This window comes from Nonlabens xiamenensis, assembly GCF_003865345.1.
Lineage (GTDB): Bacteria > Bacteroidota > Bacteroidia > Flavobacteriales > Flavobacteriaceae > Nonlabens > Nonlabens xiamenensis.
Genome location: NZ_RMVE01000002.1, coordinates 288,357 through 346,027 on the forward strand (window position 1 = coordinate 288,357; position 57,671 = coordinate 346,027).

The following is a 57,671-nucleotide window of genomic DNA, read 5'->3' on the forward strand; positions in this document are numbered from 1 at the left end:
CTTAGGAATGCCGTGACATTATCCCATATCCCGTATATCTTTTGTTGGTTTTCTTCCAACAAGTTATCCTCTGCATTGTTGTAATTGTGGTCTTCCATTATCCAATAGCATCGCCATATTTTTCCATGGCCTGATTTCTTATTTGTTTGATGTCTTGTTCGGCAGATTTGGGAATAATCATTAAGATATCATCCTCTTCCACCACGATCATATCTTGCAAGCCTTGCACAATTACCTTTTTACCCTCTGTAGTTCGGATCATATTGCCTTGCGAACTAATTTGTGTGACACTGGCATTGACGATGGCATTGTCAGATTGGTTTTTGTCCAGTTGCTGATAGAGTGATCCCCAGGTACCCAGGTCATTCCAAATAAATTGAGCAGGTAACACATACACCTGATCACTCTCTTCCATGATCGCATAATCTACAGAGATGTTATCTGCTTCCGTGTAATGCGTAGCCAACCAGTCCTTTTCAAATTCTGTATTGAGCTTGGGTAAACCTGTCGCAAACAACATACTCATTTTAGGTTGCGCTTTCGCGAAAGCGGCCACTACTGCGGCGGCTTTCCAGACAAAAATCCCTGCATTCCACAAAAAATTGCCAGCCATGAGAAAGGATTCTGCTGTTTCCAGATCTGGCTTCTCGCGAAATTGTGAAACCTTTTTGACCACATCACCTGAACTATCATATTCGATATATCCGTACCCAGTGTTGGCTGAAATGGGCTTGATCCCCAGGGTTAGTAAGGCAGAGGGATGCTTCTGACAAAACCCAAAGGCAGTATCAAGGTCACGTTCAAACATTTCTTGATCTGGGATATAATGATCGCTGGGAGCGACTACGATTGAGGCCTCAGGATTGATCTTTTGGATTTTGAGAGCCGCCAGCAATATGCAAGGAGCAGTATTGCGCATGGCAGGTTCAGCAACAATCTGATTGGATTTTATTTGAGGTAATTGTTCCTGTACCAGATCTACATAATCCATATTAGTCAACACAAAAATCTGTGAAACTGGCACTTGTCTAGACAATCGATCAAAAGTCATTTGAAGCAAGGATTTCCCTTGTCCCAGCATATCGTGAAATTGTTTGGGAAAGGACTGCCTGCTCACCGGCCAGAACCTAGATCCTACTCCTCCGGCCATAATGACCGCAAACTTGTCATTTTTCATAGGTTTTTCAATAATTCTACCTGTGCGTTGGGTTGAAACAAATAGATTCTACCCGTTTCTATCTCGACACATTGATACCTCTTTCGTAGCTTGTTTCCTTTTTGATACTTCCGCCCGTTGGGGCCTAGAAAAAGTGCGCCCTTTTGAATCTCAAAGATATAGCTTTTATCAGTGTTTGCATCGTAGGATTTAAGCGCTACACTCAACATAGCATCCGTATCGCTGCTGGCTTTTGGATTCTTAAAATGTCTGGCCAGGACAGGAAGGAGATCGGCAGGAAAAATATCTGGGCGCAAAAATGGTAACATCATATGTTTGAAGGTATGCTTCCATTCCTGGCCATGTGGTTTGATCTGTCTTCCGTATTTTTTAAAGGCCACCAGATGAGCTAGCTCATGGACCAGGGTAACCAAAAACCTGTACTTATTGAGATTGGCGTTAACCGTGATCGAATGTGATCCATCGGTATTCCTGCGATAATCTCCATGTCTGGTCTTTCTTTCTCTGACAATTTTGAGATGAACCTCATGCATTTCCAGCAAGGCGGTCAAGGGAGCCACAGCCAATTGAGGTAGATATTGTTGTAAAACACTCATAAGGAACTGCGATAATACAGAATTACACCAGCACCTTCAAGCGCAGGTCAACCTATTTATTAACTTAAAAAATATAGAAAATCTTATAAAATAGGTCTGTTGTGGTTATGTTTGCTTTGATCGGTGATCAACCGACGTAAAATAGAAGAAAAACGAATGAGAAAAGAAGTGAGAGAAAAAGGTTGGAATGACCTGAAGACCAATGATAGCTGGGCCACGTTTAAAATATTGTCTGAATTTGTCATGGGATTTGAACGCATGAGCAGGATAGGTCCATGTGTATCCATCTTTGGAAGTGCCCGATTAAAACCAGACAATAAATACTACCAACTAGCCACAGAAATTGCCCAGAAAATCGTTGAAAATGGTTATGGAGTAATCACTGGAGGTGGACCAGGAGTTATGGAAGCCGGTAACAAAGGTGCTCACCTGGCCGGCGGAACTTCGGTAGGATTGAACATTGCCCTGCCGTTTGAGCAGCATGACAATCCTTATATCGACCATGACAAGAGCCTGGATTTTGATTACTTCTTTGCCCGTAAAGTAATGTTTGTGAAGTATTCCCAAGGCTTTGTAGTGATGCCTGGCGGCTTTGGAACATTGGATGAATTGTTTGAAGCCATTACATTGATACAAACTAAAAAAATCGCTAAATTCCCTATCATACTTGTGGGCACCGAGTTCTGGGAAGGACTCCTGGATTGGGTGAAATCAACGCTAGATAAAAAATTCTTTACCATCAGCCCAGAAGACATTGACCTCTTGCATTTGGTAGACACCAGTGAGGAGGCGGTACAGATCATCAATGAATTCTATGCCAAATATAGTCTGAGTCCTAATTTTTAATCGCAAAACCGCTGTGATCTTTTTGGTAGATTGCGCAATATCCACGTGAACTCTGCGCTTTATATTTAGGTCATAACCACTGAAGAACTTACACGATCCAACCGAAAGCAATTATCACTCTATGAAATTAAAGCTTACGCTACTATTGCTTTGGATGGCTGCGGTCGTATATGGCCAGCATGAAACCCATATTCGCGCCTCACTTTACGGTGCTACAGAAACCTTGGACATCAAGCAGGAATTGCTGGTGGTCAATAATTCTGATCAAGCCTGGGAGGAAGTATACCTGATGGATTGGGCCAACGCCTTTTCCTCTGTAGAGACACCATTGGCCATCAGATTTGCAGAAGACTTTAAAAACCGTTTCCAATTTTCTTCTGAAGAAAGCAAGGGACGAACCATTTTTTCCAAGGATTACATCCATGAAGACTATCGGATTGAGCGACCACAAGATCATCCCGATGTCGTCAGACTGGTTTTAAAAACCCCGATTCCTGCTGGATCAAGTCGAACGCTGAATCTGGCCTATCAAGTCAGGATTCCTGAAGACGATTTTACAGGGTATGGTCGAACCAGCAAAGATGAGTATGCACTGAGATACTGGTATTTGCACCCAGCCGTGTTTAACGATGGAAAATGGGAATATTATTCGCATAAATCGATCAATGATTTTCACGGTGCGACTACAAGATTCAAAATCGATCTTCAACTGCCAGCCCGATTAAAGGCGGTCAGCACGCTCCAAGAGACCTCCGAAATATTTCTTGAGGAACGCAACACTTATCAATTTGAGGGAACCAGCAGACGAGAAGTGCGGCTGCACCTACTCAGGCAAATTGACCAATATAAAAATTACAGTGTTCCTGGGCTCGATGTACTGACTAATCTGGAAGACAACGATGTTCCTACGGACATGAAGCTGATTTTCACAGATCGTATTGCCAGTTTCCTCACTGACAAACTGGGAAGTTTTCCTCGTGAAAAGCTGCTCATTTCAAAAGAGTTCTACAAGGAAAATCCGGTCTACGGGTTGAGTTCGCTGCCTAGTTTTATTAACCCCTTCCCGGCAGGCTTCACCTATGAGGTACAATTGCTCAAATCCATGACACGTAGTTGGGTAGATGAAGGGATCAGCGTCAATCCAAGGCAAGAATCCTGGCTACAGCAAGCCATTATGGTTTATCTAATCATGGAATACCAGGAGGAGTACTATCCTAACTTAAAAATAGGCGGGAAACTCAGTGATTTTTGGGGAATTAGAGGCTTTAAAGCCAGCCAACTGAAGTTCAACGATCGTTTTTCCTTACTTTATCTCAACTCTTCCAGACTCAACTTGGATCAGGCAGCCAATACTCCGGCTGATGAGTTGGTCAAGTATAATCAGCAATTGGGTATCCCTTACAAGGCTGCTATTGGGCTTCATATCCTTAAGGACTACCTTGGTGATGACGCCCTAGACAAGTCGCTGAGACAACTCTATCTGGAGCACACCCATTCCAGCGCTACGGTCGATGCCTTTCAACGATTACTAGAGCAAAACGCCTCAAAAGATGTGTCTTGGTTTTTTGATGATTATATTACCACCTATAAACGCCTGGACTGGAAGATCAACTCCATCAGGAAAACCGATGACTCAATACATTTTAAGCTAAAAAACAAGTCTGGGATTGAAATGCCGGTTCCAGTTTATCTCCTGGACAAGGATAGTATTATTGAAAAGAAATGGCTGGAAATAAAGGCTATGGATTCGGTGATTTCGCTTTCGCGAAAGCGTGCTAACCGAATTGCACTGAATTATGAACGTTTGATACCAGAGTTCAATCAACGGGATAATTACCGGACTTTGAAACCTCTGCCCTCTTTAAATCGTCCCCTAGAATTTAGGTTGTTTAAAGATATAGAGGATCCAGAGCGTGCGCAGGTTTTCCTTATGCCTGATTTTGAGTTCAATATTTACGATGGATTGACACCTGGCGCTAGATTTTATAATGGGAATCTATTGCCCAAACCTTTCAGGTACAGCATTAAACCCGGTTATGGCCTCACTTCCCAGAAAATTGTTGGATCTGTGGGCTTTGGCTATACTCATTTTATAGATAACAGAGAAGAATCGCTGTATCAATTGAGATACGGACTGAGTGCTAATCGATTTTCCTATGCAGACGATCTTATGTTCCGTAGAGGTAGCGGATGGCTGGCATTCGGATTTAGGCCTGCTGACTTAAGGAGCAACAAGAGGTCCTCTTTGTCTTTCAGAAATATCTTTGTAGACCGTGACAGGGACCCTGCTAATCCAGTCAATGAACCAGATTACAACGTATTCACCATCAATTATAGTTTGTCGGACAACAACCTCAAACGCGTGTTTTCTTATAATCTGGGCACCGAGGTCTCCAGCAGATTTTCCAAGGCCACCTTTAGGATCAAGTATCGCAAACTTTACAAAAATAACCGTCAGCTTGAATTGAGATTTTTCAGCGGATTGTTTTTGCACAATGAGACCAGGGGAAGTGACAACTTCTTTTCTTTTGCCTTGGACCGACCAACTGATTATCTTTTTGACTACAACTATTACGGAAGGTCTGAAGATGATGGTTTGTTTTCTCAACAACTGATCGTGGCTGAAGGTGGTTTTAAATCTCAGTTGGAGCCTGCGTTTGCAGATCAATGGATCGCCACTACAAATGCATCCTATAGCCTCTGGAACTACATTCATGTTTATGGAGATGTAGGTTTTGTCAAGAACAAAGACCGAGGGGCTAAATTTGTTTATGACAGCGGAGTGAGGTTGAACTTGCTTCAGGATTATTTTGAATTATACTTTCCAGTTTACAGCAACAATGGATGGGAAATCGCCCAAGATAATTACGATGAGAAAATACGTTTTATCGTTACCCTGGACATCAATACTTTCATCAGATTATTCACCAGAAGGTGGTACTAGCAGGCTATTGCAATAGGCCGTGATAAAGCCTACCTTTGCAATATGACAAAAAATGCCATGGAAGATCTGATCAATGAACCTCAACAACTGGCCAAGGAAGACTTTAAAGAAGAGCTTCTCAAGGATTATCGTATCGCAGTGACCAGTAGGGAATGTAGTTTATTAGGAAGACGTGAAGTCTTAACCGGAAAAGCCAAATTTGGAATTTTTGGTGATGGAAAAGAACTCCCGCAACTCGCCTGGGCACGTTCTTTTGAAAACGGAGATTTCAGAAGCGGCTACTACCGTGATCAAACCTTTATGATGGCTATCGGCGAACTCACCATTGAGCAGTTCTTTGCCGGTTTATATGCCAATACTGATATCCAGCTTGAGCCCATGAGTGCTGGAAGGCAAATGGGCGGACATTTTGCCACGCACAGCCTGAATGAGGATGGTAGCTGGAAAAGATTAGTGGATCAAAAAAACTCAAGCGCAGACATCTCTCCTACTGCCGGTCAAATGCCTAGATTGTTAGGCTTAGCACAAGCTTCTAAGATCTACAGGCACAACAAGGCTATTCCAGAAGACAATGGTTTTTCCAATAATGGAAACGAAGTGGCTTGGGGAACTATAGGTAACGCCAGTACTAGTGAAGGACATTTCTGGGAAACTTTTAATGCTGCCGGAGTATTACAGGTACCGATGGTGATCAGTGTATGGGATGATGAATACGGTATTTCTGTACATGCTAAGCATCAAACTACCAAAGAAAGTATCAGTAAAATCCAAGCAGGGTTCCAACGCGATGAAAACGACAAGGGTTTTGAAATTCTAACCGTCAAAGGATGGGATTATCCCGAATTGGTGGCTACCTATGAACAAGCCAGCAAAATTGCGCGGGAGGAACATGTACCTGTTATGATACACGTCCAGGAGCTTACACAGCCTCAAGGTCACAGCACCAGTGGATCACACGAGCGCTACAAGGACAAGGACAGATTAGACTGGGAACAGCAATACGACTGTAACAAACAGTTCCGCAGCTGGTTGATTGATAACGGATTCAGTAACGACCAAGAACTGGATCAAATCGAGAAGGAGATTAAAAAAGAGGTACGTGATGGCAAGAAAAAGGCCTGGAATGCTTACCTCAACCCTATTTTAAAGGAGCGGGATGAAGCCGTTGCCCTTTTGGAGAAGGTAGCTGGAGTTTCTGAACAACAAGTGTTCATACAGCCTTTGATCAAATCTCTAGCAGACGAAAAAGAACCTTATCGCAAAAATGTATTAGAAACTGTACGCCAGGTATTGCGTTATACCCTAGGTGAACGCCACGAGTCTATCAGCCGCCTCTATCAGTGGATGCAGCAACACAAAGATAGTACTCAGAAAAAGTACAGCAGCGACCTGTACAGTCAGTCCAGCAAAGCCGCTACCAAGATTGAAGCGATCGCTCCTATATATGATGACTCCAGCAAGGAAGTAGATGGACGGGTGGTCATGAGGGACAATTTTGACGCCATCTTTAGCGCAAAACCTGAAGCCATGGTTTTTGGTGAGGACGCGGGAGAAATAGGTGATGTGAATCAAGGTCTAGAAGGCATGCAGGAAAAATATGGCAAGTTCAGGGTTTCTGATGCTGGTATTAGAGAGGCCACAATTTTAGGGCAAGGTATTGGACTAGCCATGAGAGGCTTACGTCCAATCGCTGAAATCCAATACCTAGATTATCTCTTGTATTGTCTTCAAATCATGAGTGATGACTTGGCCACTCTACAATACCGAACCGCAGGAAAACAAAAAGCGCCGGTGATTGTACGTACACGTGGGCACCGACTAGAAGGAATATGGCACAGCGGCTCTCAAATGGGAGGGATTATTAATTTGGTGCGTGGTATACATGTACTGGTTCCCAGAAACATGACCCAAGCGGCAGGGTTTTATAATACCATGATGGAAAGTGATGAACCAGCCCTAATAGTAGAGTGTCTGAATGGTTATCGATTAAAAGAGAAACTACCCTCAAATTTGGGCGAGTTTAAAACGCCTGTAGGCAAAGTGGAAAAATTAAGGGATGGAAATGATATCACGATTCTGTCCTATGGATCTACCTTGAGATTGGTAGGAGAAGCCGCCGTAGAATTAGAGCGTGCTGGTATTGATGTAGAAATTATTGATGCCCAGTCTCTACTCCCATTTGACCTTGAACATGACACGTTAAAAAGTGTGACTAAAACCAATCGACTACTGGTCATTGATGAGGACGTGCCGGGTGGCGCCAGCGCTTATTTACTGGATCAAGTATTAAATCACCAAAAAGCCTGGCCACATCTGGATAGCCAACCACAATGTCTTACAGCTCAAGCCCACAGACCTGCCTATGGTACCGATGGAGATTATTTCTCCAAACCTAGTGTAGACGATATATTTGACAAAGTCTACGAGATCATGCATGAGGTCAACCCAAGTCAGTATCCCAAGCATATATAATCCATGTCTATCGAGCCCAGGAAATCATCTAAAAAGTGGAGACGTAAGCTACATGAAGTAATTTATGAAGCTGATACTCCAGCGGGCAAGACCTTTGATGTAATCCTTCTGATAGTGATCATTATCAGTTTGATCCTGGTGATGCTAGAAAGCGTTCCAAAATTGGGTGAGCGCTACGAAGATGAGTTTATCATCGCAGAGTGGGTAATTACTATTTTTTTCAGCATTGAGTACGTCCTTCGTATCATCTCAATAAACAAACCTACCAAGTACATTTTCAGCTTTTACGGTATCATCGACTTCTTATCGACAATCCCACTATATCTTACCTTCTTTTTTGGCGGTCTCAATGCATTGATCGCTGTGAGGTCATTAAGATTGTTACGTGTGTTCAGGATTTTGAAGGTGACCCGATATATAGGTGAAGCAGAAAAACTGAGCAAAGCTATACGGGCAAGCGCTCCCAAAATAGCCGTGTTTCTATTTGCCGTGCTGGTCGTGTCCATCATCATGGGAACCTTGATGTACTTAGTAGAAGGACCAGAAAGCGGATTTATCAGTATCCCGGTTTCTATTTACTGGTGTATCGTGACCCTTACTACGGTTGGGTTTGGAGACATTGCTCCTGTTACTCCGTTGGGACAATTCCTGGCTACACTGATCATGATCATGGGATACGGTATCATAGCCGTTCCTACAGGAATAGTCAGTGCCGAATTCACTCACGGGTCCAAAAATAATCAAGCTGACTCCTCTTCGGAAAAGGCGACGGAATATCGTCACGTGAATACACAGGTATGCCAGAACTGCCTGGCCAATAAACATCAGGATGATGCATCCTTCTGTCATAAATGCGGGTATTCTTTAGATGTCAATTAAAACACTTATTTGCATTGTCGGACCCACCGGTATAGGCAAAACTGCCCTTAGTATCGCTTTCGCGAAAGCGTACAACACAAGCATCTTGTCCTCAGATTCAAGACAGTTCTACAAAGAAATGACTATAGGCACAGCGGTTCCTGAGAAAGAAGAACTAGAAGCTGCACCACATCATTTTATACAGAACAGAAGTATACATGATGCATATTCTGTTGGTGATTTTGAACGGGAAGTCACTCAGTTGTTACCTGAACTTTTTCACAAAAACAAGCTTTTAATTATGGTAGGTGGAAGTGCACTTTATGAAAAAGCAGTGACCCACGGATTAGATGATTTACCTGAGGTTCCATCGGAGGTTTTGCAAAGTATAACCGCTGAATTTGAACAGCATGGTTTGCCTTGGTTACAAGAAATGGTAAAGCAAGTGGACCCTGTATTTTATGCGCAAACGGATGTCCAAAACCCGCGCCGACTTCTACGTGCTTTATCTGTTTACAACGCTACCGGCAAAAGATTGAGTAGCCTACAAACAGGAACCCCCAGGCAACGCGATTTTAATGTGATTAAGGTAGGCCTGTATGCAGAGCGTCCCGCGTTATATGAACGCATCAATCAGCGTGTTGATCGTATGGTAGAAATTGGTCTAGCTGAAGAAGCCAAACGACTGTATCCTTATCGTCACCTCAAGGCACTACAAACCGTAGGATACCAAGAGTTTTTTGGAGAGTTTGATGGTCTCCACAACAGGGCTGAAAGTATAAGGTTGGTCAAACGCAATACCAGAAGATTTGCCAAACGACAATTGACCTGGTATCGGAAGGATAAAGATGTCCACTGGTTCCACTATCAGACCTGCCATACTGAGATCATACGGCAGGTCAGTGGATTACTTATGGAATAATTTATTTTTAATAATCTACCTGGTCCTTAACCAATAGACGGAAACCTTCTCCGTGGATATTCACAATCTCAACATTGTCATCATCTTTGAGATACTTACGCAACTTGGCGATATAGACATCCATCGATCTTGAGGTGAAATAGTTGTCGTCTCTCCAGATCTTTGTCAAGGCGAGTTCGCGAGGCATTAGATCATTGAGGTGAAGTGCAAGCAAACGCAGCAATTCGTTTTCCTTTGGTGAGAGTTTTACAGGCTCTTGGTCTTTATAGGAAAGAAACCTTAGTTTAGAGTTCAAGTGGAAGTTACCGACCTGGAATTCAAATTCCTTGGAGTCAGCGATACTGTCTTGCCCTTTGCGCTGCATGATAGCTTTGATTTTCATCAAAAGCACTTCACTGTCAAAAGGTTTATTTAGGTAATCATCAGCTCCCACTTTATAGCCACGTAATACATCTTCCTTCATCGCTTTGGCTGTAAGGAATATGATCGGTACTTCTTCGTTTTTTTCGCGTATTTCCTTGGCGAGTGTAAAACCATCTTTATAGGGCATCATCACATCAAGGATACATAGGTCATAGTTATCTTTCTTGAATTTTTCAAAACCTTCCATACCATTTTTGGCGTGGGTGACGTCAAAATCATTCATCAGTAGGTAATCCTTGAGGACCGTCCCAAAATTGGGATCATCCTCTACAAGTAAAATCTTTTTGTTTTCAGTTTCCATAAATAATTAAATTTAGTTGTGTTTAAGTGATTAGCGGCAAGTGGATACTAAAGGTACTCCCACTTCCCTTGACGCTGTCCACGTGGATCTCTCCACCGCAGTCGTCCAAAATTCGTTTGGCATAAGCCAGTCCCAGTCCGTGCCCTTTGACATTGTGGATGTCACCTGTGTGTTCTCTGAAGAACTTTTGAAAGGCTTGCCGTTGGGCTTGCTTACTCATCCCTATCCCCTGATCACGCACCTTAATTACGATCATGTTCTTTACGTTTTCTGTAAAGACATCGATCACAGGTGCATCTTCAGTATATTTAATGGCATTCTCTAAAATATTGACCACCACATTAGTCATATGGCTTTCATTGGCCAGCACTTCTGTGCGTAAAGCTCCCAGATGCGTATGAAGTATTCCATTCCTCTCTTCCAGGATCAATTGTATGTGTGAGATACTATCAGTGATGATCTCATTCATATCGATGCGCTCCTTTTCAATATTCAAGTCGTTCTTCTCCAGCTTTGAAATCTGTAGCACATTTTCTACCTGGCTGTGCATACGCTTGTTTTCCTCCCTGATCATATGTAGGTAATTCTTTACCTTCTCTGGATCCGAGGCAATCTTAGGATGTTTTAAGGAGTCCAAAGCAAGATTGATGGTTGCGATAGGCGTCTTGAACTCATGGGTCATGTTATTGATAAAATCAGTTTTGATCTGAGAGATCTGTCGCTGCTTAAATATCTGGTTGATGGCATTGGAATAAGCAATCACAATTACCGTAGTAAAGATTAATGATAACAATGCCATTCCTACTACAGTAGAGAGGATATAACTTTTTCTATCTGGCAAATTCAGGTACAACATATAGGAGCCTTTCCCGGTACTTGACGACTTGAACAATGGATACCCATAAGTTGCCTCTGGCAAGAAATTGAAATCAACCGACTGGATTCGGGTGGCGTAATCGTCTTGATAGATAGCATATTCAAAATTGGTATCTATATCGCGCTTGCTCAATTCGGCTTTTATTAAAGCGTAAACTTGATCTTGGGACACCCGTTGGGTAATCGGCAGGAGGCTATTAAATGCATTGATTTGGCTGGCGGCTGCACGCTTCTCATATTCGTCTAATTGGGATAACTCTTGGTATGACTCATCCTTTTGAGCTGTAGTTCCATCGGCATCAGCAGAGCTTTTGGTAGACTTTTCCTTTTTACTAAACAGCTTGGTAAAGGTGATGCTATCCAAATCGATATCCAACAACTGCGGATTTAACTTATAGCTTTCGGTCAGTAAGCTATTACTGTAAGTAGTAGTTTCATCTTGGTTAGCATCCCGCTCAATTAAAAGTAGTTCGCGTACACTTCGGGAATCTGGCTCTAAGCCTAGACTATCCTTCAGGCGTTCCAATGAGTTATACAGACGATCTATTTCACTGTTTTCCAGTTTGGTAGAAACCGTTACTAGTGTTTGCTTGATGGCAAAAGAAAATTGCTCTTCCTTGTTATTGATACTATTAATGATCCAATAAATCTGAACCACGATAATACCCGCGAGGGAAAGACTCATTAAACCAATTAGGAAATATAGTAGACGCTTTTGCACGCCCCAAATTTAACGTTTAGCTAAACTGTTAAAAAGCCTTTAACCTTATATTAACTTTGCAAAATAAATGGATAAAACCATCAATTTAACAGAAGTTCGTGAATTTCACTTACGATTCTCTTAGTTTGTTGAAGATCTTCATTCATTATAACAAAATCAGCTAGTTGCAGTCGTTGAAGGTCAGTCCACTGGCTGGCTAATCTGCGTTCAACTTCGGCTCGTGTCACCTCATCCCTACTGATCACTCTTTGAATACGCGTTTCCAAAGGAGCAGATATCAAAATAACCTGATCACAAAGTTGGCGCCCTCCCGTTTCTAAAAGTATTGCTGCTTCATAAATGATATACTTTCCTGTAACCTTATGCTTCCATACATCGAAATATTGTCTAAGGGCAGGATGTACGATTGCGTTGAGTTGATCCAAAAGTGTTTTATCCTGAAATACCTGAGAAGCAATATATTGTCGATCTGCTAAAACATTGCCCTCTGCCGTGCTACAGTAAGCCTGCTCTCCCAGTAGGCGCTTAACTTTTGCCATGACCTCCTGATCGTTATCCAGCAACTTCTTTGCCTCCAGATCAGCGATAAAGAGACTTGCCCCAAGCTTTTCAAACATTTGAGCCACGGTTGTCTTTCCGCTACCAATTCCGCCGGTAAGACCTATAATTTTCATTTAATGGTCAGGATTTGAATTTTCCTAGGGTTAATGCGATAGCTTAAAATAAGATCACTATCGACTCCGATCTCTGGTATTACGGATTGATTGTTATTGCTAACGTTATTGTAGTCGACAAAAGCTTTAAAGTCTGCTGGGTCTACTTCCAAAAAATTTTCCACTGTAATCGTGTAGGTCAGCTCGATCTGATCAGGAATTATCTTTACCATATTGGAACCTTTGTTCAAAAGTTCAATGGGCAATGTAAGCGTTCCTTCCGTCACCTTGGCAGCGCGCACCTCCATACTAACTTTAGGAGGGATAGTTCTCAGGTCTGGATAATATTCAGATAGATCATATACAATAGTGGTTAGGGTATCCGATATATTTTTTGTATTTGCTGAAATTGTCAAAATATCCAGTTCTTTAATTTTCTGATTGTTCCCAGTGACCTGAATGCTATCATGGGAAATCTTGGGCTCACCCAGATTGATGAAATTGGCTTGAAATCCAAGAGGTTGATCCACACGTAGCGGAATATATCGGGTGTGATAACGCATTAACGGCAAATGGTACTCTCTGTCTATTGTTTGCACCAACTCAAATCCAGAATTCAGCTCACGTTGAATAACCTCTTTGTACGTATCAGGATTAAAAAAAATTGAGTCGTTACGTTCAAAAGTAGAAGCATTGAAATCCAGCGATAAACTCTTCCCTACCAACTTGCTCCATATCAATTGATAGCCACTGGCTTGCACTTTCAGAGGGATTTCGAAAATAAGATCATCTTCTGTACTCATCACATCGGCAGGGATATTGTTCCACTGTATTTGAACAGCAAGTGTTTCTCTATATTGGTCTTTGTAACGAGAAACAAACCAAAGAATACTGACAAATACGGTTATGAGAACAAAACCAAGAGTTCTATGATATCCTATCTTCATGAGGTGAAAAATAATTGTGGAAAAGCACGACGTTCATCCCATCGCAAGATATTGATTTTTATAGTAGATTCCAGAAAACCAATACCGTAACCTATAAATTGAATAAGCACGGCAGGAACAGTTCTCCATCCTACGCTTAAACCGTATTTCATGGTGGCAATGAGTGCATTGATGAACAGATAGACCAGTATTAGTCCCATCATCCACCAATTACCCTTAATTAACAATAAGATAGACACGAAGCTGAAAAGGCAAAACAAGCTTGGTAACCAATAGGTAACTTTACTGGTTGATGGATGCCATTTATTTAATATCACGCGTACCTTACCGAATTTATTCACCTGTTTGTAAAATAAACGCCAGGAAATACGGCGCTTATGATAAACGTAAGCCTCTTTAAAAAGGGCGGTTCTAAAACCCATGTCCCATAAACGAATACTGAGATCAGGATCTTCCCCCGGATGAATAGTTCCAAATCCCCCAGTAGCTTCAAATGCCTTTTTGCTGAGGCCCATATTAAAGCTCCGTGGTTGAAATCTACCCAAGGTCTCTGCTCCTCCTCTAATCCCTCCTGTAGTGAGAAAGGACGTCATGCTGTAGTTGATTGCTTTTTGCAAGGGAGTGAACGATTGATCTGCTGCATCTGGGCCACCAAATGCGTCGACAAAATGGTGGTTTAGGTTTAGATCGACATTCTTAAGATAATGAGAAGGTAAAAGACAGTCACTGTCTAAAATTAGAAAATAATTACCTGTTGCCCTAGCCATACCATAGTTCCTAGAGTCACCTGGACCAGAATTTTCTTTATAGAGATAATTAATGTTTAAGCTTTCGCGAAAGCGGTTACAAACAAATTCACTGGATAAATCTGAGCCGTCTTCAATCACGATAACTTCAAACTGGCGATCAAATTCCAACTGTGTCATACTGCACAGTAGTTGCTCTAATTCCTCTGGTCTATTGAAGACCGGTATGACAAATGAATAATTCAATTTCTCCACTGGTCAAAAGTAAACAATAAAAAAAGGCCGTTCCTGTCTGGAACGGCCTTTTTGGCTTATAATAATTCAGAGCTTATTCCCTGATCACTTTTACAGTGCGTATTTGATCTCCCGTAGTCACCTGCATGAAATATACGCCAGATGTCATGGTAGAAAGATCTACAACCACATTAGTAGAATTAGGCTTGATCACAAACACTTCCTGACCTAATAGGTTGGTCACCTTAACCGTATCCACAACGTCTTGAGCATCAATCTGCACAACATCAGTGGTTGGGTTAGGATAATAGGTGAATCCAAGTACCTCAGGACTATCCACTCCAGTAGTTACATCAATACTGAAATTGTCTACAAAGAAGTCCACAATTTCTGTATCCGCTACTGTACCGTTGGTTGCATAGAAAGCAAACTGTACAACTCCTGAGTAAGCGCTCAGTGAAACTACTTCACGCTGCCCGGTATTGGAGACAGTGCTGTTTGAATCCCAGGTAATCAGTGGATTCCAAGTTGTCCCTCCATCAGTAGTAATCAAGAATAAAATCTCGTCGTCACTACCCAAAGTCGCAGAATTCTGATTGGCAAATCCGGTCATTGCAATGTCAAAGTAAACATTGTAGACTGTAGAACTTCCCAAGTCAAATTCTGGTGTCACTAGCCAATCCATATCTGGAGTGGCACCATCGAATACTGAAATATAGGCAGCTTGACCATTTGGAGACGAAGTGTCATTGGCGAAATCAAATCCTTCCCAATCACCATCCATGTCGTTAGGACCATTTGCCAGTGGCGAACTATCACCTTCAGACCAACATGCACCAGGGAAGACAGAGAAATCATTTCCTGGCCCTCCACCTGCGACTGCAGCTCCATAAGGTGCACTGAACACCCCACAAGTGGTGGTAAATGTAATTGGACCTACCCAATCACCTAAGTTACCCATCCCACAATCTGCTCTAACATAGGCATCATAGGTCGTGAAATTCATCAATCCTGAAATTGTTTGAGGATTAGTAGATGACATATTTTCATATACTGGGGTGGCTGTACCTTGCGCTACTCCTGTAGGCTGAACCTCAACCTGCCAGGAAGTTTCTGAACCACCAGGAGTCCAACCAAAGTTTGCTGTGTTAGAACCAATCATATCTACAGCAAGGTTAGAAGGATTTAAACAACCAGTGAAAGAATCGATAATGATGTCATCGATAGCAATATCGCCATTAAACGAACCACCTCTAGTTCCTCTAAATCTTACTTGAATAGTACTACCTGCAAACGCGCCAAGACTAACATCTGCTGTCAACCATGGATCTGATTGCACCGCTTGCTGCTCGCCAACAAGAGTAAACACATCATTAACCCAACCGGTCCCATCATTTACATCTACATGCAGTATATCGATGTCAACCCCCCACATATGGTAGGAGAAGCTCAAGGCCGGATTAGTCAGTCCAGAAATATCGACAAGTGGAGACAGCAATTCTGCTTCTGCACCCACTCCCCCACTAGAGGCTTCAGTAAAGAAATAATTTGACCCTGAAGCTGCGCCGGTAGGACCTGTGCTGACAGATCCGGTTCCTCCGGAATTAACATCCCATGTATAGCCAGTAGTCTGTGGTGTAGACCAACAATTCTCTTCCGTAAATGAGGTCGTTACAGTAAACATTTCGAATCCTTCAGTGTATGGAGCTATGAAGGCTGAACAACCCGTTTCAAAGGATACTGGTCCTACGACCCGACTCGTATCTCCTCCACCACAATCAGCGGTGACATAGAAATCATAACAAGTTTCTGGTGTCAAACCGGTCAAGGTTAAAGGATTCATCGTAGCACCCGAAACAGTGACAGCATTAGGATCCATGGTTCCTGGAGTAAATCCGCATGGACCATACTCGACATTCCAAGTTGTAGCAGAACCAGCTTGTGTCCAGCTCAAATCTGCTGTAGTATCCGTAACATTAGAAGCTGACAACATACTAGGTGCAGGACAAGTAGGCAATTCATCAACCCTAAAATCATCGATTGAAATATCACCTTCGAAGGTACCCGCGCTAGTGGCTACAAACCTAAACTTAACGGTTGCCCCTGCGTATGCAGTAAGATCGCTGAATTGCTCCAACCAGTCGTCTGCTTGTGCAGTTTGGATTTGACCAGGTCCTAGTGTAACCAAATTAACCCAACCTGATCCATCATTAATATCCAATTCAAGCGTTCCGATTTCTCCACCAAACATATGGTAGTAGAAACTGACGGATGGCGTCATTAAGGCACTAAGATCTACTAACGGAGACTCTAAGGTTGCCATACTGACGTTAGCAGTTCCTGAACTTGCCTCGATATAAAAGTAATTAGAACCACTGAAAGCTGCGGAAGGACCTGTACCTGTGGAAGGCGTACTACCCGCACCATCAACATTCCAGTCATAAGCGTCAACAGATGATGCAGTCCAGCATTGATCACTAGTAAAAGTGGTTGTCGTCGCAAATGCTTCAAAATCTTCTATATACGGCGCAACAGTGGCCGCACAATCAGTTTCGAAGGTAAATGGACCAACGTAAACACTTTCATCACCCGGTGCACAAACTGATCTCACGTAGTATTCATATTGAGTCTCTGGGGAAAGACCGCTAACCGTGGTCATAGGATTGTTTAATACATCGATTACAGGAACAACTGAAGTCATGGTATCTGGAGTAAAGCCTGGAAGACCTACCTCGACATCCCATTCGGTTTCTGTACCACCTGCCGTCCATGACAAATCGGCCGTTGTATCAGTAACGCTATCTACCATCAACATGGATGGGGCAGGACAAGTAGGCGGTGCAGCACAAGTTACATTAGCTTCCCAACCTGGTCTTTCAATTATTCCATCAGATGTAAATACGAAAGTTAAACAACCTGAGGTCGAAGTCCCGATTAACAATTCACCCACTAGGTTACCTGTACCAGTATTGTTTGCTGGATCCCAACACCAAATTGTATCTCCACCAGGTGTATTTATGGTAGGAGAGTTAGTATCAGGCCCATCATATATAGTTAGCCCATCAAAACAACCTGTAGTACTGTCTTCTATATCGTTGAAAGTAAAGCTAACGTAGACCACATCTCCAGCATTGTCAGGACAAATATTATAAGTGGTATTCTCATCACCCTCATAATCACCTGCCACTCCACCAGAATCTACAAAGGGATCACCAGCACAATAATCTGGATCAGTTTTGGAAACAAAACATGTTTCAAATGATATATCCGTAGGAGCACAAACCGCAGACACACATATCTCATATTCAGTATCGCTGTTCAGTCCTGTAATACTTACCATCGGAGATGTAGGGTTGGGTGAAACCGTTGTAAAGGTAGTAGTTCCCACTTCACGGTACTCTACTAGCCACTCTGATTCTGTTCCACCAGCTGTCCAACCGACATCGATGCTAGTGGCGTCACTCATTACCTCTGATAAGCCGGTAATTACTGGACAAGTTTGAATATCATCGACTCTAAAGTCATCAATAGATATATCACCTTCAAAGGTACCGTTGGATTCAGCTCTTAAACGAACCTGAATGATATTCCCTGTAAAATTAAATGGTTGCAGATCAAACTCAGCATCCAGCCAATCATCTGCCTGTGCCGTCTGTTGTTGACCTGGACCAATGGTCCCCACATCATTCACATATCCAGTTCCATCATTTACATCAATATGTAAAGTTCCAATTTCACCACCAAACATATGGTACTTAAACTGAACAGAAGGAGCGGTCAAAGCGGATATATCGATCATTGGAGAAATTAGGGAAGCTTCATCTCCTACTGAACCAGAACTAGCCTCAGTATAGAAATATTTTGAACCACTGAATGCACCCAAAGGACCTGTACCACCAGAAGGTGTAGAACCATTGTCGTCTATGTTCCAGTCATAGGCACTGACAGATGTGGCTTCCCAACAGTTTTCCTCCACAAAAGTGGTCGTCGTAGTAAAGTCTTCAAAATCCGTAAAATACGGAGCAACGAAGGCGGAACAAGCAGTTGTAAAGGTACCAGGACCTGAAGCTGCACTTAGTGTACCCATTCCACAATCGGCAGTAACATAATAATCATAACAAGTAAATGCGCTTAATCCAGTTAAAGTAACAGAAGTTGAGGTTGCTGGTACCGTTGTTGAAGTACCATCGCCGGGAGTAAATCCACAAGGACCATACTCAATGCTCCAAGCGGTAGCACTACCACTTTCAACCCATGAAAGATCTGCGGTAATATCTGTAAAAGCGTCTACACTTAAACTAACTGGCTGCGGACAGGCTGGCAACTCGTCAAACACGACATCATCGATTGCAATATCTGACAATCCAGTTGTTGTGGTTTCAGTACGTTCCGCCCTAAATCTAATCGTTACATTATTTCCAGCATATGCGGCCAAATCTACCACTCTAATATCCCATGGTGATGTTTCACTGGGTTGCTGCTCTCCTGTGATCACTAACACATCATTTGTATAACCTGTACCATCATTGACATCGACATGGAGGATACCTGTTGAGGCTCCAAACATATGGCTAGCAAACTGCATTGATGGAGCAGTCAAATTAGAAAGATCAACTACAGGAGTAATCAAACTCGCCTCATCTCCACTACTACCACCGTTTCCTTCAATATAAAAATAATTGGACCCACTATTGGCTCCAGATGGACCCGTATTTGTCGTAGGCGTCCCGCCAGCAGCATCAAGATTCCAATCCCAAGTGGAAACAGTTACAGCTTCCCAGCAATTTTCTTCTGCAAAAGCAGTAGAGGCTGAGAAGGTTTCAAAATCTTCAGTATAGGGTGCAACCACAGGAGCACAAGCCGTAGTGAAGGTGAATGGTCCTACCCATGCACTGAATCCGTCTGTACCACAATTCGAGCGTACATAAAAATCATAGGTAGTTTCAGGCATTAATCCTGTTGCAATATAAGGATTGGTAGCATTATTCTCTTGAACCACAGCACCTGCGGTTCCTTGTGCTACGCCCGTAGGCTGAACTTCAACCTCCCAGAGAGCAGCCGTTCCATTTTCACTCCAGAACAGACTTGCGGTCGTATCAAAAACACTTTCCACGCCCAACCTGTTTGGATCAGCACATGGTGGTAGGTCAGTTACAGACACATCATCAATGGCAATATCTCCTTCAAAAATACCAGCAGAAACAGCCCTAAACCTCAATTGAACAGTTTGGTTAGCATAGGCGGCCAAATTCACAATCTGCAATTCAAATGGATCTGCTTGATCGGTTTGTTGCTGCCCAGATAAGGTAGTAAGTGTTGTCCAGCCTGAACCAGAAAGATCATCAATCTCTATAAAGAGATCCCCAATTTCACCTCCAAACATATGGTAGTAAAATTGAAGCGAAGGCTCCGTAAGACCAGATAAATCAAACTGTGGACCAGTCAAAATTGCAGTACTAGTACCGGCCGTACCACTACTGGCTTCAATATAAAAATAATTACTCCCTGAGTTAGCTTGATTCGGACCAGTCCCAGTAGAGGGAGTACCGCCATTACCATCAATATTCCAGTCATATAGATCTATCGCCGTAGCACGCCAACATAACTCTTCACCAAAACCAACCTGGGGTGTAAAAGATTCAAAATCTTCTACATATGGCATCGCACTGGTAGGTGTAAAAGGTAAACATAAAGTGGTTACTGAAATAGAAACAGGGCTACTATAATCCGGTAGCATAGGATCACAAACTGCCCTTACATAAACATCATATTCTGTAGCGTCCGTTAAACCAGAAATAGTGGTCATCGCTGTGGTAGGATTAGGACTAACCAAAGTTCCTTGACCAGTAAATGCAGCGGTAATTGTACCTGCAGTGGCATATTCTACCTCCCATTCAGTTTCTGTACTACCTGGCGTCCAACTAACATCAAAGGAATTAGCTTGGACGTTAGATTCAGCAAGAGCACCAACGACTGGACAAGAAATAGCCGTTCTGGCACAATATGGCCCTGCCCACGAACTCAAGTCTCCCATACCACAATCATATCTTACATAAAAACAATACTCTGTGTCGGACTGCAACCCAGTGATGCTGGCAAACGTAGCAGCATTACCAGTCACCGTAGTCCCATTAGCATCATTCAGCATATAAGGTGCAGGACCGTAATTGACTTCAAAATTAGGACTAGGATTACCATTAGCATCCCAAGCGAATTGAATATTGTTAGCCGTTGTTGTAATAGGTGTAAACGCACCAGGAGGCGGACAACTTTCTGTTGTAGTAAAACTATAAGGACCTTGTGACCTACTGATATCTGTTCCAGCAACACAAACCGCTCTCACATAAACATCATAGGTAGTTTCAGCAGACAAGCTATTTAAGGTAAACGGATTAGTTCCAGCAGGAACCGTTGTTCCTCCTGCGCCACCAACCGTATAAGGACTAACTCCGTACTCAATCTCCCATTGGGTTTCTGAACCTCCATTTGTCCAAGAAATTTCCGCTGAATCAGCAGTAACCATCGTCGCAGTAATACTGTTTTGAACTACAGCGGGACAAGTAGGTAAAGTAGTAAATGAAATAGGACCTCTTGAAGTACTTACGTCAGAACCAGGTGTACATACTGCACGGACATAAACATCCAAAGTAGTGTCTGCTGGCAACATGTTCAAGGTAAACGGATTAGTTCCAGCAGGAACCGTTGTTCCTCCTACACCACCAACCATATAAGGACTAACACCGTACTCAATCTCCCATTGGGTTTCTGAGCCTCCATTAGTCCATGCAATCTCAGCAGAATTCGTCGTAATCATTGATACGCTCAAACTCCCTGCAACCACAGCAGGACAGCTAGGGCACGACGCTGTAGTTGAATAAATATTCATCGCACTTGATTGAGCCAAAGGAGTGCGATAAAGCTCAATATCTTCTGAGTCAAAGATCGCAAACTGCCCATCTCCAGGAAGCGACGGAGAACGATAATCAATTTGAAGAGCGTCACCGTCAGAAACTGAAATAGTATAAGTTTCAGTATAGGGTTGACCTGCAACAGGTCCGTCATTCATCACCAAGTAGGTAGTTGTTGTACCATTAATAATGATATCCACACCTGCATTGGCGGTAGCATTTGCGCCAGAATCCCATTCTGTACCAGTAAAGTCAGTTATCTCAAGTCTGTAGTCACATTGCTGTGCTACTGAGAACAAAGAGAAACAGACCATGGTAAGCAGAGTAACATAGAGTTGTTTCATAATTAAGTTTTATATTTTGTTTTTAGAAGTTGTTTAAAGTAAACATTCAAAACGAAACATCGCACAGCAGTTTTAAATACTCGTCAAGTCGTTTGGTTTTATAGATAAAAAAAAGGGATCAATGCTATTGATCCCTTTTTATCAAAAAACAAGGCATTTATTCTTTAACAAATCGCAAATTTTTGCTTCCTGATTCAGACCTTAATTGCAGTATATACATACCTGCACTTAGTTCCTGAACAGCGATAGACTTAATGGATGAACCAGTAAATTTCATTACCTCCTGCCCCATCAAATTGACAACTCTCACTTCATTCAAAATCACATCTGACTGAATATTAAGTGTAGTGGCTACTGGATTAGGATAAATTACAAATTCGTTCTCCAGAAAATCATTATTCGAAAGGGTTGTGTCAATGGTAAAGTTATCGACGTAAAAATTAACATCTTCGCTATCAGCAACTGTTCCATTTGTTGCATAAAATGCGAATTGCACAACACCAGAATAAGCTGACAGATTGATCATTTCGGATTGTCCAAGGTTAGATATTGTCGAACTGGCGTTCCAGGTCATAAGGTTATTCCATGTCATACCTCCGTCTTCAGTAATAAGCAACTGAACTTCATCATCACTACCTAAGGTCGTAGGTCCAGACCCGATAAATGGTGTCAAAGCTACATCAAACGTAATGGTATAATCGCCCGCACCTAAATCAAATTCAGGAGTTACAAGCCAATCCATATCTATGCTTGCAGAATCGTAAATATTAATCCTAGCGGAGTCACCATTTGGCGAGCTAGTGTCATTACCAAAATCATCATCTCCCCACGCTCCATTGGTGCCATCAGGTCCATTAGCAATGGTACTGGCATTACCCTCCGACCAGCAATCTCCAGGGAAGTTGGTAAAATCATTTCCAGGAGCTCCATTGACCGAGCCATAAGGTACAGGTTGAACGCCACAAATAGTTGTAAAAGTCAAAGGACCAACCCAATTGGAAAAATCACCAGCACCACAACTCGCCCTTACATAGGCATCATAGGTAGTCAATTGACTCAATCCAGTGATCATCTCAGGATTAGTGGACATGGTGTTGACGTATACCGGATTTGCTGTTCCTTGAGCCACACCTACAGGCTGTACCTCTACCTCCCATTCCGTTTCGGTTCCGTTAACATTCCATCCTAATTCAGCCTCAGTTGAACCTACACTCAATGCATTGAGCGTATCTGGTGCGATACAACTAGGAGGAAGAGCACAAGTAACATCGGCTATAAATCCGTCACGAATTCCAGACCCGTCAGAAGTAAATCTAAAAGTAAGACATCCAGAAGGCAGTGCACCAACTAGCTGTGTACCTACCAGGTTACCAGTCCCCGATGCGTTTTCCCAACACCAGACATCAGTCGTTCCATTTGGAGAAGCTATTACTGGGCTGCTGGTATCAGGGCCATTATAAACTGTTATACCATCCCAACAATCAGATCCATTGCTTCTTATTTCAGTCACGAATTCAATAAAGTCGACATAAACGACATCACCGGTATTGTCAGGACAAATGGTATAAACGATATCTTGATCATTAGAATACTGACCAGAAATCCCTCCATCGTCTACCAATTGGTCGCCAGCACAGTAATCAGGACTGGTAGAAAAAGTAATACAGGTATCTAAAGAAACGACATTATTGGTAGGGTCGCAAATTGCAGCAACGCATACCTCATAATCAGTCAAAGCTACCAAACCATTAATCATAGCGGTATTGGTCGTTGGGTTAGGTGAAACGGTCGTAAAAGTAGTAGAACCTACTTCTCTGTACCTCACTTCAAATTCGCCAGCTCCCGCGGTATCGGTCCATGTAAGAGTCGTAGAAGTAGCATTTGTTCCCGTAGTTGTAAGATTGGTAGGTTCTGGACAAGCCGGTGCCTCTTCATAATTAATATCATCCAAATACATACTGTCAAACGTGCCGGCCGGATTAAACTTGAACGCGATATACCCACCTACTGTGGTCAGGTTATTGAAGTACACGGTTTTTTCTTCATAGGCATCATCAACAAGGTCAGCATCGGTGAAGGTTTCTACCACCGAAAAGGTGGTCAAATCTGTTGGATCGGTCATTGTACCTACTTCTAAGCCACCATTATCACGATCACTAACAAAGAATCTTACCCGCTTGTTGGCATCTAGATCAGAGAAGTTGGGAAGTATATAAACCAAATCTGAATTGGCATCCCCACTGCTCGTCATATAAATATGGTTATCACCAGAATTGGCGGTAAAGTCTTGAACTTCTACAGTTGCATTATTAGAGGTTGTAATGATGATTGATCCATCACAGTTATTCAAACTATCAGTGGCGTCGTTTTCAAAATCAGTGAAATATGGTGCCGTCAGTGGCAGACAGGAAGTCGTAAAGGCTTGTGGGCCATTCGCAAGACTTTCATCCCCAGGACCACAAATGGCCTGAACATAATATTCATAAGCGGTATCAGCCATTAAGCCAGTAACGGTAGTTGCTGGCGTTCCACCAGTTACCGATACCACAGGAATCGCTGTGTTACCAGTTCCTGGAACAAAGCCAGGAAGACCAACCTCAACATTCCATTCTGTTTCAGAACCTCCGGCTACCCATGAAAGATCTGCCGTCGTTGTCGTAACTGCATCTACAGATAGAGCCGTTGGGTTAGGACATGTGGGCGTAGGGCCACAAGTTATCCTAGCTATGAAACCTTCTCTGGTTGCAGAACTATCAGAAGTAAAAACAAAAGTCAGACATCCCGTAGAACCTGTGGCGGTTAGAATATTTTGTGTCAAATCACCTGTTCCTATACCACCATCAAAACACCATAGATCATTGTTTGATGTATTTTGGTTCGGCGGACTGATCACCGGTGCCGCAGTGCTGTCACCATCATAGATTGTCAATCCATCCCAGCATTGATTTCCAGAAGATCTAACTTCTGCGACAAATTCGGAGAAATTCACGCTCACTACATCACCCATGTTGTCAGGACAGATGACATATGTATCATTGGAATTGTTAGTATAATTGCCATTAGCTCCTCCATTATCCGTGAATAGGTCTCCGGCACAATAATCCTTATCGGTAGTCACCTGAGTACAGACAGCAATCGCTTCATTGCCAGGGCTACAAACGGCAGAAATACAAACATCATACTCTGTATCACTTAAGAGACCCGTCAAAACAACTGAAGGACTTGTAGGGTTTGGAGTTACTAGTGTACCAGTACCAGGAGCGAAGCCTGGAAGGCCATATTCAACTTTCCATTCCGTTTCCATATCTGGTCCTGCGGTCCAGTCGACATTCACCGAATCCGTACTAGAGGCGGTTTGACTTACGTTGGTAACCGCACCACAAGTTGGTGCCGCTCCACAAGTTACTGTGGCCTCCCATCCCTCTTCCTGAACAGAACCGTCAGACGTAAATACAAAAGTTAAACATCCAGATCCAGAGGTTGCAATCAACAACTCTTGGGTAAGGTCTCCAGTCCCCTGACCTGAGCTAGGATCCCAACACCATTGTGGATCACCTGAAGGTGAAGCAATAATAGGTGCCGTCGTATCAGAACCGTCATAAATTGTCAGACCATCATAACAGTTTCCAGCAAAACTATTTTCTTCCGTATCGTGTTGTAAGAATTGTACAATAACTACATCTCCGGCATTGTCTGGACAGATGATATAGGTTTCATTGGCATCTGGATCGTAGGTCGAAGTAGTTCCACCCGTATCCACAAAATTATCGCCTCCACAATAATCAGGGTTGGTACTGGCTTGGGCACACACTTGAATAGATGATTCCGGGACAGCGGGGTCACAAATAGCCGTTACACAGTACTCATATTCTGTATCACTGTTCAACCCTGTGATGATTGCCGTGTTGGTTGTAGGGTTGGGAGAAAGGGTTGTAAAGCCCATTGCCCCTAACTCTCTATATTCTACTAAGAACTCAGCGGCCATGGCATTATCAGTCCAAGTTATTTCCAGACTGTCCTTACTGGGAATAACCACCGTCAAATCTGAAGGTTCTGGACAGGATGGTGCTTGCTCATAGAATACATCATCAATTGACATGCTATCAAAAGTGCCTGCCGCATTGTATTTGAATGCGATGTATCCTCCAGTAGTAGATAAAGAAGAGAAATAAACAGTCTTTTCCTCATAAGTATCGTCTGCCAAATCAGCATCAGTAAAGGTATTTACCGCAGTAAAGGTGGTAGCATCGTTAGGGTCGGTCATCGTACCAACTACTAATTCACCGTTGTCTCTGTCATTGACACTAAATCTGAGTCGCTTTGAAGCATCGAGATCTGAAAACTCTGGAAGGATATAGTACATTTCCGCGGAAGCGTCATTATCCGACCTCATCCTAACGTGATTACTTCCAGAATTGGAATCAAAATCTTCTACTTCAATTGAAGTATCCGTAGAAGTACTGACTATCAGACTAGCATCACAATTGAACAAGCTTCCTGCTGCAACTGATTCATAATCGGTGCTATAAGGCGCAGTTAAAGCATCACAGGCCGTAAACGCAGTTAAGGGACCTATTTGAGTACTCTCATCACCCACAGCACAAACACTGGTCAGGTAAAAATCGTATTCAGTATTTCCAGTCAAACCAGGAACATTAAAGGTACTGGCGGTTGCCGTGATTTCTAAGCCTGACCCAGGTGTAAATCCAGTTGCACCATACTCTATAGTCCATTCAGTTTCAGAACTACCCGGAGTCCAGGATAAATCAATATTGTCAGAGCCCCTGTCGTCCACTTGAAAATCAAATGGAACTGGACAACTCGGTGGTGCCGCACAGGTAACGTTGGCATTAAATCCAGCACGCTGCCCAAAACCGTCAGAAACAAACCTAAAGGTCAAGCAACCAGAGGGAAGCTTTCCTATGAATGACATACCGGTAAGATCTCCAGTTCCTGTACCTCCATCAAAACACCATCCGGTGTTGGCAGAATCTGGTGCAATGATTGGGGAATTGGTATCAGGACCGTCGAAAATCGTAAGTGAGTCCCATGAACAAGTATCATTGGCCTCTACAATAAACTGCGTAAAATCAACATAAACCACATCTCCTGGGTTGTCTGGACAAACTGTATAAGTGATATCTTCGTTTCCTGAATAATCTCCAGAAACCCCTCCACTATCTACTAACGGATCTCCATTACAGTAATCTGCAGGTGTCAAAACTGAAATGCAGACAGGATTGGATAAATCTGTCGGCGAACAAACTGCCGTTACACAAATATCATAATTGGTACCAGGCATAAGACCTGTCAACGTATACGGATTGGTGGTGGAAGTAATTGTAGTACCAGAACCTGGCGTCAATGGAGAAGGACCAAACTCGATGTTCCACTCTGTTTCAGTGCCACCTGGAGTCCAAGTTACGTCAACACTTGTCTGATTGAGATTTAATGCAGTCACTGCAGATACATCAACACAACTTTGTGTAGTAAAATCAGTATAAGGACCTGTCCAAGAGCTAAAGTCCCCTCCACCACAATCATATCTCACATAAAAATCGTAGGATGTATTGGAATTCAATCCCGTAACATCAGCAAACGCACCTGTATTGTTTTGTATAGGTGTATTCCCTCCTCCTTGAGTATAAGGCGAAACCCCAAACTCAATTTCTGTATTCGAAGAAGGATTACCCCGGGCATCCCAAGCAAAAGAAATGCTGGATGATGTCTTTGTAACTGCTGAAAACACTCCTGGTGCAGGACAAGATTCAAGGGTGGTAAAATTAGCAGGACCCTCATTTGAACTAATGTCACCCATACCACAATTGGCACGAACATATAAATCATATTGGGTTTCAGGGTTTAACCCATTTACCGTGTACATTGTCGAGGTTGCCGGTTCTACAGTTCCTGCAGCGGTGCCTGGTGTAAAACCAACTGGACCATACTCCACCTCCCATGTAGGCATCGAATTAGGATCAGTCCATGATACATCTACGCTAGTGGCTGTGACGTTACTAACTGTCAACATTTCTACCTTAAAACAAGTGGGGCAAGTCGTTGTACCGCTGAAAATATTGGTGGTCGACATCTGACCTAGTGTAGAGGCAAATACTTCATTACCCTCAGAATCTAAAATTCTAAATCTACCATCCCCAGAGAGCTGGGGAGCACGATAATCTACCGTTATGGCATCCCCATCATTGACAGTAAATGAATAAGTTTCAGTGTTTGGGGCCGCACCGGGATTCATCACTAAAAATGTTGTTGGTGTACCACCATTTAGTGAGATGTCAACGCCTGCTCCAGCCCCTCCATTGGAAGTAGCGTTGGCGCCACTATCCCAATCATTACCAATAAAATCAGTTACCTCCACGACATAATCACACTGGGGGTAAACATAAAGGGAAAGCAGGGAAAATAAGGCAAGTAGTAGTTTTGTTCTCATAAAGTCGTTAGATTAATTGGGCACCTAATGTAGGCTTTTGAATAAAACATTCAAATATTTTTTAATAATTTCTTTTCACAGGTAAACTGATCATCGGGTTGAAAATTTAGAATTACTCGTTATTAATTGCACAGTCAAAACAGATCAAAAGAAAGCCATGTCAACTGACATGGCTTTTCAACTGATTTTATAAGTGTCCTTAAAATTTTTCAATAACTTCCTGGCTTACCCCTGTATTGGAGAAACCACCATCGTGAAAAAGGTTCTGCATAGTAACCTTTCTTGTGTAATCAGAGAACAATGTCATCGTATATTCTGCGCAATCCTGTGCTGTCGCATTTCCAAGCGGACTCATTTTTTCGGCATAGCTTAGGAAACCATCAAAGCCTTTCACGCCACTTCCAGCGGTGGTAGGTGTAGGCGACTGTGATATAGTATTTACACGTACCTTTTTGTCTTTGCCAAAGAAGTATCCGAAGCTGCGAGCAATAGATTCCAGATAGGCCTTATTATCGGCCATATCATTGTAGTCTGGAAAGGTACGTTGTGCGGCCATGTAAGTTAAGGCCACAATACTTCCCCACTCATTCATGGCATCGTTTTTATGAAGGGTCTGCATGACTTTGTGGAAAGACACTGCGCTCACATCCCATCCTTTTTCAGTGTAATTGTAATTCTGGTTTGTATAATGATTACCCTTACGTACATTGATACTCATCCCAATAGAGTGAAGGACAAAATCAAGTTTCCCGCCCAATATCTCTGTAGATCTTGTTACCAAGTTCTCGAGATCTTCAAGATTGGTTGCATCAGCAGGTATAATCTCACTGCCAGTCTCTTCAGATAGTTGTTTAATTTGCCCCATACGCATAGCAACTGGGGCATTAGTCAACACAAATTGAGCGCCTTCTTTGTGGGCCAATTGAGCTGTTTTCCACGCAATGGAATTCTCATCCAAAGCGCCAAATATGATACCTTTCTTTCCTTTAAGTAAATTGTAAGACATAGTTAATGATTAGGTCACAAATATATAAAACTAATTGAGGAGGGCTCGCGCATTTTCCCTCGCCGCATCCGATACAATTCCACCACTCAACATTTGAGCGATTTCCTCTAATCTGGTTGCCTCATCTAGCCTGATCAACTCACTGATAGTCTTCGAATCGAGATTTCTCTTCCTGACCATCAAATGGTCTTTCCCAGCAGCCGCAATTTGGGGTAGGTGTGTGATAGCAATTACCTGCATATCCTGACTCATTTGTTTCATAATGTGTGCCATCTTATCGGCGATCGCACCACTTACTCCTGTATCAATTTCATCAAAAATAATGGTAGGTAATTGTTTGCACCTAGACAACATTGCCTTAATGGCCAGCATCAACCTGGACAATTCACCTCCAGAGGCTGCTTTATCCAAACTGAGAAGAGTTGTCCCTTTGTTGGCAGTAAATAGAAATTCCACCTGGTCTAATCCTGAATCCGTGTATTGATCGGTTTCATTCATAACGACTTTGAATTGCGCATCTGGCATCCCTAACTGTCTCACGGTCTCCAATATTTCGGATTCTATGTTAGGAATTTGACCTTCTCTTAGTTGACGCAGTTGATAGGATAGGTCTTTCAGCTTTATCTTATCCTGTTCAAGCTCACGCTGTATGGTTTTGATTTTCTCCTCTAAACCATGAGTCTCAAAAACCTTATCAGCCAGTTGATCCCTCAATTGCTTTAGTTCATTGACATCAGAGGTCTGGTGTTTTCTCAACAAATTCTCCAGAATTGTCAGCTGCGCATCTACCGTTTCTAACCGGCCAGGATCTGGTTCCAATCGATTTTCTTGCTGTCCAATTTCCTGATGAATATCCTCTAGCTCTAACAGTACAGAGGATAGTCGGTCACGCAATTCAGCAAAATCTGAAGAGTAGGAAACGATGGAGCCCATACGTTGGGACAGAAGACGCATCTGATCCAAACTCCCTTGCTCATCCATACCCAACCCAGCTGAAACCTCTTGCAATGTTGCAGTTATGGTTTCTATGTTCCCCAGCTGATCCCGCTCCTGTTCCAAAGCATCTTGGTCAAGCTCATCCAGTTTTGCAGATTCTAATTCTTCTAACAGGTAGGAATTGTAATCCAGGTCGCGAGAGAATTGTGCCTGTTGATCAACCAGCTGATTGTATTCATGTTGATGCTGACGGAATTCTATAAGAGATGCTTTGTAAAGCGATAATAATTGGGCGGATGGTTGTTGAGACTTTTTTGTTTGCTCCATGACATAAGCATCAAGCACCTCCATTTGAAAATCACCTTTGGCCAAACTCATCGTTTGATGCTGTGAATGTATATCAATCAGTCTTTTCCCCAAAGCGGTCAATTGGGCCAGATTGACAGGCGTATCATTCACAAATGCCCTGCTTTTACCAGAGGGGAGGATTTCTCTACGCACAAAGGTTACGGATTCATAATCCAGATCTTCAACTTCAAATAAATCCTGTAGTCCTAAGGCCTGAATGTCAAATTGCGCTTCTATAACACATTTACGACTTGTGTCACGCACAGCAGTTAAGTCAGCCCGTTGTCCCAATACCAGCCCCAGTGCACCTAAAAGGATAGACTTACCTGCACCGGTCTCTCCAGTGATAATGGTCAAATCCCCTTGAAGGTCTAGGTCCAATTGATCTATCAGGGCAAAATTCTCAATATGAATTTGTTTCAGCAATGCTAGAGTATATTTTTTAAGCCTGGTGTAAGGGCCATTAACACCGCATAAAACTAGTCAAAATCAGACAATCAAAAAAAGCCTTTACACCTTAATATTACGCCATTTAGAAGATTGATTAGGCGCCAATTTCTGGAGTAGGTTTTTTAAAGTTCTGATGTCGACAGTAGGTCCAGAAGAGTAGACCCGCACGATTTCATCTGCCTTAGCGTCAAAAAATATGCGTTGAAGCAAACTATTAGGACGGCGGTTGTTTAATTCTTCAAGTTTAGCAATATGTTTTTGCAATAGGATTTTTCCGGCCTTAGGATCTTTGGCAAAGGTGTCCAATCCTTTAAGATGATAGTCGTACATGACCTGGCGATACTCTTTATAAGTATCTGAAAGCATATCGTCGTTGAGTCTGTACCTAGAAATCAGACCATCATTGGGTTTCCATCCCTTGGCACCTTGATTAGATTGGGCAAGGTTAACAATATTTCTAGCTTCCAGATGATACTCCTGTCCTCCCTGATAAGAAAACGTATCACCATCCAAGCCCAAAATGGTATAAGCATAAAAAGTGATCAGCGATATAAGATTGTTTTCGTATTGATTGGCATTATAAAAAAGTGGCGCATACTCTATGTATTCAAATGCGATGTCATTGTCTTTATAGTTGAAAATTGGTGTAGTATAAGTAGCATTGTACACGGGACGAGAAACCGACACCTGAAAATTACCCTGAAAACGATCATTGTCATAACTGGTCACTACAAAAACTAGTGATGCGTTAATGCGTTCTTCCTCTTTGAACTTTTGGTCGGTCCATTTTGTATTGTTCAAGAATTCTTGCATGGATGTTTCCAACGTCTTGAAAATAGACTGATCAGGCTGGGCCACATTCTGAGCGTTGACCTGTACGGTCATATTCAATTCTTGAGCCTGTAGTAGACCTCCGAAGAGAACAAGGGCGCTACAAACCCATTTGTTTAATAATTTCATCTACGATATCTTTTGCTACCTCAGCCTTTAATTTGGTATCAAAGGCCTTGACATTTTTATTTTTATCAATGATGGATATTTTATTGGTATCCTTTCCAAAACCAGCGCCTTTATCCCGCATGGAGTTGAGTATCAATAAATCCGTTTGCTTTTTTTCCGCTTTCGCGAAAGCGTGATCTAATTCATTTTCAGTCTCTAATGCAAATCCTACCAAAAATGGTTTGTTTTTCATCGCCCCCACACTGGCCAGGATGTCTGGATTCTTCACCAGATCCAATGTTAACGTTTCCGATTGCTTTTTTATTTTCTGTTCTGCTGGAGTTGCGGGTCTATAGTCTGCCACGGCCGCACTAAAAATCGCTACATGTATATCGGTAAGATTTTGATGAACCGCATCATACATATCTTGAGCACTTGTCACATCTACTCGCTTGATTAATTCATGCTCAACATTAACAGCACTAGGTCCCATAATCAAAATCACTTCACTTCCCTTTGCTGCCAATTCCAAGGCCACAGCAACCCCCATTTTCCCACTGCTATGATTACCAATAAAACGTACTGGATCGATGCGCTCGTGGGTAGGACCGGCGGTGACCATACATTTTCTACCTTTAAGCGGGAGCCTGGATTCTATATGGAGTTGAATAAAATCAATAATCTCTTCAGGTTCAGCCATACGGCCCTTACCTGAGAGTCCACTCGCAAGTTCTCCCTCACCACTAGGGATCATATGATTGCCATAGGCTTCTAAGCGATCAAAATTGTGTTGGGTAGAGGGATGTTTATACATATCCAAATCCATGGCTGGAGCAAAGTAAACTGGACATTTGGCGCTACAATAGACCGCCAGTAGGAGGTTATCAATATTACCCGACACCATTTTACTTAAAGTGTTGGCCGTAGCAGGGGCGATGATCATAAGGTCTGACCACAAACCCAGTTCCACATGATTGTTCCAAGTATCATTTTCATCCTCTTCATCGGTGAAGTGAGATACTACCGGATTTTTAGAAAGCGTAGAAAGACTCAAGGGAGTGACAAAATCTCTTGCAGCAGGAGTCATTACTACTTTAACAGAAGCGCCCGCTTTTACAAGCAGGCGCACCAGATAAGTTGTTTTATAAGCGGCAATACCACCAGTGACTCCTAGTAATATTTTTTTACCGCGCAATACAGACATAAAGAATTATTCAGGTTTACTGGTATCCCTGTGATAGATTTTACCTTCTAACCATTCTTCTACTGCAATAGCAGTGGGTTTTGGCAAACGCTCATAGAATTTGGACACCTCAATTTGCTCTTTATTCTCAAAAATTTCCTCAAGAGAATCATTGTAGGTGGCAAATTCTTCAAGTTTTTCGATCAATTCTTCTTTAACATCCGTATTGATCTGCTCAGCACGTTTGGCAATAATGGAAATGGCCTCATACATATTCCCAGTCGGAGAAGTAATATCATCACGGTTGTAGGTGATCGTAGTATTGGGCGCTGTAAGATTTTTAGTATCCATGGTATTTAATTGCTTGAAATTGAATTATAGTAATCCTCGATTTTTTCAAGGATTTCATCTGCTTCTTCCTTGTATTCACTATCGGGATAACGATTTGCAAAGGTATCATAATATTTCTTAGCAACAGCAAGTCTTTCAGGCACTAAATCACTAAAACTGTTAATCGCATAATTATACTGTGAATCAAGTAAGTAGAACTGAGCGTCGTCTTGATACTCTGAACCTGGGTGATTGATAATAAAGTTCTCAAAACTAGCAATCGCCGAAATATACCCTCCTCGGAAGTTGCCAAACCTGTGGTACTGCTTACCCACTTCATAAGCTTTTTTATCAAGCTTTAACCTCAATTCATCAATCAGTGCGTTGGCCTCTGTGGCATATTGACCATTGGGGTAAACATTGATATAGTCTTGTAATTTGCTCAGTGCCGTATAGGTATCGGTTTGATCTTTGGAGTATACCGGAGACATATGGTAGTGACTTTTACCAGCCATAAATGCAGCATATTCCCGATTGGGGTTGGTTGGGTGGGATTGGATAAAACGTTCGTATTGGTACGCACTATTGACGTAACTGCGATCTTCATATAAAGCTTTGGCATATTTGATAGCCATAGGTGCAGCACTATCTGTACCTCGATAAACCGGAATGATTTGTTCAAACAACGCTAGACTTTTGCCGTATTTTCCTTTAGCAAACAACGTATCAATCATAGCAGTTTTAACAGCTACATCATCAGACTTTAAGGCCTTTTGATACGATCCACAACTACAAATAACCATGGCGGCGGCCAGGGCAAAAACAAAATTCTTCATAAGAGATTTTAAGGAATGCAAATGTAGTTTTTTCCAATAGAAAAAACAGCGCATTCACACTGGTTAACGCTTCCTTCCTATTTCTGGTATAATTGCCAGTAGGCTCCCAAACGTTCTGTGAGGTCTTGCGTGGCTGGAACCAAAGGCAAACGTACCATTGGACTACACAAATCCATGTGATTGAGTAAGGCCTTAATGCCTGCTGGATTACCTTCCTCAAAAATCATGTCTATACTCCCTGCGATACGATAATGCAACTCATAGGATTCGGCTACATCACCATTTAAAGCATAGCGGATCATATCAGAAAAATCCTGAGCAATTGCTTGACCGATCACTGAGATCACTCCTGCCCCACCTGCCAAAGTAATGGCATTGGCAACCATATCATCTCCAGAAATAACCAGAAAATCTTTGGAAGTGTATTGGATCATTTTCATCGCCTGATCCAAGTTTCCTGCAGCCTCTTTGATGGCAACGATTTGCTCTAAATCTGCTAGCCTGACCACGGTTTCCACGGCCATATTAGACCCTGTTCTTCCAGGAACGTTGTAAAGAATAATGGGCAGCGGACTTACCTCTGCCAAGGTTTTAAAGTGTTGATATATTCCTTCTTGACTCGGCTTGTTGTAGGCTGGAGAAACAGAAAGAATCGCAGTGAACCCATCTGATTCCAACTCCTGCATTTCTTTCATCACCGCGGCAGTATCATTTCCACCGACACCAAGAACGAGAGGTAATCTACCATTGTTGGCGTTTTTGATGGTTTCAACGACGGATTTTTTCTCTTCCTTGTTCAAGGTTACACTCTCACCAGTGGTACCCAAGACCACCAGATAGTCGATTCCATTCTCCACCTGGTATTCCACCAGCTGGGTCAACGCATCATGGTCAACATTGTTCTTTTCGTCAAAAGGGGTGACCAGGGCCACACCAGTTCCTATCAATTCCTGCATTTTATTATGAGGTAAGTATTTTTAAATATTTGGCAATTTCGTTGAATAAGGCCTCTGGCTGAGTTAAGGGAACGTTAACAGCCAAGTCATAGGTAAGGCTGTCGTGATCCGGATGCCCTACCTTACATTTGGATTTCAAAGCAGTTGTAAAAAAAGTTAAGGCCGGTGAAGGCTCATGGCATACATTAATTTGCAGGTCAAAATCCTCTTCGAGCAATCTCTTAACATTTTCATCATTTAAACCACCCGTCCATTTCAATATTTTTTTTTCATCGATTCTGAACATATTACCACCGTGAAGTACTGCGTTTTGAGGTTCCCCGCTTTGTAAGACCTGTACCCAAGATATTGCTGTTTTTTCAATATTTAATCGATGAATATTTGCGTGCAACTGATCCAGTAAATTCGCATGACATTGATCCACAATCACCACTAAGTTCTGAGGCCATTGCAGCAGTGGATCACCATGCCTTTTTTCTAATTGGGCAAACTGTTTCCTGAGCCAAGCTTGTTTTAAACCGTCAAAAATCATTTACTTTTACTACTTCAGCAAAAGTAGTATATCGAACAGAGTTACCTGGGTAAATATGTATAGAAAATGCAAAGAAAAACAAATAGTTATTCCCGGATGATGGCACAAAGAACTGATCGGTTCAACCTTCATCTTCTTCTTAGAAAATTTCAAATTTTCAGGATTGTCATTTTGGCCCTCCTGGTCGTGGGATGCGGAAAAGACGTCCAGCAACTTTCTAAAGTAGAGGCCAAGCAAATTGCGATCGACAGCACCACTGGAAAGGTGGATGAATTAGCCAATTTTATTGAGCCTTATAAAAAGTCTTTGGATCAACAAATGAATGAAGCATTGGCATATAATCCTGTTTCTATGCATAAGAATGATACGCCCTACAATACAGCTATAGGCAACCTGATGACCCGCATAGTGTATGAACAAGCTGCGCCTATATATCAAAAGCGTATTAAATCCAACATAGATCTAGTCTTGTTGAACCATGGAGGAATTCGAGCACCCATCAGTGAGGGACCGGTCACCATGCGAACAGCTTATGAGGTTATGCCTTTTGAGAACCAGATCGTTGTGGCCCAATTAAAAGGAACAGCGATAATGGAAATGGTCGATTACCTCACCAAAAGTAGTAAACCGCACCCTTTTCAAGGCCTAAAAATAATGTTGGATAAGAATGATCAATTGCAGGAGGTTCTTTTAAATGGAAAACCTATTAATGCAGGTGAAACATACCATGTAGCGACCAGTGATTATTTATATAACGGTGGGGATAACATGGTGTTTTTCTCTGAAAGTCCTATCACAAGATTGGATTATAAGATCCGTAACGCTATGATCGATTATTTTAGGAAAACTGATACAATCAAGGCTTCGGCCGATGATAGATTTATCAAGTTGTAAAATCAGTTAAATTACCAATTGAGCCTTATGAAGAGAAGAAAATTTATTGAGCGATCCAGCTCCGCTTTGGTAGGAGCAGCACTGTTTTCCAATCATGCACTGGCCGGTGGCTTGGCCTCACCTACAAAGGAGACAGGTGAGCTAAAGACTATCAGCATCCTGCATACTAATGATACCCATTCCCATATTGAACCTATTGCCAGCGGAAGAAACCAAGGTAAAGGTGGTGTCGCACGAAGAGCATATACCATCAACGAGATCCGCAAGGAGAATCCAAATACGCTACTATTGGACTGTGGAGATATTTTTCAGGGAACACCCTACTTTAACTTTTATGGTGGCGAGTTAGAAATTAAATTGATGAGTATGATGGGGTATGATGCAGCGACACTGGGTAACCATGATTTTGACAATGGTATCGATGGCTTATACAAACAACTACCTCACGCCAATTTTGACTTTGTCATTTCCAACTATGACTTTGCCAATACCATCATGGACGGTCATTCTGTTCAAAACAAAGTATACGTAATTGATGGAGTACGCGTCGGGCTATTCGGTCTAGGAATTGAATTGACAGGGCTCGTAGATCCAAAACTTTATAAGGAAACAAAATACATCGACCCCATAGAAATTGCTCAAGATCAAGCAAGAATACTGAAGGAAGAAGAACAATGTGATTTAGTGATATGCATGTCTCATCTGGGATATTCTTATCGGAATGAAAAAGTCTCAGATCTCAAATTGGCCGAAGCTACCTCAGGGATAGATTTGATCATTGGCGGTCATACACACACCTTTCTGGACCGTCCAGAGATTGTCACTAATATTAAAGGCAATCAGGTATTGGTCAATCAAGTAGGCTGTTACGGGATTAATTTAGGACGTGTAGACTTTTATTTCAAAGAAGGTAAAACGGAAGCTGGAGGCAACATCGTTTATAATATTTAAATAAGATCTAAAAATCGCTTAAACGATAATGCAATTTCAGGGCGGGTCATTCACCCTTTCTAGCCATCATTTCATTGGCATATATTTTTTTTTCTAATTTCTATAAGACAGTTTAAACACCATTCCTTGGTGAATCTTTTATAAAAAATTTAAGCTTTGTCCATCGCCATACCTACTAAGCCTGAGTTCTCTTTCAAAAATAACGGGAAGTTACACGATACTAGTAAGTTATACTGGACTCGAAGAGTCAAATAATCGACGTAAGCCAATATTTTTAGCGATAATTGTTCATGTCATCGATTTTCTGATACTGGATATCGATAAGATGGATATCTTAGGACTAACTTTTTTTCTGACCATGAAAAGAAAATAACTTTGAATGTAAGATCATAACCCCTACCAATGATCTACAATCACTTAGCCGACAATGAAAAAAATTACATTCTTCCTCTGGTTATCTATGCTAGGCGCTTTAGCATCTTATGGCCAAAATGGTGTGGGTATTAATACCAATAATCCGCGCACTACCCTAGAGGTAAATGGCTCTGTGACCGTCAACGGACAATTATTACTGGACAATCCCAGAAATATCACCGATGGTGAACCATCTACCTTTGTGGTTCAAGACAATACCAATCAAGTCAGAGCTTTAAATTTAAGTACACCTACTAGCCCTGGATTAGGATATTTGCAGACCTATATTCTGACGAATACGGGGTTGGATTTTGTCAGGGACTTTGACACGCAAATTGATGCCTCAAAATATGTTGTGGTAATCGTGTCCTCATTTTACAACCAGCGTCTCCAACTTAACGGCAGCGACTATAGCATACCTTATGCGTCAGCGTTTGTCAGCGGTGGGACCTGGCATCTAACGGCAAATTATCCAATTGCTAGAGATGAAAGCGCCAGCTTAATTGGCGAATGGAATATTAATACGCTCATCTTTACCAATAACCTATCCAAACAATATACCTCCATGACCGTGGATATGACTGGAAATACTACGGGCAGTGCAGTTAACCCAATAGTGGATTGATGAAAAAATTATTCAATTGTTCAATACTATTTATACTTCTCGTAATTGGGGAATCTCAAGCACAAATTGGTATCAATACAGTCAACCCGACAGAGGCTGTTGATGTCAACGGAAGCGTGATCGTAACTGATGACCTAAATATCTCTAGCATTCAGAATGTCAATGCTACTGATGATGGTTTTAAATTGTTAGTACGCAAACTTCCCAATGCTCTGGCTCCCACACCTGTTGCTCAAGGTCAATTGGTACAACTTGATCCAGACCGGCTTGCCATCGCTCCAATTAATGTAGCTAATTATCATTTTACCAATATCAGTTCTGATAACATCACTGATGTCAATACACGAATTCCAAGTTCGCTCTATTTAGTGGGTATCGCCAATTTCAGTTATACCGGAGATGCGATCAACAAGGCCCTTATCGGAAGTGGACCCAACGAAACCATAGGCGATTTTACCGTACGTGCGTTTGAAGATGGAGGCACTTGGCACCTTGAAATTAAAAATAGAGAACTGGATTTGCCACCAGGAGATCGTTTGGAGTATCGCCTAACCTTAGTGATTTATGCTAGGTCATTTTTCAGAGGATTACCGGACATAACCCATGACATGGGCAATAGTTATGACAGTGTTGCCGGTCCGGGCGAGATACCTAATCTTCCCAATTAAGCCATATGACTAAACACTATTTAATCATACTGATTTCCCTGTGGGTGTTCCCAGTTACTGGACAAGGCTTAACGATTAATGATTCGACCACTCCAGCTACGGCAGAAGTAGATGGAAACTTAAGGGTCAATGGGGATTTTTATCTTGAGAACCCTGGCGAAGTCACCAATTTAGACAATGCAAAACTCTTAGTACAAAGTACCAGTAATGACATCATGAAATACGATATAGATGTCAGCAAATACGGTCCAATCAATTATAGCCAGTACATCTTTCAAAATGTGAACTCTGCAGGTCTGATGTCTTACGACACTAAAATCCCGGTAAGTAAATACGTAGTGACCGTGCAAGGCTTTTATTTCACACAAGCCAATTATGATGAAAATATCCTATTGCGCAGCACAGTGGCTAACGATCGCATAGAAGGCTACACCGTAAGGGCCTATGTTGACACCGCCTCGGGCGCTAGCTTTCCCACTTGGCACTTTCAAGCCTTTGGAACAGACTCCACATTTAGAACTCCGGCGGGTGCCGTTACCAATGCCAACATCTTTTTGAATGTTTTTATCTTCAGACGTGGATTTGTAATTAAGGATCAGGGTGACGTCACCGTTGATATGAACAACAACGAGATTAATAATGCCGCCACGCTTCCAGGGTTCTTTGTGATCTACAATTGACACATCACAACATAGCCAAGAACTCTTGTTCACTGATCATGGGTATACCTAATTTCTCCGCCTTGGTAAGCTTGCTCGGCCCCATTTTTTCTCCACGAATCAAATAATCCGTCTTAGAGGAAATGGAGCTTCCTACCTTACCGCCATTATTTTCAATCATTTTTTTAAGATCAGCGCGCGACATTTCAAATACGCCTGAGATTACAAATGTCTTACCGGCCAATTGGTCAGTCTGTCCCTCAAGCTGCTCCGGACTCAGTGAAAACTGCAATCCTGACTCCTGTAACCTACTGATCAGATGACGATTATTTTCATCTGAGATAAAGGCGACCACACTTTCTGCTATACGGGTACCAATTTCAGGAATGGCAGCCAATTCCTCAAGCTTTTGCTGAGTTCCGGGATGAGTTTGCTCAAATAAGCTTGCTTCATTTACTTCTGGCATTTGCATTAAAGCTTGCATGCTCTTGTATTTTCGGGCTAATTTTTTGGCAACGGTTTCACCTACATACCTTATTCCTAAAGCAAACAAAACCCTTTCAAAAGGAACCAGTTTACTAGCTTCGATACCATTAATCATATTCTCAGCACTTTTTTGAGCCATGCGCTCTAAGGGCAACACATCTTCTACCTTAAGATCATAGAGATCAGCATAATTGTTAATCAGTCCAGCCTCTACCAGTTGATCTACCGTTTCACTTCCTATACCGTCAACATCCATGGCTTTCCTAGAAATAAAATGCTGGATACGGCCTTTGACCTGTGGAGGACAAGATTGTTCGTTTGGACAATAATGCAAAGCTTCGCCCTCTTTCCTGACAAGTGCCGTATGACATTCTGGACACTCTTCAATATAGGCAGCTGGCACCGAATCTTCTGGACGCTTAGCAAGATCTACAGCTACGATCTTGGGTATGATTTCCCCTCCTTTTTCTACATATACCTCATCGCCAATTCTGATGTCCAGCTTTTCAATCTGATCAGCATTATGTAGGCTGGCCCTTTTGACTGTTGTACCAGAAATTTCGACAGGTTCCAAATTGGCAACTGGCGTGATCGCACCCGTACGCCCCACTTGAAAGGTAATGGACTTCAATCGGGTGGAGACCTGTTCTGCAGCAAATTTGTAGGCCATGGCCCAGCGAGGTGCCTTGGCGGTAAAGCCCAATTCTTCTTGCTGTTGCAGGCTGTTCACTTTAATGACTACCCCATCCGTTTCATAAGGTAGCTCATGTCGTTTTTTATCCCATTGCTCAATGAATTCCAGCACTTCCTCCATCGAGTTAACCAGCCTGGAAGCGGTCGGAACTTTAAACCCCCATTTTCTGGCCAACTCCAGTCCCGCATATTGGTTTTGTATAGGTAGGTTGGTTCCAGCCAACTGATACAACAGGCACTCCAAAGGTCTTTTGGCCACTTCTGTACTATCCTGTAATTTAAGACTACCACTGGCCGTGTTTCGCGGATTCCTATACAGTTCTAAACCTTGCGCTGCCCGATCTTCATTCATTTTTTTAAAACCATCCCAGGGTAACACGATCTCTCCCCTGATCTCAAACTTTTGTGGCCAGTCACGTCCCTTCAACTTCAAAGGAACAGATTTGATCGTACGCACGTTATTGGTGACATCGTCTCCTTGGGTACCGTCTCCTCGAGTAACCGCTTTCGCGAAAGCGCCATCCTCATACCTCAGACTGATACTCGCTCCATCGTATTTGAGTTCGCAGGTATATTGAATATCCTCATCGACAATACGTTTAAGTCGTTGTTCCCACTCGAGCAAATCCTGTTTGCTATAACTGTTATCTAACGAATACATCCTGAATTCATGGACCACCGTCTCAAAATTCTTGGTTACCTCTCCCCCTACCCGTACAGTCGGACTGTTGGGATCATAGAACTCTGGATTTGCCGCTTCCAGTGCCTGTAATTGTTCGAGTTTTTTATCAAATTCAAAATCAGAAATTGTAGACTGATCCTGGGTGTAATAGGCGTAGTTGTGTGCACGCAGTTCCTCTCTCAGGGCTTTTATCTGTTGTTCTATATCCATTTGTGTCGAGCGACTTTAGCTTGATGTGTTGATTTATTTTGTACAATACTAAGCAGCAATTTACAGGATTGCTAGCACTTGACCAGTCAATCCAGAACAGATATATCAACAGTCTGGGCTGATCATTCACAAAGATTGTACATCCCAAATTTCGTGATATTTAATTCATCAATTTATTGCGGATCAAATAACTACACTTTCAATGACATTTTTATATCTCATTTATCATTTACCCTCTCAAAATCCCGTCTAAAAGTATCTTCAATTGTCCTACCTTTAAAGCATAAATGCTGATTTTAACCCCAACCCTCTTATCAAAGGAGTGAGAAATATCAACCGGATCAACATCTTTCTTCTTGCCCTGGCAGCAATGAGTATAAGTTGCACCCAGCGCAAGGAGTTACCACGACAAATCAGTCTCAATGATCAGTGGAGTCTTTTCCAGGTGAAAGACGGGCATATGGTACGGGACAGTATTTCACTTCCCACCAGTGTACAGAGTGATCTGTGGGAAAGCGATCATATCCCAGATCCATTTGTCGGCAATAATGAAGAAAAAATCGGTTGGGTCTCGCAGGAGAATTGGAGGTATGAAAAAGAATTCGCTGTTTCAAAAGAAGAGCTTCATCGCGACCATATCTATTTACAGCTAGACGGGCTCAATACTTATGCCCGAGTGATGTTAAATGATTCGCTCATTCACCAAAATGACAATGCATTTACCAGCGAGCGCATTTTTGTTAAAAACTTATTGAAAGAGAACAACAAATTAACGGTAGAACTCCTGCCCACAACCCCTTTTGAAAAGGCAGAAGATCTTTCACACCCCTATACTTTGCCTTTGGTCAACTCAGACAATAACCACCGCGTATTTACCCGGAAGGGACAATTTGAATACGGATGGGACTGGGGCCCTGTATTGAATACGATGGGCATTTCCCAACCCATCTATCTTCAAATCTACGATGGTTTAAAAATAGAAGAAGTTGATCTCCGACAGGAACTTCTCACGGACTCATTGGCCTCATTGACCAGCCATGTCAAGCTTGCAGACCTGAGCGCCTTTGAAGAACTGGAGTTACAGCTTTACGTGAACGATAGCCTTTTGGCAAGTTCAACATACTTGGGTCCAAACCAGGCGGCGCAACAATTTTCCCTGCCATTTACGATCAAAAAACCAAAAAGGTGGTGGCCGCACAACCTGGGCGACCCCTATTTATATGATATTAAAATCAAGATGATTCAAGATGGTGTGCTAAGCGATGAATACCGAGTTAAAAAAGGCTTGCGCACTGTCGAACTCGTCAACGAGAAAGATAGTATAGGAGAATCTTTCTATTTTAAAATCAATGATGTTCCAGTTTATGCCAAAGGTGCCAATTACATTCCGCAAAACAGCATGCTGGACCGTGTCAAAGACCAAGATTATTTACGTTTGATTCAGGACGCCAAAAAAGCAAATATGAACATGCTGCGTGCTTGGGGCGGTGGGGTTTATCAAAAAGACTTGTTCTACGAAATTTGTGATCGGGAAGGTATCATGGTTTGGCAGGATTTCATGTTTGCCTGTGCTATGTATCCTGGGGATAAACGCTTTCGCGAAAGCGTAAAACAAGAAGCCACGCAACAAGTCAAAAGATTGCGCAAACACCCCAGTCTGGTGCTCTTCAATGGCAATAACGAAATCAATGAAGCCTGGCACAATTGGGGCTGGCAGGCAGGTCGCAGCGATGAAGAAAAGGAATATATTTGGAACGAATACCAATCCATTTTTGTCGGTGTATTACCTGCGGTGGTATCGGCCCACTCAGATCTTCCCTATTGGGAGAGTTCGCCTAAATTCGGTCGTGGGGACAAGCGCTATGAAACCCATGCCAACGCACACGATTGGTGGGTCTGGCACAGCGGTTATCCTTTTGAGCATTATGAAAATCACGTACCTAGATTCAGTAGCGAATTTGGTTTCCAATCCCACCCTTCCTTTCAGACCATACGTTATATTAATGCCTCAGATTCCTTGGACATTCATTCTGCAGATTATGCCAGCCACCAGAAACATCCCAGGGGAAATGCGTTGATTGCAGATTATATGCAACGGGATTTTCCAGTCCCAGATCAGGATGCTGGTTTTGTCTATATGAGTCAGCTGTTACAAGCTTACGGGATTTCAAAAGCCATACATGCCCAGCGACGGGCTAGACCTCGATCTATGGGAACCCTCTACTGGCAACTCAATGATTGCTGGCCAGTGGTAAGTTGGTCCAGTATTGACTTTTTGGGGCATTGGAAAGCATTGCATTACACCGCCAAAAGAGACTTCAATAACCTCCTGATCAGTACAGAATTACAGGAGGATAGCCTAAATATATGGTTGGTCAATGACGATTTGCTATCGTTCAATTCACCTATGCGCGTCGATATTTTTGATTTTAATGGCAAGTCTATTAGTTCCTTCAGGGAAAATGTCAAGGCTCCAGCCAACAATAGTGCGATGGTCATGCAGATACCACTGGATCTAAAGAGTGCATCCGAAAAGGAAGTTTATATTCAAGTCAGTTTTAAAGACCGACAATATTGGGATTATTTGGTGCGCCCCAAAGAATTAAAGTTGCCACAGCCAGATTATAGCATCGCATACAATTGGGAAGGAGATCGACATAAAATCACCCTTTTTGCTCACTCTTTTCTCAAGGATGTTTTCCTGTATAGCGAAGAATCAGGTCATTTTTCAGATAACTTCTTTGACCTGCCTAAAGGCACCTCAAAAACCTTATACTTTGATGGTCCTGAATTTATCAAAGGTTTTGAGGTCATGACCTTAAATGAATTCATACTTCCAGAGGAAAATCCTGCAAGGCTTTCAAATTAACAGCTCCCTAAGACTCTGGTCTTCCATTGCAGGATATCTTTAAAACTACTATCTTCAATAAAAAAACATGATCAGATATTTGCTAGTGTGCGCGTCATTATTGTTTGGGTGCTTAAGCATGGCACAACCTTATGAGGTATTGGTATTTCATAAGACTAATCAGTACCGCCACTCTTCCATCAATGCTGGTATAACCATGATAACTGATTTAGGCAAACAAAACAATCAGTGGAACACCACAGCATCTATGGACGCGTCAGTTTTCAGCGCAGCCGATTTTGTGGATGCCCAAGGGAATTATAAGTATGATGTGATTATATTTTGCAGCACCACTGGGAACAACCTGTTGAACGATGCGCAACGCAACGCGTTTGAAGAATACATCAGAGCCGGCAATGGTTTTGTAGGTATACACGCAGCCACGGACACCTATAGGGATCGATCCTGGCCTTTTTATAACGAGTTGGTTGGCGGTATCGTTCAAGCCTCACCACACCACACTCCCAATCACACTTCAGCGACTATAGTGGTTCAATCTCCTGAACATCCGATCGTCAATCACCTGGGCAACACCTGGAATAAATCAGAAGAATATTATTATTGGGAAATTAATGGTGGCCAACTCAGTGCAGACAATAAAGTCTTACTTGAAGTGCAGTCCACTGGAGACAATTCCTATGATGATCCCAGGCCCATAACATGGTTAAAGGAATCGATCACGGTCAACGGGAATGTCACGAGTGGATTCAGGTCATTTTATACGGCCTTGGGCCACAATGGCAGTGATTATACCAACAATAAAGCCTTTAAAAGTATGATAGAAAAGGCTATTCTCTGGGCCGCAGGAAATACCAGTCTATCCGTAGAAGATTTTCAAGGCTACCCTATGCGGCAAAATAACAATCCTGTGGACCAATCTGCGGTATTTGATGTAGGGGAGGATGTTGCCCCATCGCAATTCAGATTCTTTGATCTTTCAGGCCGAAAGGTACCCGTTGTCCTGAAGAAAATAAAAAACGGCTATGAAGCCGATCTGCGCGAACTCTCCAGCGGCACTTACCTGTACGAAATTTATCTCAACGGAAAATTCTATCGAGGAAACTTGATCAAGCGCTAAATAGGGGTTAAGCTTTCCAACATTTTATCATCCGCCAATTTTGGTTAATGTCACGGTATAACTTGCTCTCAAAACCCAAACTTTCAGCTAATTGTTTCATTTGTTCGGGAAGGTATTGATTGATTTCAAAAAAGACTTTGCCGTCTTTACGAAGTGCGGACTGTGCCAACTTCAATATTTTTCTATAAAAAACCAGAGCATCATTGTCATCCACAAAAAGTGCGCTGTGGGGTTCATATTTTAATACATTGTCGTGGATTTCCTCTTTTTCCAGTTCGCGCACATACGGCGGATTGCTGATGATGATATCATAGGAACCAGGCAAGGCTTTACAGGATAAAATATCCTCTTGGAAAAAATCAACCTGTGCAGCGAGTTTGGAGGCGTTGGATCGGGCCACCTGCAAAGCTTCTGAAGAGATATCTAGTAAACTCATAGCACAGTCTTTTCGCTCTACTTTAATGCTCAAACCAATACATCCGCTGCCAGTACCTAAGTCAATCATTGCAGGGCAAGAAAGTGATTTAATTTCTCGGAGAACGAGGTCGACCAGCTCCTCAGTTTCCTGTCTGGGAATCAAGGTGTGCTGATTAACTTCAAACGTATGACCGTAGAAATGGGCAATCCCAGTGATGTATTGAACTGGGGTAGATTGCAAGAGTTGGTGTAGCGAGCGCAATATAATTTCCTCTTCCAGATGGTTGATTTTTTCCCGATCGCGTATCAAGAAATCCGTACGTGACCAGTGCAGTAGATCCTCACAAATGATTTGCAAAATACTCAAGCATTCTTCTTTGGGATATAGATGTCCCAAGTCATTGATGTATTTAGTCTTGAATTCCTGCAGTGTCATCATAAAAGTTAAATTTGAATAGAGCGACGCATCTCATCTGAGGTCGTATTGGCCGTACTTACAATTGGCGTAACATCTGTACCGGGCAAGAAAAATGTCCGGTATCTCCCAATGGAGCCTCCAAAAGTTCAAACCCTACATGTTTATATAAACCTTGGGCCTGATGCATATTATCCATGGTTTCCAGATACATTTGTTTGAATTGGAAATCCCGGGCAGCCTGAATACATGTTTCTATCATTTTCTTACCCCAGCCTTTTCCTCTAACCGCTGGTATAAAATACATTTTTTGCAATTCGCATACATGGGATTCGTACTGATCCAATTGAGCTACTCCCGCCCCTCCCAATACCTGATGTCCATCTTCCAGCACAAAGTAAACAGATCTGGGCATCTGGTAGCGCTCATACATACGATGGGTGGCCACATCGCTGTAGGCAGTACCTATTTTGGGAGCACCATGTTCAAGAATGGAGCTTTGGATAATCTCTTTGATCGATGTATTGTCCTTGGGGAGTATAGGGCGTATTCTCATATTGCAAAAGTACAGTACGCTAATGGAATTGCGATTCGTTTAAGGTCTCTTCTATGTTAGGTTGACCACACGAAGACGGCATTTGCGATCTACCCATTGTTGTGTTTTCGTTTTTCTTTAACTATTCGTTTTCATTCTCAGTGTAATTTCTCCAATATTGTAGGCGTAAATAGGAGCTGGTAAAAAAGTAAATCGCAAGCCTTGGATTTCTTTCATTTCCAATTGATCAATTGAAATGACAACTGCAGCTGGACATTGCACTAAAAGTTTCTGGAATCTCTTTGGTAGCTCACCACGGATTTTCGTATCGAAGACCTTCGATAATCTTTTCTGTAGGAATAGGATTTAAATCTATCCATTGTTACATAGTTGAACAAATAGGTGATGTTTTGATGGTAGAATGAGTTAAGCTGACCATCCTACATGGTATCTAATGAAAAACGACAACAAAATAAAGTTACATTTGTGTAGATGAAAAGCCATAAAACTTTCATGAATCGTTGTATTCAGCTGGCCAAAAACGGTTTGGGCACCACTTACCCCAACCCTTTGGTAGGCAGCTTAATCCTTTCAGAAGAGGGACAGATTTTGGGTGAAGGTTGGCACTACAAATCTGGTAGGCCACATGCCGAGGTCATGGCCGTACGGGATGCAGAAAAAAAAGGTTATGATGAGTCCGCTTTCGCGAAAGCGACCTTATACGTCAACCTTGAACCTTGTTCCCACACAGGAAAGACACCTCCTTGTGCAACAATGATTATTGCCAAAGGATTTAAAAAAGTGGTTATAGGCACCCTAGACCCACATGAAAAAGTTGCGGGCAAAGGTGTTCAACTGCTTAAAGATGCAGGTATTGAAGTAATAACAAACATCTGTGCTGAATCCTGCCACCGGCTCAACCGACGATTCTTTACCTACCATACCAAAAAAAGACCTTATATCATTCTGAAGTGGGCAGAGACCGCTGATGGTTTTATTGCTCCGTTGATCAAGGAGGACGTTGCTCCCGTATGGATTACCTCCAAAATTTCCAGGCAACACGCCCACAGAACCAGAGCGAGAGAACAGGCCATTCTCATTGGTGCCAAAACCTTGCTAGACGACAATCCCTCACTCACCTGTCGACAGTGGCATGGACATCATCCCACACGGATAGTATGGGATCATAGAGGGAAACTACCTAAAGCTATGAAAATATTTGATGACCAGGCAGAAACATTAATTCTTCAAAAATCAGAGAATGAGCTTGATGGAGTATTGGATCAAATCTATGCCGAAGGAATCCAATCAGTCATTATTGAAGGTGGGGCAAAAACCCTACAAAAATTCATCGATTCAGGACATTGGGATGAAGCGCATCAATACATGGGAGCAGAAGTACTTTTTCATCAAGGAACTCCAGCCCCTCTGCTGCATGGACAGCTAGTGCTTCACGAGCGGAGACTGTTGGGAAAAGACATTCTTAAAACCTACTACCGCTCATGATTTGGCTACTACTAAGCATTACCACCAGCAGCCTGTTGTATGTCATATTTAAATATTTCCAGGTTTTTAAAGTCAACCGACTGCATGCCATCGTGGTCAACTATTTAGTGGCTTGTGTCACAGGATTTTTGGCTTACGGCGAGCTTCCTACGATCAATGAGGTATGGACGGCCGATTGGTTAATCTATGCCATGGGTCTAGGGGCTTTATTCATTTTTATTTTTAATGTGATGGCATTAACCAGTCAGAAAAATGGATTATCAGTAGCGGCAGTTGCTGGAAAAATGTCTTTGGTAATTCCTGTAATTGCTGGATTTTGGTTGTACGGTGAGTCTATGGGATGGATAAAATTGATCGGGATTTTCATCGCTCTGGCCTCGGTTTACCTTACTTCGATCAAGTCCAAGAACGGAATTACTTGGAACCGTGAATTGTTACTACTTCCACTGTTGTTATTTGTGGGAAGTGGGGTAATCGATACGACCATCAAATATGCCGAACAGGTTCACGTACCTGAAGGTCTCGAACCTCTTTTTAGTGCGATATGCTTTATGAGCGCATTTGCGATTGGTATCCTGGTGATGATCTACGAGAGTATCCAAGGCCGACCTTTACAATGGAAGTCAATAGTTGCAGGGGCTGTGTTGGGAATCCCGAATTACTTTTCCATTTATTTTCTAATCCGTGCCTTAAAAACAGGAATGGAAAGCAGCGTGGTTTACCCCATCAATCATGTGGGCACCGTACTTCTTACCTCGTTTTTGGGTATTATAATATTTAAAGAGAAACTTATCCTTAAAAATTATATAGGGATTGCAATTGCCGTAGTGGCTATAATCATGATCGCTTTCGCGAAAGCGTAAATGCAGGCATATTTACCTGCTAAACATTAGCGTTCAAGAGTAATAAATTGAGTACCTGTAACATTATTTGTAGCTCCACCAGCATCAAATGACTCCGAAATCTCTGCTTCTAACTCTATCAAGTTAGCGGTGTTGACCACAATTGTATATTCTTGATTTTGACTTTGAGCAGCCAATGTAAGAATTGTCCCACTCAAAGTATAAGTTCCGGTCGTATTAAAAGGAACGGTTTGGGTCTGCGAGGGACCTCCAATCAAAGTAGTTTGAATTTCCATGCTTCCTGCTTGGACAAAAGTGCCGTCCATATTAAAAGTCAAGGTAGGGTCACCACCCACTAACGCGCTGGTTGACATAACGGTGGTGGTTTGCCCCATAAAAGTACTGGTGTTTTCTAACTCTGTATCATTCTGCGTAACATTCCATGTTCCAAGTAAATCTACCTGATTGGCACCTACACCGCCTCCGGTTCCTGATACAGGTCCATTGGTATTTAAACTGGGATCCAATGGCTCCGTTTCACAACCTACCAATAGAATGGAGAATATGACGAAGAGGAGATAATTTTTCATGGTACTTAATTTATGTTTAATTTGCTAAAAATATCTTAATAACTTGACCAGACTGCATGAGTCTGTTTTTTTAACAATTTTTTAAGTGATTGACTCCTATCTCTCCATTGTCGAACCCACCATCGAGATACTTTTCAAAGATCGCGGCAGTAAATTTTATGCCACAGCTTTCCCCATAGATACTGAGATGGAAGTAGACATATTGATTGCTGAACTGAGGAAAAAGCACCCCAAAGCTGGACACCACTGTTACGCCTGGAAGCTAGGCCCTAGCGACCAAAATTACAGAGCTAATGATGATGGAGAACCAAACCACAGCGCTGGTGATCCGATACTGGGTCAGATTCAAGCCCGCGAACTAAGTGATATATTGGTGGTAGTATCACGAATTTTTGGAGGAACAAAACTAGGGGTCGGCGGACTTATACAAGCGTATCGAGAAGCGGCGAGTTTAGCACTTGAACAGGCAAAAATCGTCAAACGCACCATTACAGCCTCGGTAAACATTTACTTTGAGTATCCGCAGATGAGCCAGGTCATGCGATTTATCGATGAGCACAAGTATACAATGGAATTCCAAGAACTCACAGACACCTGTCTGATACGTATCGCCGTGCCACAGTCACAACAACAAAGGGTGATCGATCAAATCAATCAGATGTATCCCATCAAGGCGTCAACTTTAGAAGAAAGCACAAGCCATTGACCTTTCAAGTCATGCAACCTCTCGTACAATGCGCGTAAAAAAATGAGAATGTATTAAGTACTAGCGCTATAGCTGTTTATTCGCAATATTTAAGACTTCAAATTAATTCGGCTTTCCATCTCCATCACCTAAGTGATCAAAATTTATAGATGGGCGTGCCAGCTTCTTGAGCTGTCATATCATACATAATTGAGAGGCGACTATTTAAAAGAGTTGTTTGATTTCTATCATGTCCTTTGCCTCCTTCAAATGTCTATTTAATCTCCATTGCACCAGCTTTTTAAAGCAATGACAAGAAAGACAACTTGGATGGTTTTTTCATAAGTCAAGCATCTAACTTGATCTGGTATCTGTTAGGACTACATATTCCACTCTTAGTCGAATTCCTTCTGGACAAGCGAAAATGTCCTGAGATCATTGTCTTGCCTAGCACAAAGCCGAACATATTGGAAAGCATGTTTGTTGTTGCTCATGGCAGCTCGTTATTCATATCGGAGTTGGGAAAATATGTTCATCAAGCAAATTCGGGATAAAACATTGAGCAGAAAAAAGAACAATCTTCTAAAAAGAAGGTATCGATAAATGGCAAAAATTATTTCAGTCTGCAAACAATTCTTCACATCGGTTTAAGAAATCGACCAATGGTTTTCTGGGGCGAAAATTTTTGGCATCTGTAAAAACAAGAGTCAGCTCACAAAGAGCGCATATTTCACCTTTTTTGTTGGTGATTTCATAGTCAAAAACCACCCTAGTAGTAGGAATACTCTTTAGGGAGATTGCTACATGAATTTCATCATCAAATTTGATCGGTTTTTTGTACGTAATATCGATTTTATGAACGGGTAACAACACCCCATTTTCTTCCATTTTCTGGTAGGAAAAACCTAAAGTGTTTAACCATTCAAGTCTAGCTTGCTCCATGTATATCAGATAGTTAGAATGATGTATAATCCCCATCTGATCAGTTTCACAGTAACGAGGTAGGATTTTTACTACAATATTTTTCATCAATTTTTTCATATATTTCTTGTGTATCAAGAAAGTTAATTCAATGCGATTTTTTTTTAAGAAATCAAACCTTAAATAAATTTTTTTTAAGGTTTTTTATACACATATTTGTCATCGATTTTAACAGAGGATTTTCGATCTGATTTTTAGTTCTAAATCGCACAACCTAACATCAAAAAACAGCAAACTTATGACACTGACGGCAGAATCGGTATGGGACAATTGTCTCTCTTTTATTAAAGACAATATTGCCCCTCAAGCTTATAAAACATGGTTTGCTCCTATAAAACCAGTAAAGCTAACTGATACTGCACTAAGTATTCAAGTCCCTAGTCGCTTTTTTTACGAGTGGTTAGAAGAACATTACATCAAGTTACTTAAAACTGCTTTAACGCGTGAGTTGGGTGAGGGAGCAAAATTGATCTATGCGATCAAGATGGAAAACCCTGCGCGTGGTATGGAAGCTTTTACAGAAAAGATCCCTAGCAGCAACAGATCCATTAATAACTCACAATCGGTAGATGCTCCAGTGCGAAGCAAAAGCCCAGAGCTGAAGAACCCGTTTGTGATTCCTGGAATCAGAAATGTCAAGATTGAATCCCAACTCAACCCTTCCTATAATTTTGAAACTTTCTTGGAAGGTGATTCTAATAGGTTGGCGCGCAGTGCCGGAATGGCTGTTTCCAATAAACCTGGTGGTACCAGTTTTAATCCACTGCTCATTTTCGGTGGTGTAGGTCTGGGTAAAACCCACCTTGCCCATGCCATCGGTGTAGGTATTAAAGAAAATTATCCAGACAAAACCGTGCTGTACATCAGCGCTGAAAAGTTTACACAACAATACATCGAGTCGGTTCGCAAAAACAATAGAAATGACTTTATACATTTCTATCAGATCGTCGATGTATTAATAGTGGATGACATCCAATTCTTTGCCGGTAAGGCAAGTACCCAAGATGTTTTCTTCCATATCTTTAATCACTTGCATCAAAACGGTAAACAAGTTATTCTAACCAGTGACAAGAAACCGGTGGATATGCAGGATATCGAGCAGCGTTTGTTATCTCGTTTTAAATGGGGATTGAGTGCAGAACTCAATCACCCGGATTACGAGACCAGGGTATCCATCATCAAGAATAAACTATATAGAGACGGTGTTGAAATGGAAGAAGATGTGGTCAATTATCTGGCCGAGAACATCAAGACCAATATTCGCGAATTGGAAGGAGCAATTATCTCCTTGATCGCACACTCCTCTTTTAATAGAAAGGACATTACTATAGATCTGGCACGTAAGATTGTCGAGAACTACGTAAAGAATACAAAACGTGAGATTTCTATCGATCAAATCCAACAGGTAGTCAGTGACTATTTCTCTATGGATGTGGAAACCCTTCAATCCAAAACCAGAAAAAGACATATCGTACAGGCAAGACAACTGGCCATGTATTTTTCCAAAAAATTGACCAAAGCCTCTTTGGCCAGTATAGGGACACAAATTGGTAAAAGGGATCATGCGACTGTATTACACGCTTGTAAAACCGTAGACAACCTGGCTTCTACTGACAAGCAATTCAACAAATACGTAGAGGACCTACATAAAAAATTATCCAATTAAGTGAAGCAAAAGACTTCCATATTGATGATCTGTCTGGGAAACATTTGTCGCTCGCCACTGGCGGAAGGCTTGATGCGTTCCAAACTTAATTTTACCAAATTTACAGTAGACAGTGCCGGAACAAGTGGAGGGCATAAAGGTGAAGCTCCTGACAAACGTTCTATAGCAGTGGCCCGTAAATACGGCTTGGATATTAGTCAGCAACGCAGCAGGAAACTGCTTCAGGAAGATTTTGACAAGTTTGACTACCTCTATGTCATGGATGGCTCCAATTACAATGACGTAACTTCAATGGCTCGAAATGAAGAAGAGCGTAATAAAGTCATCAAAATATTGGACGAAGCTTTTCCTGGTGAAAATCTCGATGTACCCGATCCCTACTACGGCGGTTCGCAAGGTTTTGAAAATGTCTATCGCATGTTGGATCGCGCTACAGATGTAATCGCCAAAAAGTTGGACAGCTAGTGCAACTGCCCCTCTAGGACCATTTAGCTTTTACTTTTCCTGAACTTACATTGCTTTTCTGCCCACAGTGTTGGTTGTTTGCCACTCCACCATGAGATCGATCATTACGAAGCTTCGACTTGATCTAAAGTAGATCGCTTATCGATTTTACCCGTGTGGGTTTCTACAAACTTAGGCACAAAATACACTTGTTTCGGACGTTCAAATTTAGACAATCCCTTCATCGCAGATTGTACTTCCTGTTCTTCACCCTCTACCACCAATACAACCCGTTGTCCCAATTCGTTATCTGCCATTCCAGCAATAAAAAAACGCGCCGAAAGATCTTGGGCAAGCTTTTGCTCCACTTGAAGCGGGTGGATTTTTACGGTACCCGAATTGATCACATCATCCTTTCTCCCCATCACTTGAAACCCTCCATCTTTGTTAAATTCGACCAGGTCATTGGTCACCAAAGTGCTAGATGTCAAATGAGGTGCATCGATCAACAAACAGCCTTCTTCGTTCTTAGACAGCTTTACCTGAGGCAGCGGCTTAAAAAAAGTTTCCTGTAAGGGATAGATTTCGCGTACAGCGATATGCGAACACGTTTCTGTCATCCCGTAGGTGTGGTAGGCTTTGGTATGCTTTCCTTGTAATTGTTTAATGAGCGTTGGAGACACAGGCCCTCCTCCGATAATCACTTTTCTGGTTTTATGTATGTGATCCAAGGATCTAGATAGCTGTAAAGGAGACATAGCGGTAAAGTCATAACGCTTTTCGGCCTTATGAAGCGGTGTGGTACTTGGTTCAACCAAGTCCAAATCCCAACCCAATGTCATAGCTCTGACCATCATCATCTTACCAGCAATATAACTCAACGGCAAACAGCACAACACCTCCTTTTCTTCACCCATATCAAAAAAAGCACCTGTCATCAAAGCGCTATTAATCATATGTTGTTTGTCCAGTTTATACTCCTTAGGAACCCCAGTCGAACCACTGGTGTGCACAGTTACCACTTCAAAATCATCCAGCCAACTCAGCAAAAAATCACCGATCTGGCGTTCCCAATACTCTCCTTCCTTGACATAACTGTACGCCACGGTCATGACGCCATCGTGATCCAGACGATGCCCGTTTAGTTTAAATGTGGGATGTATTTTGGGAATCATAAAAAATCTTGATTTGCAGTGTTGTTTTGCTCAAGGGCAAGAAACTCTTCTTTGCTCATGACCCGTCCAAAGAGTTTCTCCTTCCAGTTACGCCATTTGTAAATTTTACCTAGAATAAGTAGTATAATTGGATACCCAATAAAAATAGGTAACACATCCACGATTGAAAAACTGGGTTCTGAAGTGTCCAAATAAACTGAATCTGTTTGTATGGCTGTCCAAGTAGAGGTCACTAACAAAGCTGCCACAATATTATTAGCTGCATGAAAGCCCAGAGCCAGTTCCAATCCTTCATCCAACAATGTCATCGCTCCCAGCAACAAACCGGTGCCTATATAAAAAACCATGATCCCAAAACCTAGCTTTTCCACTTCTGGATTAGCGGAATGCATTATTCCAAACAAAATAGAGGTGAGTAGAAAAGGCACCCACCTGGTTTTAGTGGCAATTCCTAATCCCTGCATTAACTGCCCGCGGAACAAGTACTCTTCAAAACTGGTTTGAAAGGGAAACATCAACAAAGAGATCAGTAATAACGGTATAAACTTGGACGCATTAAAGTTGTATTCAAAATCCTCAGGAGCTAACTGCACGGAAACAAAAATCATCAATGCAGAGATGCCGCCCCAAAAGAAAAACATAAAGAATATACGTTTCCAATCCACTTTAGGTCGCGAGGTGGTGAGCCAGCGTAAATGCTGACGGTGGACTACACCCGCCCAAAAGAACACGATCAATAAACCTACTACAAAAACTGACAAATTAAGGACTAAAAAAGGTGTCTTTCCCATCGCCTCTATCATATTTTGCATCGTTTCTTCCAGTGAGACATCATTCTGTTCAACAAATAACAGAGTGGCTACATAATTGAAAGCCATGAATAACATAAAAATGCCAGGTATCACAAAGTAATTCCATGTTCCTAATTTCCCCTTGTAGCCTTGTTCTATATACATATTTAAAAATTTAATGCGTTAGTATCCCATTCCTTGGAAATGTTACACCTCAATTGAGCATCGCTGATTTCCAGCGGACTGCCTATGTTATTGGTGAATAAACCCCCTGTACCTAATCCCTGAGGCATGCTGACCCCAAGGGTGTACGTGAATTGCGCAATAGCGTTAAGCCCGATATTGGATTCTAGTGCACTGGTCATCCACCAACCTATACTGCTGGATTCTGCAAGATTGATCCATTCTCTACAGCTTTGAAAGCCACCCACAAGCGCTGGCTTTAAAATGATGTATTGCGGCTTGATCTCCTGCAAACACTGTTGTTTATGTTCTTTAGAAAATAAACCGATCAATTCTTCATCCAAAGCAATAGGCACTGGTGTGTCTTTACAAAGTTCTGCCATTGCTTTCCATTGCCCGGCTTTGATAGGTTGTTCGATACTATGCACCTGATATTGAGAAAGGGTATCCAATTTTCTTTTTGCCTCTTCCGGAGTAAAAGCTCCATTGGCATCTACCCTGATGCTTACTTCGCTTTCGCGAAAGCGGGACCGAACAGATGCCAGTAGTTTAATTTCTTCTGAAAAATCCAGGGCACCGATCTTAAACTTGATACAATCAAATCCTCTCGCTAGCTTTTCTTCCAATTGGTGCAACATATTGTCCGTATCGCCCATCCATATCAATCCGTTGATATCGATATCATCCTGGCCTTGTGTAAATAAAGAAGGGAAAAGTTCAAATGGATCAGCAGATTGTAAGGATTTTAATGCCATTTCATAACCAAACAAAATCGATGGCCATTCCTGCAACGCTTGCATCAATTCTGCTGGAGGCTTTGAAATATGATCACACAACCATGTAAGTTGTTTTTCAAAGTTGGGACGGTCATCAATGGATAGCCCTCTTAACATATTGATTTCGCCTATGCCTTTCTCTTTACCATTATCCAAAACGAGAAACCAAGTATCCTTTGTGCGCAATACTCCCCTAGAAGTACCTGCAGGTCGTTTAAACGATAAATGATAGGGAACAATATGTGCTTTCATAAGGTGAATGTATAAAAGCTCGCCTACAATTGCGATCTATTCACAACAATTTATAAGATGAAAAACTAAGTGATGACCTCTGAAATACAAACTTAAACGCAAGAATTTCCTGATGGCTAGCAAGTTATTTTCGCTTAACGGTCCATTCAAACCTGAAATGACTGACCTGGATGCCCTGCTCGTTCATGCCTTGGGATTCCATCCAAACGGTTT

44 protein-coding genes (2 of these 44 cut by a window edge) are annotated in these 57,671 nt (G+C 42.1%); 17 read left to right on the forward strand and 27 right to left on the reverse strand.

Features of this window, described 5'->3' with window-relative positions; genetic code table 11:
• The 3 genes in view from EGM47_RS06270 to EGM47_RS06280 are tightly spaced (each overlapping or abutting the next) and all read right to left on the reverse strand, a layout consistent with a single transcriptional unit that may run on beyond the window.
• A protein-coding gene (locus EGM47_RS06270) for a DUF389 domain-containing protein (protein ID WP_124979930.1) crosses the window boundary here: on the reverse strand, window positions 1–98 show its start. 1,357 nt of this gene lie to the left of the window's left edge; the window shows 98 of its 1,455 coding nt (coding positions 1–98); its start codon is at window positions 96–98; its stop codon lies off the left edge, out of view.
• On the reverse strand, window positions 98–1,177 hold the full coding sequence (locus tag EGM47_RS06275; protein ID WP_124979931.1) for a mannose-1-phosphate guanylyltransferase: 1,080 nt from the start codon (window positions 1,175–1,177) through the stop codon (window positions 98–100). Before EGM47_RS06275 ends, EGM47_RS06270 begins: the two co-directional genes overlap by 1 nt.
• Window positions 1,174–1,773: a SprT-like domain-containing protein gene (locus tag EGM47_RS06280; protein WP_124979932.1), complete on the reverse strand. Its 600-nt coding sequence runs from the start codon at window positions 1,771–1,773 to the stop codon at window positions 1,174–1,176. The genes EGM47_RS06275 and EGM47_RS06280 overlap by 4 nt, the downstream gene beginning before the upstream one ends.
• A 156-nt stretch (window positions 1,774–1,929) precedes the next feature.
• Here EGM47_RS06280 and EGM47_RS06285 point away from each other — a divergent pair, with 156 nt between their 5' ends.
• The 5 genes from EGM47_RS06285 to miaA all read left to right on the forward strand — a co-directional run bounded on the left by EGM47_RS06285 (window position 1,930) and on the right by miaA (window position 9,815).
• Window positions 1,930–2,619 (forward strand): LOG family protein, encoded by a 690-nt coding sequence (locus EGM47_RS06285; RefSeq protein WP_124979933.1) that lies wholly within the window; start codon window positions 1,930–1,932, stop codon window positions 2,617–2,619.
• Window positions 2,620–2,740: 121 nt separating this feature from the next.
• Window positions 2,741–5,563, forward strand: a complete 2,823-nt coding sequence (locus EGM47_RS06290) for a gluzincin family metallopeptidase (protein ID WP_124979934.1) — start codon at window positions 2,741–2,743, stop codon at window positions 5,561–5,563.
• A 57-nt stretch (window positions 5,564–5,620) separates the two neighbouring features.
• Entirely contained in the window at window positions 5,621–8,035 is a 2,415-nt protein-coding gene (locus EGM47_RS06295; protein WP_124980345.1) for an alpha-ketoacid dehydrogenase subunit alpha/beta, read from the forward strand.
• Window positions 8,036–8,038: 3 nt separating this feature from the next.
• On the forward strand, window positions 8,039–8,914 hold the full coding sequence (locus EGM47_RS06300; RefSeq protein ID WP_124979935.1) for an ion transporter: 876 nt from the start codon (window positions 8,039–8,041) through the stop codon (window positions 8,912–8,914).
• The gene (gene miaA / locus EGM47_RS06305; RefSeq protein ID WP_124979936.1) at window positions 8,904–9,815 is read left to right on the forward strand and encodes a tRNA (adenosine(37)-N6)-dimethylallyltransferase MiaA; all 912 of its coding nucleotides are present in this window, start codon (window positions 8,904–8,906) and stop codon (window positions 9,813–9,815) included. Before EGM47_RS06300 ends, miaA begins: the two co-directional genes overlap by 11 nt.
• A gap of 7 nt (window positions 9,816–9,822) precedes the next feature.
• On the opposite strand, the gene EGM47_RS06310 is transcribed toward miaA, so the two are convergent.
• The 15 genes from EGM47_RS06310 to EGM47_RS06380 all read right to left on the reverse strand — a co-directional run bounded on the left by EGM47_RS06310 (window position 9,823) and on the right by EGM47_RS06380 (window position 35,932).
• On the reverse strand, window positions 9,823–10,539 hold the full coding sequence (locus EGM47_RS06310) for a response regulator transcription factor (RefSeq protein ID WP_124979937.1): 717 nt from the start codon (window positions 10,537–10,539) through the stop codon (window positions 9,823–9,825).
• A 22-nt stretch (window positions 10,540–10,561) separates the two neighbouring features.
• On the reverse strand, window positions 10,562–12,100 hold the full coding sequence (locus tag EGM47_RS06315; protein ID WP_124979938.1) for a sensor histidine kinase: 1,539 nt from the start codon (window positions 12,098–12,100) through the stop codon (window positions 10,562–10,564).
• Between the two features lie 116 nt (window positions 12,101–12,216).
• Window positions 12,217–12,810 carry a dephospho-CoA kinase gene (gene coaE, locus EGM47_RS06320; protein WP_124979939.1) on the reverse strand — a complete coding sequence of 198 codons (594 nt, stop codon included), beginning with the start codon at window positions 12,808–12,810 and terminating at the stop codon, window positions 12,217–12,219.
• Window positions 12,807–13,736, reverse strand: coding sequence for a YbbR-like domain-containing protein (locus tag EGM47_RS06325; protein ID WP_124979940.1), 930 nt, complete (start codon window positions 13,734–13,736; stop codon window positions 12,807–12,809). Before EGM47_RS06325 ends, coaE begins: the two co-directional genes overlap by 4 nt.
• Window positions 13,733–14,728: a glycosyltransferase gene (locus EGM47_RS06330; protein WP_124980346.1), complete on the reverse strand. Its 996-nt coding sequence runs from the start codon at window positions 14,726–14,728 to the stop codon at window positions 13,733–13,735. Before EGM47_RS06330 ends, EGM47_RS06325 begins: the two co-directional genes overlap by 4 nt.
• A gap of 82 nt (window positions 14,729–14,810) precedes the next feature.
• Window positions 14,811–21,968 (reverse strand): fibronectin type III domain-containing protein, encoded by a 7,158-nt coding sequence (locus EGM47_RS06335; protein WP_206052130.1) that lies wholly within the window; start codon window positions 21,966–21,968, stop codon window positions 14,811–14,813.
• A gap of 157 nt (window positions 21,969–22,125) precedes the next feature.
• The gene (locus EGM47_RS06340) at window positions 22,126–28,416 is read right to left on the reverse strand and encodes a fibronectin type III domain-containing protein (protein ID WP_124979941.1); all 6,291 of its coding nucleotides are present in this window, start codon (window positions 28,414–28,416) and stop codon (window positions 22,126–22,128) included.
• A gap of 199 nt (window positions 28,417–28,615) precedes the next feature.
• Window positions 28,616–29,422: an enoyl-ACP reductase FabI gene (locus EGM47_RS06345; RefSeq protein ID WP_124979942.1), complete on the reverse strand. Its 807-nt coding sequence runs from the start codon at window positions 29,420–29,422 to the stop codon at window positions 28,616–28,618.
• A 30-nt stretch (window positions 29,423–29,452) separates the two neighbouring features.
• Window positions 29,453–31,132: a DNA repair protein RecN gene (gene recN, locus EGM47_RS06350; RefSeq protein ID WP_124979943.1), complete on the reverse strand. Its 1,680-nt coding sequence runs from the start codon at window positions 31,130–31,132 to the stop codon at window positions 29,453–29,455.
• Window positions 31,133–31,216: 84 nt separating this feature from the next.
• Complete coding sequence (gene porD, locus EGM47_RS06355; protein ID WP_124979944.1) at window positions 31,217–32,116, reverse strand: type IX secretion system protein PorD; 900 nt, start codon at window positions 32,114–32,116, stop codon at window positions 31,217–31,219.
• Entirely contained in the window at window positions 32,088–33,299 is a 1,212-nt protein-coding gene (coaBC, locus tag EGM47_RS06360) for a bifunctional phosphopantothenoylcysteine decarboxylase/phosphopantothenate--cysteine ligase CoaBC (RefSeq protein ID WP_124979945.1), read from the reverse strand. Before coaBC ends, porD begins: the two co-directional genes overlap by 29 nt.
• 6 nt (window positions 33,300–33,305) lie before the next feature.
• Window positions 33,306–33,629, reverse strand: coding sequence for a DNA-directed RNA polymerase subunit omega (locus tag EGM47_RS06365; protein WP_124979946.1), 324 nt, complete (start codon window positions 33,627–33,629; stop codon window positions 33,306–33,308).
• Window positions 33,630–33,634: 5 nt separating this feature from the next.
• Window positions 33,635–34,444 carry an outer membrane protein assembly factor BamD gene (locus EGM47_RS06370; protein WP_124979947.1) on the reverse strand — a complete coding sequence of 270 codons (810 nt, stop codon included), beginning with the start codon at window positions 34,442–34,444 and terminating at the stop codon, window positions 33,635–33,637.
• A 77-nt stretch (window positions 34,445–34,521) separates the two neighbouring features.
• On the reverse strand, window positions 34,522–35,400 hold the full coding sequence (gene dapA, locus EGM47_RS06375; protein WP_124979948.1) for a 4-hydroxy-tetrahydrodipicolinate synthase: 879 nt from the start codon (window positions 35,398–35,400) through the stop codon (window positions 34,522–34,524).
• Between the two features lie 4 nt (window positions 35,401–35,404).
• Window positions 35,405–35,932 (reverse strand): DUF6913 domain-containing protein, encoded by a 528-nt coding sequence (locus tag EGM47_RS06380; RefSeq protein ID WP_124979949.1) that lies wholly within the window; start codon window positions 35,930–35,932, stop codon window positions 35,405–35,407.
• Window positions 35,933–35,998: 66 nt separating this feature from the next.
• Here EGM47_RS06380 and EGM47_RS06385 point away from each other — a divergent pair, with 66 nt between their 5' ends.
• The 5 genes from EGM47_RS06385 (at window position 35,999) to EGM47_RS06405 (ending at window position 40,164) form a co-directional block, all read left to right on the forward strand.
• Window positions 35,999–36,826: a 5'-nucleotidase C-terminal domain-containing protein gene (locus tag EGM47_RS06385; RefSeq protein WP_124979950.1), complete on the forward strand. Its 828-nt coding sequence runs from the start codon at window positions 35,999–36,001 to the stop codon at window positions 36,824–36,826.
• Between the two features lie 27 nt (window positions 36,827–36,853).
• Complete coding sequence (locus EGM47_RS06390) at window positions 36,854–37,777, forward strand: bifunctional metallophosphatase/5'-nucleotidase (RefSeq protein ID WP_124979951.1); 924 nt, start codon at window positions 36,854–36,856, stop codon at window positions 37,775–37,777.
• 427 nt (window positions 37,778–38,204) lie between these two features.
• Complete coding sequence (locus EGM47_RS06395) at window positions 38,205–38,816, forward strand: hypothetical protein (RefSeq protein ID WP_124979952.1); 612 nt, start codon at window positions 38,205–38,207, stop codon at window positions 38,814–38,816.
• A complete protein-coding gene (locus tag EGM47_RS06400) occupies window positions 38,816–39,484 on the forward strand; it encodes a hypothetical protein (protein WP_124979953.1) in 669 nt (222 codons plus the stop codon). Before EGM47_RS06395 ends, EGM47_RS06400 begins: the two co-directional genes overlap by 1 nt.
• Before the next feature lie 5 nt (window positions 39,485–39,489).
• On the forward strand, window positions 39,490–40,164 hold the full coding sequence (locus tag EGM47_RS06405) for a hypothetical protein (RefSeq protein WP_124979954.1): 675 nt from the start codon (window positions 39,490–39,492) through the stop codon (window positions 40,162–40,164).
• 4 nt (window positions 40,165–40,168) lie between these two features.
• Here the strand turns inward: EGM47_RS06405 and ligA are convergent, their stop codons facing one another.
• A complete protein-coding gene (ligA, locus tag EGM47_RS06410) occupies window positions 40,169–42,214 on the reverse strand; it encodes an NAD-dependent DNA ligase LigA (protein ID WP_124979955.1) in 2,046 nt (681 codons plus the stop codon).
• Window positions 42,215–42,536: 322 nt separating this feature from the next.
• Here ligA and EGM47_RS06415 point away from each other — a divergent pair, with 322 nt between their 5' ends.
• Together EGM47_RS06415 and EGM47_RS06420 are read left to right on the forward strand one after the other, a co-directional pair.
• Window positions 42,537–45,083, forward strand: coding sequence for a beta-mannosidase (locus EGM47_RS06415; protein WP_124979956.1), 2,547 nt, complete (start codon window positions 42,537–42,539; stop codon window positions 45,081–45,083).
• A 118-nt stretch (window positions 45,084–45,201) separates the two neighbouring features.
• On the forward strand, window positions 45,202–46,200 hold the full coding sequence (locus EGM47_RS06420) for a ThuA domain-containing protein (RefSeq protein WP_164510832.1): 999 nt from the start codon (window positions 45,202–45,204) through the stop codon (window positions 46,198–46,200).
• 7 nt (window positions 46,201–46,207) lie between these two features.
• Here EGM47_RS06420 and prmC read toward each other — a convergent pair whose 3' ends face one another.
• Entirely contained in the window at window positions 46,208–47,056 is an 849-nt protein-coding gene (prmC, locus tag EGM47_RS06425; RefSeq protein ID WP_240642311.1) for a peptide chain release factor N(5)-glutamine methyltransferase, read from the reverse strand.
• A 55-nt stretch (window positions 47,057–47,111) separates the two neighbouring features.
• On the reverse strand, window positions 47,112–47,588 hold the full coding sequence (locus tag EGM47_RS06430; protein WP_124979958.1) for a GNAT family N-acetyltransferase: 477 nt from the start codon (window positions 47,586–47,588) through the stop codon (window positions 47,112–47,114).
• Window positions 47,589–48,059: 471 nt separating this feature from the next.
• Here EGM47_RS06430 and ribD point away from each other — a divergent pair, with 471 nt between their 5' ends.
• Together ribD and EGM47_RS06440 are read left to right on the forward strand one after the other, a co-directional pair.
• Window positions 48,060–49,073 carry a bifunctional diaminohydroxyphosphoribosylaminopyrimidine deaminase/5-amino-6-(5-phosphoribosylamino)uracil reductase RibD gene (ribD, locus tag EGM47_RS06435; RefSeq protein WP_124979959.1) on the forward strand — a complete coding sequence of 338 codons (1,014 nt, stop codon included), beginning with the start codon at window positions 48,060–48,062 and terminating at the stop codon, window positions 49,071–49,073.
• Window positions 49,070–49,936: an EamA family transporter gene (locus EGM47_RS06440; RefSeq protein WP_124979960.1), complete on the forward strand. Its 867-nt coding sequence runs from the start codon at window positions 49,070–49,072 to the stop codon at window positions 49,934–49,936. The genes ribD and EGM47_RS06440 overlap by 4 nt, the downstream gene beginning before the upstream one ends.
• Before the next feature lie 26 nt (window positions 49,937–49,962).
• Here the strand turns inward: EGM47_RS06440 and EGM47_RS06445 are convergent, their stop codons facing one another.
• A complete protein-coding gene (locus tag EGM47_RS06445; protein WP_124979961.1) occupies window positions 49,963–50,505 on the reverse strand; it encodes a hypothetical protein in 543 nt (180 codons plus the stop codon).
• Between the two features lie 85 nt (window positions 50,506–50,590).
• Here EGM47_RS06445 and EGM47_RS06450 point away from each other — a divergent pair, with 85 nt between their 5' ends.
• A complete protein-coding gene (locus EGM47_RS06450; RefSeq protein ID WP_124979962.1) occupies window positions 50,591–51,211 on the forward strand; it encodes an IMPACT family protein in 621 nt (206 codons plus the stop codon).
• A gap of 597 nt (window positions 51,212–51,808) precedes the next feature.
• On the opposite strand, the gene EGM47_RS06455 is transcribed toward EGM47_RS06450, so the two are convergent.
• Window positions 51,809–52,231, reverse strand: coding sequence for an acyl-CoA thioesterase (locus EGM47_RS06455; RefSeq protein WP_240642313.1), 423 nt, complete (start codon window positions 52,229–52,231; stop codon window positions 51,809–51,811).
• Window positions 52,232–52,409: 178 nt separating this feature from the next.
• Here EGM47_RS06455 and dnaA point away from each other — a divergent pair, with 178 nt between their 5' ends.
• Together dnaA and EGM47_RS06465 are read left to right on the forward strand one after the other, a co-directional pair.
• The gene (gene dnaA, locus EGM47_RS06460; RefSeq protein ID WP_124979963.1) at window positions 52,410–53,837 is read left to right on the forward strand and encodes a chromosomal replication initiator protein DnaA; all 1,428 of its coding nucleotides are present in this window, start codon (window positions 52,410–52,412) and stop codon (window positions 53,835–53,837) included.
• A 24-nt stretch (window positions 53,838–53,861) separates the two neighbouring features.
• Window positions 53,862–54,302 (forward strand): low molecular weight protein-tyrosine-phosphatase, encoded by a 441-nt coding sequence (locus EGM47_RS06465; RefSeq protein ID WP_124980350.1) that lies wholly within the window; start codon window positions 53,862–53,864, stop codon window positions 54,300–54,302.
• Between the two features lie 104 nt (window positions 54,303–54,406).
• Here EGM47_RS06465 and EGM47_RS06470 read toward each other — a convergent pair whose 3' ends face one another.
• The 4 genes from EGM47_RS06470 to EGM47_RS06485 form a co-directional block, all read right to left on the reverse strand.
• Entirely contained in the window at window positions 54,407–55,456 is a 1,050-nt protein-coding gene (locus EGM47_RS06470; protein WP_124979964.1) for an AMP-binding protein, read from the reverse strand.
• On the reverse strand, window positions 55,453–56,412 hold the full coding sequence (locus tag EGM47_RS06475) for a CPBP family intramembrane glutamic endopeptidase (protein ID WP_124979965.1): 960 nt from the start codon (window positions 56,410–56,412) through the stop codon (window positions 55,453–55,455). The genes EGM47_RS06470 and EGM47_RS06475 overlap by 4 nt, the downstream gene beginning before the upstream one ends.
• Window positions 56,413–56,414: 2 nt before the next feature.
• The gene (locus EGM47_RS06480; RefSeq protein ID WP_124979966.1) at window positions 56,415–57,458 is read right to left on the reverse strand and encodes an o-succinylbenzoate synthase; all 1,044 of its coding nucleotides are present in this window, start codon (window positions 57,456–57,458) and stop codon (window positions 56,415–56,417) included.
• 124 nt (window positions 57,459–57,582) lie between these two features.
• A protein-coding gene (locus EGM47_RS06485; RefSeq protein WP_124979967.1) for a DUF4442 domain-containing protein crosses the window boundary here: on the reverse strand, window positions 57,583–57,671 show its 3' end. Its footprint extends 361 nt past the window's final position; the window shows 89 of its 450 coding nt (coding positions 362–450); the start codon falls outside the window, past its right edge; it ends in the stop codon at window positions 57,583–57,585.

What these genes read in the sequence shown, in the direction of transcription:
- EGM47_RS06380 (WP_124979949.1), bottom strand. Translation starts at nt 35,932, where the DNA reads ATGATTTTTGACGGTTTAAAACAAGCTTGGCTCAGGAAACAGTTTGCC.
- EGM47_RS06470 (WP_124979964.1), bottom strand. Translation starts at nt 55,456, where the DNA reads ATGATTCCCAAAATACATCCCACATTTAAACTAAACGGGCATCGTCTG.
- EGM47_RS06300 (WP_124979935.1), top strand. Translation starts at nt 8,039, where the DNA reads ATGTCTATCGAGCCCAGGAAATCATCTAAAAAGTGGAGACGTAAGCTA.
- EGM47_RS06280 (WP_124979932.1), bottom strand. Translation starts at nt 1,773, where the DNA reads ATGAGTGTTTTACAACAATATCTACCTCAATTGGCTGTGGCTCCCTTG.
- EGM47_RS06285 (WP_124979933.1), top strand. Translation starts at nt 1,930, where the DNA reads ATGAGAAAAGAAGTGAGAGAAAAAGGTTGGAATGACCTGAAGACCAAT.
- EGM47_RS06295 (WP_124980345.1), top strand. Translation starts at nt 5,621, where the DNA reads ATGGAAGATCTGATCAATGAACCTCAACAACTGGCCAAGGAAGACTTT.
- EGM47_RS06345 (WP_124979942.1), bottom strand. Translation starts at nt 29,422, where the DNA reads ATGTCTTACAATTTACTTAAAGGAAAGAAAGGTATCATATTTGGCGCT.
- EGM47_RS06385 (WP_124979950.1), top strand. Translation starts at nt 35,999, where the DNA reads ATGCAAAGAAAAACAAATAGTTATTCCCGGATGATGGCACAAAGAACT.
- EGM47_RS06465 (WP_124980350.1), top strand. Translation starts at nt 53,862, where the DNA reads ATGATCTGTCTGGGAAACATTTGTCGCTCGCCACTGGCGGAAGGCTTG.
- ribD (WP_124979959.1), top strand. Translation starts at nt 48,060, where the DNA reads ATGAAAAGCCATAAAACTTTCATGAATCGTTGTATTCAGCTGGCCAAA.
- EGM47_RS06315 (WP_124979938.1), bottom strand. Translation starts at nt 12,100, where the DNA reads ATGAGTCTTTCCCTCGCGGGTATTATCGTGGTTCAGATTTATTGGATC.
- EGM47_RS06365 (WP_124979946.1), bottom strand. Translation starts at nt 33,629, where the DNA reads ATGGATACTAAAAATCTTACAGCGCCCAATACTACGATCACCTACAAC.
- dapA (WP_124979948.1), bottom strand. Translation starts at nt 35,400, where the DNA reads ATGCAGGAATTGATAGGAACTGGTGTGGCCCTGGTCACCCCTTTTGAC.
- EGM47_RS06445 (WP_124979961.1), bottom strand. Translation starts at nt 50,505, where the DNA reads ATGAAAAATTATCTCCTCTTCGTCATATTCTCCATTCTATTGGTAGGT.
- EGM47_RS06390 (WP_124979951.1), top strand. Translation starts at nt 36,854, where the DNA reads ATGAAGAGAAGAAAATTTATTGAGCGATCCAGCTCCGCTTTGGTAGGA.
- EGM47_RS06325 (WP_124979940.1), bottom strand. Translation starts at nt 13,736, where the DNA reads ATGAAGATAGGATATCATAGAACTCTTGGTTTTGTTCTCATAACCGTA.
- EGM47_RS06400 (WP_124979953.1), top strand. Translation starts at nt 38,816, where the DNA reads ATGAAAAAATTATTCAATTGTTCAATACTATTTATACTTCTCGTAATT.
- EGM47_RS06340 (WP_124979941.1), bottom strand. Translation starts at nt 28,416, where the DNA reads ATGAGAACAAAACTACTACTTGCCTTATTTTCCCTGCTTTCCCTTTAT.
- EGM47_RS06475 (WP_124979965.1), bottom strand. Translation starts at nt 56,412, where the DNA reads ATGTATATAGAACAAGGCTACAAGGGGAAATTAGGAACATGGAATTAC.
- EGM47_RS06440 (WP_124979960.1), top strand. Translation starts at nt 49,070, where the DNA reads ATGATTTGGCTACTACTAAGCATTACCACCAGCAGCCTGTTGTATGTC.
- EGM47_RS06370 (WP_124979947.1), bottom strand. Translation starts at nt 34,444, where the DNA reads ATGAAGAATTTTGTTTTTGCCCTGGCCGCCGCCATGGTTATTTGTAGT.
- EGM47_RS06290 (WP_124979934.1), top strand. Translation starts at nt 2,741, where the DNA reads ATGAAATTAAAGCTTACGCTACTATTGCTTTGGATGGCTGCGGTCGTA.
- EGM47_RS06395 (WP_124979952.1), top strand. Translation starts at nt 38,205, where the DNA reads ATGAAAAAAATTACATTCTTCCTCTGGTTATCTATGCTAGGCGCTTTA.
- EGM47_RS06335 (WP_206052130.1), bottom strand. Translation starts at nt 21,968, where the DNA reads ATGAAACAACTCTATGTTACTCTGCTTACCATGGTCTGTTTCTCTTTG.
- EGM47_RS06480 (WP_124979966.1), bottom strand. Translation starts at nt 57,458, where the DNA reads ATGAAAGCACATATTGTTCCCTATCATTTATCGTTTAAACGACCTGCA.
- dnaA (WP_124979963.1), top strand. Translation starts at nt 52,410, where the DNA reads ATGACACTGACGGCAGAATCGGTATGGGACAATTGTCTCTCTTTTATT.
- prmC (WP_240642311.1), bottom strand. Translation starts at nt 47,056, where the DNA reads ATGATGACACTGCAGGAATTCAAGACTAAATACATCAATGACTTGGGA.
- EGM47_RS06275 (WP_124979931.1), bottom strand. Translation starts at nt 1,177, where the DNA reads ATGAAAAATGACAAGTTTGCGGTCATTATGGCCGGAGGAGTAGGATCT.
- EGM47_RS06405 (WP_124979954.1), top strand. Translation starts at nt 39,490, where the DNA reads ATGACTAAACACTATTTAATCATACTGATTTCCCTGTGGGTGTTCCCA.
- coaBC (WP_124979945.1), bottom strand. Translation starts at nt 33,299, where the DNA reads ATGTCTGTATTGCGCGGTAAAAAAATATTACTAGGAGTCACTGGTGGT.
- EGM47_RS06455 (WP_240642313.1), bottom strand. Translation starts at nt 52,231, where the DNA reads ATGAAAAAATTGATGAAAAATATTGTAGTAAAAATCCTACCTCGTTAC.
- porD (WP_124979944.1), bottom strand. Translation starts at nt 32,116, where the DNA reads ATGAAATTATTAAACAAATGGGTTTGTAGCGCCCTTGTTCTCTTCGGA.
- EGM47_RS06310 (WP_124979937.1), bottom strand. Translation starts at nt 10,539, where the DNA reads ATGGAAACTGAAAACAAAAAGATTTTACTTGTAGAGGATGATCCCAAT.
- EGM47_RS06430 (WP_124979958.1), bottom strand. Translation starts at nt 47,588, where the DNA reads ATGAGAATACGCCCTATACTCCCCAAGGACAATACATCGATCAAAGAG.
- coaE (WP_124979939.1), bottom strand. Translation starts at nt 12,810, where the DNA reads ATGAAAATTATAGGTCTTACCGGCGGAATTGGTAGCGGAAAGACAACC.
- EGM47_RS06420 (WP_164510832.1), top strand. Translation starts at nt 45,202, where the DNA reads ATGGCACAACCTTATGAGGTATTGGTATTTCATAAGACTAATCAGTAC.
- miaA (WP_124979936.1), top strand. Translation starts at nt 8,904, where the DNA reads ATGTCAATTAAAACACTTATTTGCATTGTCGGACCCACCGGTATAGGC.
- ligA (WP_124979955.1), bottom strand. Translation starts at nt 42,214, where the DNA reads ATGGATATAGAACAACAGATAAAAGCCCTGAGAGAGGAACTGCGTGCA.